We start from the raw sequence: 42,838 nt of genomic DNA, 5'->3' as shown, positions 1-42,838 counted from the left end.
GGACGCCTCGATCGGACCCAGCCCCATGATCTCCGGCGACAGGCCGCTGACGCCGGTGGACACGATGCGCGCCAGCGGGGTCAGGCCGAGTTCCTTGGCCTTGGTGTCGCTGGTGATCACCAGCGCGGCGGCGCCGTCGTTCAGCGGGCAGGCGTTGCCCGCCGTCACGGTGCCGTTGGGCCGGAACACCGGCTTGAGCTCGCTGACCTTCTCATACGTGGTACCGGGACGGGGGCCGTCGTCGGTGCTGACGGTGGTGCCGTCGGGCAGGGTCACCGGAACGATCTCGCGCTCGAAGAACCCACTCTTGATCGCTTCCTCGGCGCGGTTCTGGCTGCGCACGCCCCAGCGGTCCTGCTCCTCCCGGCTGACGCCGGTGAGGATGGCGACGTTCTCGGCGGTCTGACCCATCGCGATGTAGACGTCGGGCACGTTCCCGTCGGCCCGCGGGTCGTGCCATTCGTCGGCGCCGCCCGCCGCGGCGGCGGTGCGCTCCTGGGCCTCGTCGAACAACGGGTTCTTGGTGTCCGGCCATGAGTCGGAGTTGCCCTTGCCGAACCGGGACACGGTCTCCACGCCGGCCGAGATGAACGCGTCGCCCTCGCCGGCCTTGATGGCGTGGAACGCCATCCGGGTGGTCTGCAGCGACGAGGAGCAGTACCGGTTGACGGTGGTGCCGGGCAGGAAGTCATAGCCGAGCTCGACGGCGACCACCCGCGCCATGTTGAAGCCGGACTCGCCGCCGGGCAGGCCGCAGCCCAGGATCAGGTCGTCGATCTGGTGGGGGTTGAGCGCGGGCACCTTGTCCAGCGCCGCGCGCACCATCTGGGCGGCCAGGTCGTCGGGTCGCATGGAGACCAGCGACCCCTTCATCGCGCGGCCGATCGGCGAGCGGGCGGCGGAGACAATAACGGCTTCAGGCATGACGGTTCCCTTCAAATCCCTTCCGGATTCCGGCGAGCTCGCTTCACAAACCGTTGACTGGACGCCGACGGACTAGGACAAATCTAGTCGTTGCCAACCGGTGGGCACGAGGACGGGGCGGGTCCCGGCGCCGGGCGACGCCACAGCCGCGACATCACGCTGGTTCGGGTGTGCCGCTGTCCGAGCACCGGCGGGGTCGTCGACGCCGCCAATTCCAGCGGCGGGATGTCGACCTCCTCGCCCAGCGCCTCGCACAGCGCGCGCAGCAGCGCGTCGGCCGCGATCGCGTACGCCGGGGCGGACGGGTGGAAGCCGTCGGGGGAGAACATCACGTGCGGCGTCGACCGGAATTGGGGTGTCAGCAACTGCCCGAGCGGTACCGGCATGCCGCCCGCGGCCCGGACCGCCGCGGCCTGGGCGCGCGCGAGCTGCGAGCAGCGCTCGTGCGCCAGCGACCGAAGCGGTTGCGGGATGGCGGTGATGACACCCAGGTCGGGACAGGTGCCGGCGACCACCACCGCGCCGCGGGCGCGGAGCTTGCGAACGCTGAGCCCCAGCCGCTGCGCCGACTGGCTCACGCCGTTGAGGGCCGTCACGTCGTTGGCGCCCACCATGATCACCGCCGCGTCCGGCGGCGCCCCGGCCACGAACATCGCATCCACCTGGCCGCACACCCCCTTCGACGTGGCGCCGACGATGGCCTTTGTGCTCAGCCGGATCCGCTTGCCGGTCTGCTCGGCGAGGCCCCGGGCGATCCGGACCCCCGGCACCTCCTCGGGGCTCACGCACCCGTACCCGGCGGCGGTGGAATCGCCGAAGATCATCAAATGCAGGTCGACGGGCATGCCGCGGTGCCAACGCTCCACCGGCCCGCCGCCGCGGGTGTACACCCCGTCGGCGCGCGGCGGGATGTCCCATGACTTGGGGATGACGGTGCGCGCGTGCGTCGCCTGACCGACGAGCAGGTTGCGCGCACCCAGATAGGCAGTTCCTGTCGAGGCGAGGGCGCCTGCGGTGGCCAGGGCGATCGCCGAACGACGGGGCACCCGCATGGTCACGCAACCTATTTTAGATGGGCTTGCATGTTTGCGGGGTCGGGCGACGAACAATGTGGTCACGGGAGGAATCAAATTGGTAACGAATCAGACTTTTTAAATGTTCTCTTAAGAAGTGCCTGTCAAGCTGAGTCGGCGGGGTTGGCTGAGTGCCTTGGATGAGCGGCTGAACCAGACGCTTAGCTGCCTCGTCACATGCTGTATCGCACTACAACGGCGTAGGAAGTGTTGAGCATGAGCGCACCCGGTCAGGTATCCGGTTCCCCCCGGACTGCCCTTCGTCCTTATCAAGTTCTCAAGGCGCGTCGCGCGGAAACGCGCCGGTACGCGATGAGCGACGGCGCGCCGGTCGAGGTCCTCGAGTCCGGGCCCAGCGTTGCTGCGCGGCTGGCCAACCTGACGTCGCGGGTGACCATCCGGCCGGTGCTGTCCGTCGGTAGCCACGTCCCCAACTTCCCCTGGCCCTGGGGGCTGATCGACCTGGCGGCCCGGGTGGTGCTGCCGGTGTCGGCCACCGTGCGCGAGACGGTGAAGCTGCCCAACGCCTCGGCGCAGCTGGTGCGCGCGCCCGGTGTGCTGCCCGCCGACGGCACCCGCCGGGTGGTCGTCTACTTCCACGGCGGCGCGTTCCTGACGTGCGGGGCCAATTCGCACGGCCGGCTGGTCGAGACGTTGTCTCAGTCCGCCGACGCGCCGATCTTGGTGGTCAACTACCGGCTGCTGCCCAAGCACTCGATCGGGATGGCCCTCGACGACTGCCACGACGGCTACCAGTGGTTGCGGCTGCGCGGATATCAGCCGGATCAGATCGTGCTGGCAGGCGACTCCGCCGGCGGCTACCTGGCGCTCGCGCTGGCGCAACGCCTCCAGGAGGAGGGCGAGGAGCCCGCGGCGCTGGTGATGATCTCGCCGCTGCTGCAGCTGGCGAAGGAAGACAAGCAGGCCCATCCCAACATCAACACCGACGCGATGTTCTCGCACCGGGCGTTCGACGCGCTGGCCGAGCTGGTCGCCAGCGCGGCCACCAAGCACAAGGTCGCGGGGCGGCCCGAGGAGACCTACGAGCCGATCGAGCACATCAAGCCCGGCCTGCCGCGGACGCTGATCCACGTCTCGGGATCCGAGGTGTTGCTGCACGACGCGCGGCTGGCGGCGAGCCGGTTGGCCTCGGTCGGGGTGCCGGCCGAGGTGCGGGTGTGGCCCGGCCAGATTCACGACTTCCAGTTGGCCGCGCCGATCGTCCCCGAGGCGGTCCGGTCGCTGCGCCAGATCGGCGACTATATCCGCGAGGCCACCGGCTAGCGCAACGCCGCGGGCGTCAGGGGGAAGCCGTCGTGCACCGCGGGAACGTGCCTGACACGATGAACGCATGCGGATCGCCCAGCACATCAGTGAGCTCATCGGCGGCACGCCGCTCGTGCGCCTGAATTCCGTCGTCCCCCAGGGCGCCGGCACCGTGGCGGCCAAGGTCGAGTACCTCAACCCCGGGGGCAGCTCGAAGGACCGGATCGCGGTCCGCATGATCGACGCCGCCGAGGCGAGCGGGCTCCTGAAGCCCGGCGGCACCATCGTCGAACCCACCTCCGGCAACACCGGCGTCGGCCTGGCGCTGGTCGCCCAGCAGCGCGGGTACAAGTGCGTGTTCGTCTGCCCCGACAAGGTCGGCGAGGACAAGCGCAACGTGCTGCTCGCCTACGGCGCCGAGGTGGTGGTCTGCCCGACGGCCGTGCCGCCCGAGCACCCGGACAGCTACTACAGCGTCTCCGACCGGCTGACCCGGGAGATCGACGGCGCCTGGAAGCCCGACCAGTACGCCAACCCCGAGGGCCCGGCCAGTCACTACGCCAGCACCGGCCCGGAGATCTGGGCGGACACCGACGGCAAGGTCACCCATTTCGTCGCCGGCATCGGCACCGGCGGCACGATCACCGGCGCGGGCCGCTACCTCAAGGAGGTGTCGGGCGGCGCCGTGCGGATCATCGGCGCGGACCCCGAGGGGTCGGTGTACTCCGGGGGCACCGGCCGGCCCTACCTGGTCGAGGGCGTGGGCGAGGACTTCTGGCCCGCCGCCTACGACCCGACCGTGCCCGACCAGATCATCGCGGTGTCCGACTCCGACTCGTTCGACATGACCCGGCGGTTGGCCCGCGAGGAGGCGATGCTGGTCGGGGGGTCGTGCGGGATGGCGGTGGTGGCCGCGCTGAAGGTCGCCGAGGAGGCCGGCCCCGACGCTCTGGTGGTCGTGCTGCTGCCCGACGGCGGCCGCGGCTACATGGCGAAGATCTTCAACGACGCCTGGATGTCGTCGTACGGGTTCCTGCGCAGCCGCCTCGACGGTTCCACCGAGGAGTCCACGGTGGGCGACGTGCTGCGCGGCAAGTCCGGCGCCCTGCCCGACCTGGTGCACACCCATCCGTCCGAAACCGTGCGCGACGCCATCGGCATCCTGCGCGAGTACGAGGTGTCCCAGATGCCCGTGGTCGGCGCCGAGCCGCCGGTGATGGCCGGCGAGGTCGCGGGCAGCGTCTCCGAGCGCGAGCTGCTGTCGGCCGTCTTCGAGGGCCGGGCCAAGTTGGCCGACGCCGTCGCGCTGCACATGAGCCCGCCGCTGCCGATGATCGGCGCGGGGGAGTTGGTCAGCGCGGCGGGCAAGGCCCTGCGCGACTGGGATGCGTTGATGGTGGTCGAGGAGGGCAAACCCGTCGGGGTGATCACCCGATATGACCTGCTCGGCTTCCTTTCGGACGGGCCGCGGCGACGCTGACGACGCGCCCGTCCGGCGCGTGACGATGTCTCGCCCGGCCGCTGTGCGCTCGGGTACTGTAATGCCGCCTGGTTCAGCTGGTCCGCAGTGGAAGGGGTGCTCGTGACCGATCAACCGCCGCCCGGCGGCGACTACCCGCCGCCGCCCGGACCGGCGATCCGCACGTTGCCGACGGAGTCCTACACGCCGTGGCTCAGCCGGTTCCTGGCGTTCGTCATCGACATCCTCCCGTACGCCGTCGTCCACGGCATCGGCACCGGGATCCTCGTCGCCACGCAGCAGACGGCGTGCGTCACCGACGTGACGCAGTACGCCGTCAACCAGTACTGCGCGACGCAAAACTCGACCATCGGCCTGGCCGCGCAGTGGCTGGCCTCGCTGGTGGGTCTGTTCTATCTGATCTGGAACTACGGCTACCGCCAGGGCACCACCGGGTCGAGCGTCGGCAAGTCGGTGATGAAGTTCAAGGTGGTCAGCGAGGTCACCGGCCAGCCCATCGGTTTCGGGATGTCGGTGGTGCGTTCCCTGGCGCACTTCGTCGACGCGATCATCTGCTTCATCGGTTTCCTTTTCCCGCTGTGGGATTCGAAGCGGCAAACGCTGGCGGACAAGATCATGACGACCGTCTGCCTGCCGTCCGACGGAACCGAGCAGCTGCCGGGCTAGTCGTGCGGGCGCGGTAGCCGGGGCGGCCGTCGCCTAGGCTGATCGTCGATGAGCGCCGACCGCACCGGACACTTCACCGGACTCGCCACCAAAGCGATTCACGCCGGCTACCGGCCGGACCCGGCGACCGGGGCGGTCAACGCCCCGATCTACGCCAGCAGCACCTTCGCCCAGGACGGCGTCGGCACGCTGCGCGGAGGATTCGAATACGCGCGCACCGGAAACCCGACGCGCGCCGCGCTGGAGGCCTCGCTCGCGGCGGTCGAAGAAGGCGGCCACGGGCGGGCGTTCGCCTCGGGCATGGCCGCCACCGATTGCGCCCTGCGGGCGATGCTGCGGCCCGGCGACCACGTGATCATCCCCAACGACGCCTACGGCGGCACCTTCCGGCTGATCGACAAGGTGTTCACGCAGTGGGGCGTTCACTACACGCCGGTCGCGCTGTCCGACCTCGACGCCGTCCGCGCGGCCATCACGCCGCAGACCCGCCTGATCTGGGTGGAGACGCCGACCAACCCGCTGCTGTCCATCGCCGACATCGCGGCCCTCGCCGAAGTCGGTCAGCAGTACTCGTCAAAGGTGTTGGTGGACAACACTTTTGCCTCACCTGCGCTGCAGCAGCCGCTGACGCTGGGCGCCGACGTGGTGCTGCATTCGACCACCAAGTACATCGGTGGCCACTCCGACGTGGTGGGCGGCGCGCTGATCACCAACGACGCCGAGCTGGACGTGGCTTTCGCGTTCCTGCAGAACGGAGCCGGGGCGGTGCCCGGCCCGTTCGACGCCTACCTGACCATGCGCGGGCTGAAGACCTTGGTGCTGCGGATGCAGCGGCACAGCGAAAACGCCTCGGCCGTAGCCGAATACCTCGCCGGGCACCCGGCGGTGAGCGCCGTGCTGTATCCCGGCCTGCCGGGCCATCCCGGGCACGAGGTCGCCGCCCGGCAGATGCGCGGGTTCGGCGGCATGGTGTCGGTGCGCATGCGGGGCGGCCGGCAGGCCGCGCGGGATCTGTGCGCCCGCACCGAGGTGTTCATCCTGGCCGAATCGCTCGGGGGGGTCGAGTCGCTGATCGAGCACCCCAGCGCCATGACGCACGCGTCGACGGCCGGTTCCCAACTGGAAGTGCCCGACGACCTGGTGCGGCTGTCGGTCGGCATCGAAGACGAGGCGGACCTGCTGGCCGACCTCGAGCAGGCCCTCGGCTGACCAGCGCCCCGACGGCGCCTACGAGTGGTACGGCTCCGCGCTGACGAGCGTGACCTCGACGGTGTTGCCGTTGGGCACCACGTAGCTGCGGGTCTCGCCCACCTTGGCGTCGATCAGGGCTCCGCCCAGCGGTGAGTTGGGCGAGTACACCTCGAGCTTGCCGTCGTTGACGCCCTCCTGGCGGGTGGCGATCAGGAAGGTCTCACTGTCCGACTTGTCGCCGTTGTAGTAGACCTTCACCACCGAACCGGGCAATGCGACACCGGACTGCTTGGGCGCTTCGCCGACCTTGGCGTTGTTGAGCAGGTCCTGCAGCTGACGGATGCGGGCCTCCTGCTGGCCCTGCTCCTCACGGGCGGCGTGGTAGCCGCCGTTCTCGCGCAGGTCGCCTTCTTCCCGGCGGTCGTTGATCTCCGCGGCGATGACCGGACGATTCGCGATCAATTGATCGAGCTCCGCCTTCAGCCGGTCATGTGACTCCTGGGTCAGCCACGTCACCGAAGTGTCCGTCATCTCGTCGTGCTCCTCGTGTTGTCGTTCCGCGAAACCGCGTAAGCCTGTTAAACCCCACCGCCGGAGGTATCCGGGTTCTCTCCCCGAGTGCTGCCGATCCGTTGTGCTCACGGCCTTAATGCAGCAATACACGGTCCCATCAGGAACCGTGCATTCACCCATGTTACCACCGCGCAAACAATTGATGACCCCAAATTCGCAGTTCGGCTGTTGTCCGGGGGCTCACGCCGGCCGCAGATAGGCGGGCACGTCGGTTCCGCACCCGTAGATGTCGGCCATCACGGGCGGTTTGCTGGACTTCACCGTGGTGGTCAGCTGCACCGTGGCCGCCTCGGACGGAGGCACCAGCACCTCCCGGCGGCCCGTCTCGCTGCCGTCCTTGGCCCGGACCCGCACGATGCAGTCCACCGGCCGCGACGGATCGGATCGCGTCACGCTGATCGTTACCGACGCGGTCTGGTCGTCGACCAGCCGATAGCCGGCCAGCGTGCCCGTCACGGCGCTGGTGCCCAGCCGGTGGTAGCCGACGACGGCGATCACCAGGCCGGCGGCGACCACCAGCGCGCCGAGGCCGACGATGACCCAGCGCCGGCGCACCCGGGAGCGCCCGTAGCGGCTCTCCGGGCGGGAGGCGGAAGTTTCGGTCATCTGGTGGGTATGCCTGGATGGTCGGCTGCCGGGCGGTGGCCGGCAGCATGCAACGATCTGAAGAACTGGAATTATAGGTTCGCAACCGGCGACCAGTTGACCGACAAGGGGGCACGTGAGCGAGCTGCGGTTGATGGCGGTGCACGCCCACCCCGACGACGAGTCCAGCAAGGGCGCCGCCACCCTCGCCCGGTACGCCGACGAGGGGCACCGGGTGCTGGTGGTGACGCTGACCGGTGGTGAACGCGGCGACATTCTCAACCCGGCGATGGACCTGCCCGAGGTGCACGGCCACATCGCCGAGATCCGCCGTGACGAGATGGCGAAGGCCGCCGAGATCCTCGGTGTCGAGCACACCTGGCTCGGCTTCGTCGACTCCGGCTTGCCGCAGGGGGACCCGCCGCCCCCGCTGCCGGAAGGATGCTTCGCGCTGGTGCCGCTGGAGGAGTCGGTCGAGGCGTTGGTCCGCGTCGTTCGCGAGTTCCGCCCGCACGTGATCACCACCTACGACGAGAACGGCGGCTACCCGCACCCCGATCACATTCGCTGCCACCAGGTTTCGGTCGGCGCCTTCGAGGCGGCCGGCGACTATCGGCGTTTTCCCGATGCGGGCGAGCCGTGGACGGTGTCCAAGCTCTACTACATCCACGGGTTCCTGCGGGCCCGGATGCAGTTGCTGCACGACGAAGCCGTCAAGCACGGCCAGGAACCCCCGTTCAAGAAGTGGCTCGAGCATTGGGACGCCGCGCACGACCCCTTCGAGTCCCGGGTGACGACGCGCGTCGAGTGCTCGAAGTACTTCAGCCAGCGTGATGACGCGCTGCGGGCCCACACCACCCAGATCGACCCCGAGCACGACTTCTTCGCCGCGCCCATCGAATGGCAGCAGCGGCTGTGGCCGACGGAGGAATTCGAGCTCGCGCGCTCGCGCGTCCCCGTCCGGCTGCCCGAGGACGACCTGTTCGCCGGAATCGAGAGTGACGGGTGAACCACGTTCTTCTGATGGCGAGCGCGCTGGCGGACGGCGCGCCGCAGCACACCGGGCCCGATTTCGGCAAGGCCAGCCCGATCGGGCTGCTGATCGTCGTGTTGCTGCTGATCGCCACGCTGTTGCTGCTGCGGTCGATGAACCGGCAGCTCAAGAAGGTGCCCAAGTCGTTTGACCCCGAGCCCGACCAGGCCGCCGACGAGAGGACCGAAGGGGTCGACGGCGCCGACGGACAGCCGCCGGACCAGGCCAAGGGATCGCAGCGGCCCCCGGGACCGGGCGATGAGCCGGGCTGACGCCGCTACGACCAACACCCTCGGGCTGGCCACCAGCCCATATTTGCGCCAGCACGCCGACAACCCGGTGCACTGGCAGCAGTGGACCCCGCAGGCCCTGGCGGCCGCGGCCGAGCGCGACGTGCCGATCCTGCTTTCCATCGGCTACGCGGCCTGCCACTGGTGTCACGTCATGGCCCACGAATCGTTCGAGGACGACGAGGTGGCCGCCGCCATGAACTCCGGATTCGTCTGCATCAAAGTCGATCGGGAGGAGCGCCCGGATCTCGACGCCGTCTACATGAACGCCACCGTCGCGCTGACCGGGCACGGGGGTTGGCCGATGACGTGTTTCCTGACGCCGGACGGACGGCCGTTCTTCTGCGGCACTTACTACCCGAAAGATGGCTTTCTGCAACTTCTTTCGGCCGTATCCGCCACCTGGCGCCAGCGCCGCGGCGAGGTGGAGGAGGCGTCCGACGCCATCGCCGGCGAGCTGCGTGCGATGTCGGCGGGCCTGCCCTCCGGCGGCCCGGACGTCGCGCCCGCGCTGTGTGACCACGCGGTGGCCGCGGTGCTCCACGACCAGGACACCGCACGCGGCGGCTTCGGCGGCGCACCCAAATTCCCGCCGTCGGCGATTCTCGAGGCGCTGCTGCGCAACTACGAACGCACCGGATCCCAGGCGGCGCTGGATGCGGTCGCGCGCACCGGCACGGCGATGGCCCGCGGCGGCATCTACGACCAGCTCGCCGGCGGCTTCGCCCGCTACAGCGTCGACAACGCCTGGGTGGTGCCGCATTTCGAGAAGATGCTGTACGACAACGCGTTGCTGCTGCGCGCCTACGCGCACTGGGCCCGGCGCACCGGGGACCCGTTGGCGCGCCGGGTCGCCGCCCAGACGGCGCGGTTTCTGCTCGACGACCTGGCCGACGGCGCCGTGTTCACGTCGTCGCTGGACGCCGACGCCGACGGCCGCGAGGGCTCGACGTACGTGTGGACGCCCGAGCAGCTGACCGAGGCGCTCGGCCCCGACGATGGCCCTTGGGCCGCAATGTTTTTCGCGGTCAACGCGACCGGCACGTTCGAACACGGAACTTCGGTGCTGCAAGCACCCGCCGATCCTGACGACCCGCAACGGCTGGAGCGGGTGCGGGCCGCCCTGCTGACCGCCCGCCTGGCCCGACCCCAACCCGGGCGTGACGACAAGGTCGTCACGTCCTGGAACGGCCTGGCGATCACCGCGCTGGCCGAAGCCGCCGTCGCATTGGACGACCCCGAACTCGCCCGCGCCGCGCGGAACTGCGCGACCGCGCTGCTGGGCTCGCACCTCGTCGACGGGCGGCTGCGGCGGGCCAGCCTCGGCGGCGTGGTCGGCGACAGCGCCGCCATCCTCGAGGATCACGCGACGCTGGCCACCGGCCTGCTCGCGCTCCATCAGCTGGACGCCGACGCCGGGTGGCTGACCGCCGCGACCGAGCTGCTCGACACCGCGCTGCGGCACTTCGCCGACCCGGAGCAACCGGGTCGCTGGTTCGACACCGCCGACGACGCCGAGCGGCTGATGGTGCGGCCCGCCGACCCGCTGGACGGCGCGACCCCGTCCGGCGCGTCCTCGATCACCGAGGCGCTGCTGACCGCGGCGCACCTGGTTGAGGGGGAGCGCGCGGAGCGGTACCTGCGTGCGGCGGGCGAGGCGCTCGGCGCGCATTCGCTGTTGCTCGAGCGCGCGCCGCGCTCGGCGGGCCACTGGCTGGCGGTCGCCGAAGCCGCCATCCGGGGTCCGCTGCAGATCGCCGTCGCCTACGATCCGTCGCGGTCGCCGCTGCTGGCCGAGGCGCGACGGTTGGCGCCCGGCGGGGCGATCGTCGTGGGCGGCGAAAAGGACTCGTCGGCGCTGCTGGCCGGCCGCGACCGGGTGGCCGCCGCCGACGCCGCCTACGTGTGCCGCGGCCGGGTGTGCGACCTGCCGGTCACCACCGCCGAAGACCTCGCGGAGGCGCTGGCGGCGCCACGGTAGCGTGACGTTTCATGCCGAGCGCCGAACAGATCACCGACACGGTCAACCGCTACATCGAACTGGTCGCCAAGGGCGGCGCCGACGAACTGGTCGAGCTCTACGCCGATGACGCCACGGTCGAGGATCCCGTCGGCGGCGACGTGCACATCGGGCGCCAGGCGATCCACGGCTTCTACTCCGCGGTCAACGACGTCCAGCGCGAGTGCGAGTTGGTGACGCTGCGGGTGGCCGGCAACGAGGCGGCCTTCCATTTCCGCCTCACGGTCACCGCCGGGGAGCACCGCATGGTGATCGAGCCGATCGACGTGATGGCGTTCGACGAGGACGGCAAGGTCGCCCACATGAAGGCCTACTGGTCAGCGGCACCCACTCCTAGCCGGCTCAGTGCAGCCACGCCTGGTTGCCGACGTAGAACACCGCGAACCACATGGCGATGTAGTGCAGGATCGCCGCTACGGCGGTGAAAGCGTGGAAGAACTCGTGGTAGCCGAACGTGCTGGGCCACGGGTCGGGCCAGCGCAGCGCGTAGAAGATGCCGCCGACGCTGTAGAAGACGCCGCCGACGGCCAGCAGCACCATCGCAGCCACCCCGGCCTTGTGCAGGATGGTCGGGCAGTACCACACGGCCACCCAGCCCAGCACGATGTACAGCGGCACGCCCAGCCAGCGCGGCGCCGACGGCCAGCACACCTTGAGCAGGATGCCCGCCACCGCGCCGCCCCAGACGATCCACAGCACCTCCATCCCGGTTTGCTGCGGCATGGCCAGGCGGGCGAACGGTGTGTAGCTGCCGGCGATGAACACGAAGATCATCGAGTGGTCGAGCCGCTTCATCAGGTTGCGGGCGGCCGCCGACTTCCACTGCACCCGGTGGTAGGTGGCGCTGACGGCGAACATCGCCACCGTGGCCGCCGCGTAGACCAGCGTCGAGTGCCCTGCGCGCGGCGAGGACGCGGCCCACGACACCGAGACCAGGGTGGCGCCGGTGATGATCGCCAGCCAGGCGGAGACGAAGTGGATCCAGCCGCGCATGCGGGGCTTGGTGAGGACGCTGGCCGCGCCTTCGACAAGCTGTTCGACCGTATTGCCCGGCGTGATCGCCTCGGCTCCGCGCTCTGGGGTGGCGGGTGTGCTCGTCTGGCTACTCATATCTCCTGGGGCCTCGTCGTGCAGGTCGGGAAACTGCCAGTGGCTGCTTACCCGCCACAGTAATCGGCAACCGCCGCGGAGGGGTGTTCGCATCGCGGTGAGATCGCCGGATCAGCAGGGGGGAATTTGGTGTAGCTCACAGTAGGCTGAGTCTCCGTGGAAATTATCCCGCCGCGTCTCAAAGAGCCGCTGTATCGCGTCTACGAGCTGCGGCTGCGGCAGGGTCTGGCGTCGTCCAAATCCGACCTGCCCCGCCACATCGCGGTCCTGTGCGACGGCAACCGGCGGTGGGCCCGCGACGCCGGCTACGCCGACGTCAGCTACGGCTACCGCATGGGCGCCGCGAAGATCGCCGAGATGCTGCGCTGGTGCCAGGAGGCCGGCATCGAGATGACCACGGTCTACCTGCTGTCCACGGAGAACCTGCAGCGCGATCCCGAGGAACTGGCCGGTCTGATCGAGATCATCACCGATGTCGTCGAGGAGATCTGCGCGCCGGCCAACCGCTGGAGCGTGCGCACCGTCGGCGATCTGGAGTTGCTCGGCGAGGAACCGGCCCGGCGGCTGCGCGGCGCGGTGGAGTCGACGCCCGTCGTGGCGCCGTTCCACGTCAACGTCGCGGTGGGTTACGGCGGCCGTCGCGAGATCGTCGACGCGGTGCGGGCGCTGCTGAGCAAGGAGCTCGCCAACGGTGCGTCCGCCGAGGAGCTCATCGACGCGGTGACCGTCGACGGCATCTCCGAAAACCTGTACACCTCCGGGCAACCCGATCCCGACCTGGTCATCCGCACGTCGGGGGAACAACGCCTCTCCGGGTTCCTGCTGTGGCAGAGCGCGTATTCGGAGATGTGGTTCACGGAGGCGCACTGGCCCGCATTCCGCCGGGTCGATTTCCTGCGTGCGCTGCGCGACTACAGCCAGCGGCACCGCCGGTACGGCAAGTAGCCGAGGGGCTTAGCGGTCGTTCGACTCCGTGACAAACTAGGTTCATGGCTGCGCTGTCGGCGGTGGTGTTCACGCTGAGCGGCTGGCTCGGGTTGTACCTGCTGGCTCGCGATCCACGTAAGCCGGTGCTGGTGTTGGCGGCGATCGGGCTGTGCGGCTTCGCGTTCGTGGTGGGGCTGGACGGCGTGCGGACCGTCAGCCCGGCGTACGCGCACCTGCTCGCCCGCGTCGAGATCTACCTGGTGGCGATCCCCGGTGTGGCGTGGTTCGCGGTGCTCGTCGAGCTGTGCCGGCCCAGCGACGGTTCGAGGGCGCGCACCCGAGAGGTGCTGCTGGTCGCCGGGGTCGCGGCGCTGACGCTGGTCGGGGCAATGCTGGCCGGCAGTGTCGACGGGCCGCTGCGCACGGGCCACTGGGTGATGTTCGCGGTGATCTCGGTGTCCACCTTCGGCGCGATGGCGGTCGCGTTGCGGCAGCCCCGCCGGCCGCGGTCGGCCGTCGGGCTCGCCGTCGTCGCGACCCTGTTCTTCGCGCTGGGCAACGCCATCCTGATCATTCCGCTGGGCCTGGTGCCCAGCTGGGTTGCGCTCGCATCGACGAGCCTCGACGTCCTCTCCCTCGGGATCGCCGTGGCCCTGTGGGACGCGTTCGACGAGGGCCAGGCGTTGCGCGCCGACATGCTCCGCTCGTTCGCCGGCTCGGTGGCGGTGGCGGTGCTGTTCGGCGCCCAGGCGCTGATCGGCCTGGCGCTGACGCGCGACGACCGTGCCGCGCAGACCGCGCTCACCGTGCTGCTGTTCACCAGCCTGGCCGTCGCGATCGCCGTGCAGGTGCTCGCGGATCCGCTGGCCGGGGTTCTCGACCGGCTGGCGTTCTCGAAATCGCCTGCGCTGCGCGAGGATCGGGCGGCGCTGCGCAACACCGGCGCGGCGCTGCCGCTGCGGTCGGTGGATCCGCTCAACCACGTCGACGACGCCACGTTCGCCAGGCTCACCCGCCGGGCCCTGACGCACTACGCCGACCTGAGCAAACTGGTCGCCAGCCCGTTGACCGCGCTGCCCGTCATCGACGAGCGGCTCGCCGCGCGGGGCGCACCCGACCATCCGCTGGAGCGGGCCAACGAGCTCAAGGCGGTTCTCGCCGAGGCGATCGGGCGGCTCAAACCGCGCGACGCCGGCGACTTCGGGACCACCGAGCAGTGGCGGCACTACAACTCGCTGTACTTCCCCTACGTCGTCGGGGTGCGCGCCTACGCGCAGAACGCCACCGCTGCGGGACTGGATCCGATCGCCCGGCAGGCCTGGCAGTGGTTGGTGACCGACGTGCCGCAGCGCTCGCTGCACAACTGGCAGAACGCCGCCGCCCGGTTGATCGCCGCGGACCTGCGGGCCCGGGTCCCCGTGACCAGCGACTAGCCGCTCGACCCCGGCGTCCGTCACTTCAGTCACCGGCGGCGGCGTCGTGCCCGACTCGCAGCGACACCGCGGTCGGACACCCGCCGGAGGCGCGACTGTCGCGCTGCGGCGGGCACACCGTCGTGTCCCCGAAATTCTGTGACTGCTGGGGCTGCTGAGCGCCAGGCTGGCGTCTGTCGAATAACAATCGGGATTCGGGACCGCAAACGGGAATAGCCGAGTGAACTCGCTGGTCTGTGTATGCGTGGCAGTAGTTGGCAGTGCCACGAGTCGATATGGCAGTGGGCCGGCGGCACGCTGATGTTCGACCCCCAATCGCCATCGCGAGGAGTAATCACATGATGTATGCATCTGGCGCACCCGGTCTGGCAACCCGACCCCTCTACGACGCGACCGACTCGCTGCTGCGTTTCGCCATGCGCGCCGACGCCACCCTCACGGGACTGTGCGGTTTGGCCATCGCCTTTCTCGCCGACCCACTTTCATCGCTGACGGGCCTGACGTCGTTGCAGGAGTACAGCCTCGGCGCCCTGTTCGTGTTCAGCGGCTTGGCCGTGTTCCTCGTTGCGGCGGCGCCGAACCTGCGCCGCGTCGGCATCGGCGTCATCGTGGCCAACGTCGTGTTCACGCTGGCAGCGATCGTGGCCGCGGGCGTGTTTCCGCTGTCCGCCACCGGGATCGCTGCCACGCTGGCCGTCGGCGTGTACACCGCGGCGTTCGCGGGGCTGCAGTACCTGGGGGTGCGCCGCCTCGAAACGGCGTGACCGCTAGAGCTTGCGCAACCGGAGCCGGTTGATGGAATGGTCGGCGTCCTTGCGCAGCACCAGGGTGGCCCGGGGCCGCGTGGGCAGGATGTTCTCGACCAGGTTCGGCCGGTTGATGGATCGCCAGATCTCGCGCGCCGCGGCGACGGCCTTGGTGTCGTTGAGCGCGGAGTAGTGGTGGAAGTGCGATTCGGGGTCGGCGAAGGCGGTGCCCCGCAACGACAGGAACCGCGACACGTACCACTGCTCGATGTCCTCGATCCGGGCGTCCACGTACAGCGAGAAGTCGAACAGGTCTGACACCATCAAGGTCGGCCCGGTCTGCAGCACGTTGAGGCCCTCCAGGATCAAGATGTCGGGATGGCGGACCACGTGCTTGGCCCCGGGAATGATGTCGTATTTCAGGTGCGAGTAGACCGGCGCGCACGCGTAGTCCGAGCCGGACTTGACCGACGTCACGAACCGCATCAGCGCCCTGCGGTTGTAGCTCTCCGGAAAACCTTTGCGGTGCATCAGGTTTCGCCGGTCGAGTTCGGCGTTCGGGTACAGGAAGCCGTCGGTGGTCACCAGGTCGACCCTCGGGTGGTGATCCCAGCGGGCGAGCAGGGCCTGCAGCACGCGGGCGGTGGTGGATTTGCCCACCGCGACACTGCCGGCCACGCCGATCACGAACGGCACCGGCCGGTCCGGATTTTGCTGCGGCTCACCGAGGAACTCCGCGGTGGCGGCAAACAACCGCTGGCGGGCGGCGACCTGAAGGTGAATGAGCCGGGCCAGCGGCAGGTAGACCTCTTCCACTTCGAGGAGGTCAAGCTGCTCGCCGAGACCGCGCAGGCCAACCAATTCCTCTTCGGTGAGGGCCAGCGGCGTCGACATGCGAAGCGCGCGCCATTGCTTTCGGTCGAACTCCACATAGGGGCTCGGCTCGCTAAGCCGCGGCATGGTGCAAGTGTTGCAGGGGCGGACGCGCGCCCGACGGCTGGGCTGGCTAAACCGTCGCTGGATAGACTGGCGCCGTGACTGCTGCACCCGACGCCCGGCCCTCGACCTCTGTGATGTCCTCCCCGCTCGCCGAGGTCGACCCCGACATCGCCGAGCTGCTCGGCAAGGAGCTGGGCCGCCAGCGCGACACGCTGGAGATGATCGCCTCGGAGAACTTCGTGCCGCGCTCGGTGCTGCAGGCCCAGGGCAGCGTGCTCACGAACAAATACGCGGAGGGTCTGCCCGGCCGGCGGTACTACGGCGGCTGCGAGTACGTCGACGTCGTGGAGAACATCGCCCGCGACCGGGCCAAGGCGCTGTTCGGGGCCGACTTCGCCAACGTGCAGCCGCATTCGGGCGCGCAGGCCAACGCCGCCGTCCTGCACGCTCTGATGACCCCGGGGGACCGCCTGCTGGGCCTCGACCTGGCCAACGGTGGTCACCTGACGCACGGGATGAAGCTGAACTTCTCCGGCAAGCTGTACGAAACCGGCTTCTACGGTGTGGATCCCACGACTCACCTGGTCGACATGGACGCGGTGCGGGCCGAGGCGCTCGAGTTCCGCCCCGCGGTCATCATCGCCGGATGGTCCGCCTACCCGCGGATCCTGGACTTCGCGGCGTTCCGCTCGATCGCCGACGAGGTCGGCGCCAAGCTGTGGGTGGACATGGCGCACTTCGCCGGCCTGGTCGCCGTCGGACTGCACCCCTCGCCGGTGCCGCACGCGGACGTGGTGTCCACGACGGTGCACAAGACGCTCGGCGGCCCACGTTCCGGCCTGATCCTCGGTAAGCAGGAATACGCGAAGTCCATCAACTCCGCGGTCTTCCCCGGCCAGCAGGGCGGACCGCTGATGCACGTCATCGCGGGCAAGGCCGTCGCGCTCAAGATCGCCGGCGCCCCCGAGTTCGCCGACCGCCAGCAGCGCACCCTGTCGGGCGCCCGCATCATCGCGGACCGGCTGACGGCCCCCGACGTCACCAAGGCCGGCGTGTCGGTGGTCAGCGGCGGCACCGACGTCCACCTGGTGCTGGTCGACCTGCGCAACTCCCCGCTCGACGGCAAGGCCGCCGAGGACCTGCTGCACGAGATCGGCATCACGGTCAACCGCAACGCGGTTCCCAACGACCCGCGGCCGCCGATGGTGACCTCGGGCCTGCGGGTGGGGACGCCCGCGCTGGCGACCCGCGGCTTCGGGGATGCGGAGTTCACCGAGGTCGCCGACGTCATCGCCACGGCGCTGGCGGCGGGCACCGCGGCCGACCTGACGGCCCTGCGCCAGCGGGTGACCCGCCTCGCCCGTGACTTTCCGCTGTACGACGGCCTCGAGGAGTGGACGCTGGTCGACCGCTGAGGCGGATCAGGGACCAAAGTCACCAGTTGTCACGACACGGGCCGGGCGATTTCACGAACCTGTGTATGCGAGTTACAGTAACCGCATGGCACAGAAACCTGTAGCTAACGCGCTGACCCTGGAACTCGAGCCGGTGTGCGAGGCCAACATGGACCGCCACCTCAACACCGAGGAAATCTGGTTCGCCCACGACTACGTGCCGTTCGACCGCGGCGAAAACTTCGCCTTCCTCGGTGGACGGGACTGGCAGCCGTCCGACGCGACGCTTCCCCGCGAGTACACGGACGCCTGCGAGATCCTGCTGCTGCTCAAGGACAACCTGGCCGGACACCACCGCGAACTCGTCGAGCACTTCATCCTCGAAGACTGGTGGGGTCGCTGGCTGGGCCGGTGGACCGCCGAGGAGCACCTGCACGCCATCGCGCTGCGCGAATACCTGGTGGTCACCCGTGAGGTCGACCCGACCGCCAACGAGGAGGCCCGGGTCGAGTACGTCATGAAGGGCTACCGCGCGGACACCTACACGCAGGTCGAGACCCTGGTGCACATGGCTTTCTCCGAGCGCACCTACGCCGTCTTCTGCGAGAACCTGGCCGCGAAGCTCGAAGAGCCCATCCTGGCCGGGCTCATCGACCGCATCGCGCGCGACGAGCGTCGGCACGAACTGTTCTTCTCCAACCTCGTCGAGCACTGCCTGCAGTACACCCGCGACGAGACGATTGCCGCCATCGCGGCCCGCGCCGCCGACCTGCAGGTGCCCGGCGCGGACATCGACTCCTATCGGGACAAGCTGCGCAACGTCGCCGATGCGGGCATCTTCGACCAACAGCAGCTGCGGCAGGCGATCTCGGATCGCATCACCGCATGGGGTGTCGCCGACGAGCCCGCCCTCAAGCAGTTCGTCATCAGCTAGCCGATTCTCGCGCGTGAGCGCTTAGACCTCGGCGCGCCTGCGCTGCTGCAAAGCGGCGACGAGAGTAGCGTCGTTCTCGATGGTCAGCGTCATGCTCAGCTGCCAGGGCGGCACCTCCCGTCATCACAACGGAAGGACCGGCCCCGGTCCTGGTGTCGCAGTTCCCGCCGACATGCCTGTGCGGGTCCGCGCGGGCTTACCCCGCTCGAGGAGCGCTACGTGACCGAAATCCGGACCTACGTGATCGACACCTCCGTGCTGCTGTCCGACCCCTGGGCGTGTAGCCGGTTCGCCGAGCACGAGGTGGTGGTCCCGCTGGTGGTGATCAGCGAACTGGAGGCCAAACGGCATCACCACGAGTTGGGGTGGTTCGCCCGTCAGGCGTTGCGTTTGTTCGACGATCTCCGGCTCGTGCACGGACGGCTTGATCAGCCTATTCCCGTTGGGGCGCAAGGCGGTACGCTGCACGTCGAGCTCAACCACACCGATCCCGCGGTGCTGCCCGCCGGGTTCCGAAGCGACAACAACGACTGCCGGATCTTGAGTTGCGCCGCCAACCTCGCCGCCGAGGGCAGGCGAGTCACGTTGGTGAGCAAGGACATTCCCCTTCGCGTCAAGGCCGCCGCGGTCGGCCTGGCCGCCGACGAGTATCACGCGCAGGATGTGGTGGCCTCCGGATGGTCGGGGATGCGCGAGATCGAGACCGCGACCGAGGACATCGACGCGCTGTTCGCCGAGGGTGAGATAGACCTGGCCGAGGCGCGGGACCTGCCCTGCCACACCGGCATTCGGCTTCTCGGCGGGAGCTCGCACGCGCTGGGCCGGGTGAACGCGGACAAGCGCGTCCAGTTGGTGCGCGGCGACCGCGAGGCGTTCGGCCTGCGCGGCCGGTCCGCCGAGCAGCGCGTGGCGCTCGACCTGCTGCTCGACGAGTCCGTCGGCATCGTGTCGCTGGGCGGCAAGGCTGGCACCGGCAAGTCGGCGCTGGCGCTGTGCGCCGGCCTGGAGGCGGTGCTGGAACGGCGGACCCAGCGCAAGGTGGTGGTCTTCCGCCCGCTCTACGCCGTCGGAGGCCAGGAGCTGGGCTACCTGCCGGGCAGCGAGAGCGAGAAGATGGGCCCCTGGGCGCAGGCGGTCTTCGACACGCTCGAGGGGCTGGCCAGCCCGGCGGTGCTGGAGGAGGTGCTCTCCCGGGGCATGCTCGAGGTGCTGCCGCTGACCCACATCCGGGGCCGCTCACTGCACGACTCGTTCGTGATCGTCGACGAGGCGCAGTCGCTGGAGCGCAACGTCCTGCTGACGGTGCTGTCCAGGCTGGGCGCCGGTTCGCGGGTGGTGCTGACGCACGACATCGCCCAGCGAGACAACCTGCGGGTCGGCCGGCACGACGGGGTCGCCGCGGTGATCGAGAAGCTCAAGGGGCACCCGCTGTTCGCCCACATCACGCTGCTGCGCAGCGAGCGGTCGCCGATCGCCGCGCTGGTCACCGAGATGCTCGAGGAGATCGCCGGCCCGCAGTGACGGCGCATTTCGCCTGGCCACGCGTTCGATAAACTTCGACGGTGCCGAAACGACCCGACAACCAGGCCTGGCGCTATGGGCGCATGGTGGTCGGTGTCGTCGCGGCCGTCGCCGTGCTGGTCATCGGCGGGCTGACCGGCCATGTGACCCGCGCCGACAACCTGAGCTGCTCGGTGGTCAAGTGCGTCGCGCTGACGTTCGACGACGGGCCCGGGCCCTTCGACGAGCGGCTGCTGCAAATCCTGAAGGACAACGACGCGAAGGCGACCTTCTTCCTGATCGGCAACAAGGTCGCCGCCAACCCGGCGGGCGCCAAGCGGATCGCCGATGCGGGGATGGAGATCGGCAGCCACACGTGGGAGCACCCCAACATGGCGACCATCCCGCCGGAAGACATCGCCCCCCAGTTCGCCAAGGCCAACGACGCGATCACCGCCGCGACGGGGCGCACGCCGACGTTGTATCGCCCCGCGGGCGGCTTGTCCAGCGACGCGGTGCGGCAGACCGCGGCGACGTTCGGCCTCGCCGAAATCCTCTGGGATGTCATCCCGTTCGATTGGGCCAACGACTCGAACACGGCCGCGACGCGCTACATGCTGATGACGTACATCAAGCCGGGTTCGGTGGTGTTGTTCCACAACACCTACTCGAGCACCGTCGACCTGGTCTACCAATTCCTTCCGGTGCTCAAGGCCAACGGCTACCGGATGGTGACGGTCAGCGAACTGCTCGGCCCGCGGACGCCCGGTAGCAGCTACGGCAGCCGCGAGAACGGGCCGCCCGCCAACGAGTTGCACGACATCCCGGCGAGCGACATCCCCACCCTGCCGAACACGCCGTCGCCCAAGCCGATGCCCAATTTCCCGATCACCGACATCCCGGGCCAGAACTCGGGCGGACCCAACAACGGTGCCTAGCACAAGCGTTGGGACGCGTACGGCCGCCTGGCTTCGGAACGCCGGCCCCCACACGGCATTGCAGCGAAAGTCCCTCCGTCGGTTAGCCATTCAATACGGGTTGGATCTTTCCCTGTCCTACTTTCTGGCCGTCATCGAGGCGGCCGCCATCTTGATCCCGTTGCGGGGCCACACCTCCATCGGCGAGAATGCGGACTTCGCGAAGAACAACACGGCGGCGGTGTTGGTGCTCGTCACGCTCGGCGTCGCCGGCGTCGCGGCGGCGGGCGTCGTGAGCGCGACCCCGACGCTGCGCTGGTTTGTCGCCGGGGCCGAGCCCACCCAGGAGCAGCGGGAAGCGGCACTGAAGCTGCCAGGTCGCCAATCAACAATCCTGTTCGGGGCCTGGGCCGTCACCGGCACCATCTTCATGTTGCTCAATCTTCGCGGCGGGGCGCAGCTGTTGTTGCCCATCGCCCTGGGCGCGCTGCTGGGCGGACCCGCGGCCGCCGGCACGGCGATGCTGCTGGCGCAGCGCGTCCTGCGGCCGATCATGCGCGCCGCCACGCTCGGCTGCGAACCGCGGATGACCGTGCCGGGCGTGTATGCGCGGCTGGTGCTGCTGTGGTTCCTGTGCAGCGCCTTCCCGATCGGGGTGATCGCGACGCTGGTCGTGCTCCGTTCGTACGGCTGGCTGATCGAGAAGTCGACGTCGCTGGATATACCGATCCTGGTGGTCGCGCTGGCGGCGCTGGTGCTGGGACTGCCGACCATGATCCTGACGTCACGATCCATCTCGGATCCGCTCGGCGAGGTCGTCGACGCGATGGCGGAGGTCGAGCACGGCCACATGGAAACCTACGTCGGGGCCTACGAACGCTCCCAGATCGGGCGACTGCAAACGGGTTTCAACCGCATGGTGGCCGGGCTGGCGGAGCGAGACCGGTTGCGCGACCTGTTCGGGCGCCACGTCGGGGCCGACGTCGCCCAGCGCGCCATCAACGAGGGCGCCTCGCTGTCGGGAGACGTGGTCGAGGCGGCGGTTCTCTACATCGACCTGGTGGGATCGACGCAGCTGGCGGAAAACCTTCCGCCCCAAGAGGTTGCCGAAATCCTCAACGATTTCTTCCGCATCGTCGTCGACGCCGTCGACGAACACCACGGGCTGATCAACAAATTCGCGGGGGATGCCGCGCTGGCCGTCTTCGGAGTGCCGTTGGCCACCAGCGAGCCTGCGTCCGCCGCACTGGCGACCGCCCGCGCCCTGGGTACCCAATTGCGGCGCTTGCCCGTCGATTTCGGCATCGGCGTCTCGGCGGGCCGGGTCTTCGCCGGCAACATCGGCGCGGAGAACCGTTACGAGTACACGGTGATCGGCGACGCGGTCAACGAGGCCGCGCGGTTGGCCGATCTGGCGAAGACCGCCGACCGGCGGATTCTGTGTGCGGCGGGAGCAATCGAGCGGGCCGGCGAGGCCGAGCAAACGCATTGGGCCGAGTGCTATTCCACCGTCCTGCGGGGACGCTCGGAAGCTACCCAGGTCTCGGCGCCGACGAGGTAGGGCGCCGGAACCGCGTCAGGACTTGTTCACCTTGAGCGCGGCGATGATCTTGCCGATGATGCCAGCCGACGCCGCGTCACCGATCGGGGTGCTGCCGATGAAGGCGGTGACCGGCTTGGTGTCGACGGTGATCACCGTGACCGAGTCGCCCTTGACGTTGCGGGTGGGGTCGGCGATCGTGATGTCGGCGTCGGCGCGGGCGGCCTTGGTTCCGTCGACCGTGATCGACGACGACTTCACCGGGCCGAGTGTGGGCTGCGCGTTCGCGTAGCCGGGTCCGTTGGCGATGCACTGCAACAGCTTCGACGCCTGCGCGGTGACGTCCATGCTGGCGACGAAGTTGGTGACGCCGACCTCGGCCGTCATCATCCACTGGCTGGCCCCGGGCACTTCCTGGGCGACGCCGACGGCGCCGATCAGGTTCGGGTTCTGGTCGTCGGAGAACACGGTCCAGTTGGGCGGCACCGAGCTTGCCGGGAACGAGAGCTTGCCGGCCGTGATCGAGTCGGTCCGCGGCATCTCACCGCCGGAGACGTTCGGGGTGCAATCGGTGGCGGTCTGCTGGCCCCTCGGTTGGCTGCTGGTGCTGGTGGACGTCGAGGGCGCAGCGGTCGGGGACTTGCCGTGGCTGCCGCCCCGCATCACGATCAGGGTCGCCACCAGTGCGATGACGGCCAGGATGACGAGGCCACCGACGATCAGCCAGGGCAGCTTCGAGCCAGGTCCGCGCGGTGGCGGCCCCGGCGGATACGGCCCGGGCGGGAATGGCTGTCCCGGTTGCGGATAGCCCTGGGGCGGGTACGGGTAGGGACCGGTCGGCGGGTACGGTTGCGGGCCACCCTGCGGCGGGCCGCCCCAATAGGGTTGCTGCCCATGGGGGTTTCCGTAGGGTCCCTGACCGTAGGGGCCGCCGGGCGGAGTCGTCATCGCTGCAACACCCGCCTACTTCGCCGGCTTGACCTTGGCCATCGCCAAGACGTCGAGGCGGCGGTCGAGTTCTTCCTCCGAAAGCTTGTCGCCGATCAGCCCGCGGTCGATCACGGTCTGGCGGATCGTCTTGCGCTCCTTGAGCGCCTGCTTGGCCACCGCGGCGGCCTCCTCGTAGCCGATCGCCGAGTTCAACGGCGTCACGATGGAAGGCGACGACTCGGCCAGCTCCCGCAGGTGGTCGACGTTGGCCTTGAGCCCGACGATGCAGCGCTCCGCGAACAGCCTCGATACGTTGGTCAGCAGCTTGAACGATTCCAAGATGTTGCGGGCCATCATCGGGATGTAGACGTTGAGCTCGAACGCGCCCGACAGACCGCCGACGGCGACGGCCGCGTCGTTACCGATCACCTGCGCGGCCACCTGCGTAACCGCCTCGGGCAGAACGGGATTCACCTTGCCCGGCATGATCGAACTACCAGGCTGCAGGTCCGGCAGCTGGATCTCGGCCAGGCCGGTCAGCGGGCCCGAGCCCATCCAGCGGATGTCGTTGGCGATCTTGGTCAAGGACACCGCGATGGTGCGCAGCGCGCCGGACGCCTCGACCAGGCCGTCGCGCGCGGCCTGTGCCTCGAAAGAATTTGTGGCCGTGCGCAATTCGTTGAGGCCGGTGGAGGCGATCAACGTCTCGACCACCTTGGCGCCGAAACCGTCGGGGGCGTTGAGGCCGGTGCCCACCGCGGTGCCACCGATCGCCAGCTCGCCCAGCCGCGGCAGCGTGGCGCGCACCCGCTCGATGCCGGCTTCGATCTGGCGGGCGTAGCCGCTGAACTCCTGGCCGAGCGTCACCGGGACGGCGTCCATCAGGTGCGTGCGGCCCGACTTGACCACCGTCTGCCACTCGCGGGCCTTGCTCTCCAGCGCCTCGTGCAGCACCTCGAGCGCCGGGATCAGGTGGCGCACCGCGGCCTCGGTCGCCGCGATGTGGGTCGCGGTCGGGAAGGTGTCGTTGGACGACTGCGACATGTTCACGTCGTCGTTGGGGTGCACCGTGACGCCGTTGGCCGCCGCGATGCTCGCGATCACCTCGTTGGTGTTCATGTTCGAGCTGGTGCCCGAACCGGTCTGGAAGACGTCGATGGGGAATTGGTCGTCGTGCCGGCCGTCGGCGATCTCGGCCGCCGCGGCGATGATCGCGTCCGCCTTCTCCGGTGCCAGCAGCCCGAGGTCCTTGTTGACCTGCGCGCAGGCGCCCTTCAACAGGCCCAGCGCGCGGATCTGGGTGCGCTCCAGTCCGCGGCCCGAAATGGGGAAGTTCTCCACCGCACGCTGGGTCTGCGCGCGCCACAACGCCTTTGCGGGCACCCGGACCTCGCCCATGGTGTCGTGCTCGATGCGGTATTCGGTGTCGGTGGCGCTATCGGCCATAGGTTGCAGTCCTCGCTGGTTTTCGGTCAGGGCAGGGGATAGGCGGCAGTGCTGTCGCCGGTGAAGTCGATGGCGGAGTACTCGTTGAGTTTCGAGAGCCGGTGGTAGGCCTCGATCATGCGCACGGTGCCCGACTTCGACCGCATCACGATCGACTGCGTGGTGCAGCCGCCGGGGTAGTACTGCACGCCCTTGAGCAGGTCGCCGCTGGTGACGCCGGTGGCGCAGAAGAAGACGTTCTCCCCGGACACCAGGTCCTCGGTGGTCAGCACCCGATCGACGTCGTGGCCGGCGTTGATCGCCTTCTGGCGCTCCTCGTCGTCCTTCGGCGCCAGCTGCGCCTGAATGGCGCCCCCCATGCACCGGATCGCGGCGGCGGCGATGATGCCTTCCGGGGTGCCGCCGATCCCGGCCAGCATGTCGGTGCCCGAGTCGGGCCGGCAGGCCGAGATCGCGCCCGCGACATCCCCGTCGGTGATCAGCCGGATGCGGGCGCCGGTCAGCCGGACGTCTTCGATCAGCTGCGCGTGCCGCGGCCGGTCCAGGATGCACACGGTCATGTCCCGCACCGACAGCGCCTTCACCTTGGCGACGGCCTTGATGTTCTCGGCGATCGGCGCGGTGATGTCCAGCACGTTGGCGGCCTCGGGCCCGACGGCGATCTTGTTCATGTAGAACACCGCCGACGGGTCGAACATCGCGCCGCGGTCGGCGACCGCAAGCACCGAGATGGCGTTGGGCATGCCCTTGCTCATCAGGGTGGTGCCGTCGATCGGGTCGACGGCGAAGTCGCAGTCCGGCCCGTCGCCGTTGCCGACCTCCTCGCCGTTGTAGAGCATCGGCGCGTGGTCCTTCTCGCCCTCGCCGATGACCACCACGCCGCGCATCGACACGGTGTTGACCAGCTCACGCATGGCGTCGACGGCCGCGCCGTCGCCGCCCTCTTTGTCACCGCGGCCCACCCAGCGGCCCGCGGCCATGGCCCCGGCCTCGGTGACGCGCACCAGTTCCAGTGCCAGGTTGCGGTCCGGGGCTTCACCACGTGGCCGCCCGGCCGGGCGGTCGCCCTCAACTGTCATGGTTGGTGATTGTCCCAGAAGCGGATCGGTCTGCTGGAACTGGGATACTCGGGGGATGACCGAAGAGCTGCCGCCGAATGCCGAGGTAGCCGGCGAGCCGGCCCCGGTGGCCGGACCTGCTGCCAGGCCGGCCAAACCGCGGTTGCTGCAGGACGGCCGCGACATGTTCTGGTCGCTGATGCCGTTGGTCCTCGGCTGTATCTTGCTGGCCGGCCTGGTGGGCATGTGCTCCTTCCAGCTGGGCAGTCACCAGGGCGCGGTCCCGTCCTACGACGCGTCGGGCGCCCTGCGTGCCGACGCCGCGACGCTGGGCTTCCCGATCCGGCAGCCCAAGCTGCCCGCCGGCTGGCAGGCCAACTCCGGCAGCCGGGGCGGGATCCAGGGCGGCCGCGCCGACCCCGCGACCGGCCAGCGGGTGAACGCGGCCACCTCGATCGTCGGCTACATCAGCCCGACCGGGATGTATCTGAGCCTGACCCAGAGCAACGCCGACGAGGACAAACTGGTGGGCTCGATCCACCGGTCGGCCTATCCCGCCGGAACGGTCGACGTCGCCGGGACCACCTGGGTCGTCTACAACGGCGGCGGCCAAAGCGGGGCGGACGCCGAGCCGGTGTGGACCACCCGGCTCACCGGCCCGTCCGGAGCCACCCAGATTGCGATAACCGGTGCCGGTGACACCGATCAATTCCGTACGCTGGCTTCGGCGACGCAATCGCAACCGCCGTTACCGGCGCGCTGAAGGAAGGCCGAGCGTGACTGCACCCCAAGCGGATCTGTCCGGATGGTCAGTGGCGCCGTTCACCGGTGGCGGCTACACCCATGACGTCTACCGCAAAGGCAGCGGCCCCGGCGTCGTGCTGATACCCGAAATCCCCGGGATCCATCCCGGTGTGCTGGCCCTGGGCAATCACCTCGTGGACAACGGCTTCACGGTCGCGATGCCGTCGCTGTTCGGCGAGCCGGGCAAAGCCAAGACGGTCGGCTACATCGCCTCCTCGATCAGCCGCGCTTGTGTGGCAAAGGAATTCGCGGCCTTCGCGACGAACAAGCAGCGGCCGGTGTCGATGTTCCTGCGCGCGCTGGCCCGTGACCTCAACGCGTCGACCCCGGGCAAGGGCGTCGGCGTGATCGGCCAATGCTTCACCGGCGGTTTCGCGCTGGCCGTCGCCGTCGACGATGCCGTCCTGGCCCCGGTGCTTTCCCAGCCCTCGGTACCCTTGCCGCTGGGACGGGCCCGGCGCCGCGATCCCGGCCTCAGCGAATCCGAACTGGCCACCGTGGCCGATCGCTGCGCCAACGACGGCCTGTGCGCGATGGGTCTGCGGTTCAGTGAGGACAGCGCCGTGCCGCGCGAGCGTTTCGCGGTGCTCAAGGAGCGACTCGGGGACGCGTTCGAGGTGATCGAGATCGATTCCAGCCCGGGCAATGTCGGCGGTTTCGGCAGGATGGCGCATTCGGTGCTGACCGACGAGGTCCGCGAGGTGGACGGCCAGCCGGCGTACGAGGCCCGCAAGCGGGTAGTCGAGTTCCTCACCCAGCGCCTTGGTTAGGAAAGCCCCACACGCATGACGACTACCACCCAAGACCGCGTGGTCGAAACCACCTTCGGTCCCGTCCGCGGAGCCGATGACGGCCGCGTGAGCTCGTGGAAGGGCATCCGGTATGCCGCCCCGCCCGTCGGCGCCCTGCGTTTCCGGGCGCCGCAGCCCCCCGAACGGTGGACCGAGGTGGCCGACGCCACCCGCTACGGGCCGGCGTGCCCGCAGCCGGTCTTCCCCAACATGCCGCTCGACCTGGGCGCGCCGCAGGGCGAAGACTGCCTGCGGCTCAACGTCTGGGCATCGTCCGGCACGCAGCCGGGCGACGGAAAGCCCGTGATGGTGTGGCTGCACGGGGGCGCTTACGTCCTGGGGTCGGGCAGCCAGGCGCTGTATGACGGGCGCCGGCTGGTCGGCGGTGGCGAGGTCATCGTGGTCACGGTCAACTACCGGGTGGGAGCGCTCGGTTTCATGGACTTGTCGTCGTTCACCACGTCGCGGCGGCGGTTCGACTCCAACGTCGGGCTGCGCGACGTGCTGGCTGCCCTGCGCTGGGTGCGTGACAACATCGCAGCCTTCGGCGGTGATCCCCGCAACGTGACGCTGTTCGGTGAATCCGCGGGCGCGGGGATCGTGACCACCCTGCTCGCCAGCCCGTCCGCCGAGGGACTGTTCGCCCGCGCGATCGCCCAGAGTTCACCGGCCACGTCGGTATACGACCGGCGCCGGGCTGAACGCGTCGCAGAAACCGTCCTCGACAGGCTTGACGTCGACGCGGACCGGTTGCCCGACGTGCCGACCGCGGTGCTGCTTGCCGCATCCCAAGAGGTCTTCGACGAAGTGCCGGTGCGCAATCCCGGCCTCCTTGCGTTCGTCCCGATCATCGACGGCGACTTGCTGGACGACTACCCGGTCAAGCGCGTGCAGGAGGGCCGCTCGCTTCCGGTCCCCCTGATCATCGGGACGAACAAGCACGAGGCGGCGCTTTTCCGATTGATGCGTTCGCGGCTGATGCCGATCACGCCTCGCGCGATCACGTCGATGTTCGACCAGATCGCGGCCGAACAACCGGACCTGCAATTGCCGACCGATGAGCAGATCGGACTGACCTATTCCCGGCTGCGGCGCAGGGCAAGGAGTTTGAGCATCGCGACAGATGTCGGGTTCCGGATGCCGTCGGTCTGGCTGGCCGAGGGGCACAGCAAGGTGGCACCGGTCTACCTGTACCGATTCGATTATGCGACCCCGCTACTAAAGCTGCTGTTGGTCAATGCCGCCCACGCCACCGAATTGCCCTACGTCTGGGGCAATCTCGGGGCGCCGAAGGATCCCACCCTGAAGCTGGGCGGCAGCAAGACCGCCAAGGCGGTCTCCAGGCGAATGCGGACCCGGTGGATCAACTTCGCCGCGCGGTCGACGCCCGCGGGCCCGGGCGGCGAGCCGGAGTGGAGGCCCTACCGGGAGGCGGACCGCGCCTGCCTCATCATCGACGCGAGCGACACCGTCGCGCACGACGTCGATGGGAAGATCCGCGCCGCGTGGGGCAGCCAGATGGTGGGGTTCCGCTAACTGCCGGCGTCAGTCCGCGCCGGACTGCGCCGCGCCCGACTTCGCCTGCCGGCGAAGCCAGTTGCGGCGGGCGGGCGGCGGCTCGGGAGTGTCCGGTTCGGTGCCCTTGAACACCATCAGATACACCTCGATGGTCGTGACGATGAGGATCATCAGCACGGGCCCGATGACGATGCCCCAGGGGCCGAACATCGCTATGCCCGAGAACACCGACAGCAGCATCAGCGCCGGGTTCAGCCGGGCATCACGCGGAACGAGGATCGGCCGCAGGAAGTTGTCGATGTTGGTGACCACGACGAGGTGCCAGAGCACGACAAACGCGCCGCCGGCGATGTTGCCGAAGAAGATCATTCCGATGCCGAAGGGGATGGTCACGATCCCGCCGCCCAATGGGATGATCGACAACGCGGTGAGCAGGACCGCGAAGATGAAGAATCCGTGGTGAAAGCCGGCGACATAGATGGACGCGGCGCCCGCGACGCCTTGGCACAGTGCTATCACGAACTGGCCGCTGACGGTGCCGCGCACCATTGCTCCGGCTTTGGCCAGGTACAGATCAGTGACCTCGTCGCCGAGGGGGTTGAGTTCGGCGATCAATCTCCGCACCCGCTCGCGGTGCACCAGCAGCGCGACGAAGACATACAGGAAGATGATGGCCGACGTGACCGCGCCTGCGATACCACCGACGGCGCCCTGCAGGAAGTGCAGCGCCCATTCACCGACATTACGGCCCACCGTGACCATCGCCTTGCGCAGGGTTTCCGTCGTTATCGTCATGTGCGCGAAGGGGACCCGGGACAGCAGCTCGTTCACCGCCCGCAGTGTGCGGTCGCCAAGCGCGCTGAGGTCCGTCGACTTGACCCAATCGGTGATGCTGTCGATCATGCGGGAGATCTGAACGATCGCCAGGAGCACCAGGAGCGTGATCGGCACGACGACGGCCACGAGCGCGCACAACAGGGTGCTGGTCGCCGCCAACCCGGTGCCCAGCCGCCTGCTGAACCAGTTGAACAGCGGTGTGAAGAGGTAGGCCCCTACCGCGGCCACGACGATCAGCACGAAGTAGTCGCGCAGGAAGTACGCACCGAACAGCAGGGCGATCGCGGTCAGGATCGCCAGGGCGCGCTTTTGGTTGAGCGTGAATTCGGTATTCATGCCACCGGGCCGCCCTCCGCGTCGTCGCCGCTGAGGGAACTCTAGCCCCGGCGCGGTGGTTTCGTCAGCGACCGCGCAAGCGAACTCACTGCCCCCCGCCGACCGCCGGTTTCGGGGACCCAACGTCCGCTTGGCTTTTCATGCGCTGGAACATGTCGACGTAGTACGGGAGGCATTGCGACATCGCCTGTTCGGTGGTGAACAGGGGTTCATAGCCGAGGTCACGGCGCGCCTTGGCGATCGAGAAGTAGTTGTCCAGATAAAGCCGCTCGACGGCCAGCGGCTCGAGCAGCGGCGCCGGGATGCCGAAGCGGAAATGCAGCCGCTGCCAACCGGTCATCGCCACGCGCACCATCGGGCCGTTCACCCGCACGCGGGGCCAATTGGCGCCGCACGCCTCGACCACCGGCCGGGCGAACTCGAACATGTTGATCGGTTCGCCGTCGTTGATGAAATACGCCTGACCCGGTGCCGTGCCGCCGGGGACCAGGTGCTGGGCGGCCAGGATGAAACCGTGAATCAGGTTGTGCACGTAAGAGTTATCCAGGCGGGCCGATTTGCGGCCGATAAGCACCTTGACGTGGCCGGCGATCACGCTTTCGAAAAGTTTGCGGAACATCGTCTGGTCGCCGCGCCCCCAGATCCCGCTGGGGCGAATCGCACACGTGAGCATGCCGCCAATGTCGTTCTGCGACAGCACGAACCGCTCCGCGACCACCTTCGTCTCGGTGTAGAGGTCGTTGAACCGGGTGGTGTAGGGCAGCGTCTCGTCGCCGCCGGGAATGTTCTGGCCGCCCATCACGACGCTGTTGGACGACGTGTAGACGAATCGCTTCACGCCCGCCGCCTGTCCGGCGTGCACCAGGTTCTCGGTGCCTCCGACGTTCACGGCGAAGCTGCGCTGCCGGTACGCGTCGGTCACCGACGCGCCGCCCATCAGCTCGATGATGGCCGCGGTGTGAAAGACGGTGTCGATACCGTCCACCGCCTGGGCGCAGACGGCGGTGTCGGTGATGTCGCCCTCGAGCACCTCCAGTTGCGGGTGCTCCGGAAGCGGCGACGGCGCGCGGTCGAACGAACGCACCCGGTATCCGCGGTCCAGGAGGGTGGTGACCAGGTTGGCGCCGACGAAGCCGGAGCCGCCGGTTACCAGGACGCGGCCGAGTTCGGTGGTCAGTGTCGGATCAGCCATGGCCCGAAGCATAACTGAAACGTGTTCCAATTTCGAACAAGATCATCGTCTCGGCTTCCCTAGAGTGGCCCAATTCAGGCGTCTTCCGCCTGGCCGGCCGCCAGTGCATCCTCGATGCGCTTGCGAGCCCCAGCTAAATGCTCTTCGCAACGCTTCGCCAGCTCTTCGCCTCTTTCCCACAACTTCAGCGATGCATCCAGGTCCAGGCCGCCCTGCTCCAGGAGGCGCACGACCTCGATCAGTTCATCCCGGCACGCCTCGTAGCCGAGTTGACTAATAGGTGTAATTGAATGCTCCTCTTCAGCGGCCATCGGTCTGCCCTTCGCTCACCGCGGCGATCGCGCCGTCGGCAACCCGCACCCGCAGCCGGCTGCCCGCCGGCGCGCCGGAGACCGACCGCAGCACCACCGGGGGCCCGGAGTCGGGGACCGCCTGCACCACCGCGTAGCCGCGGGCCAGCGTGGCCGCGGGGCCCAGGGTCGCCAGCCGCGCGCTGAGGTGGCCGACGCGCTCCGTCTCGGCGGCGGCCAGCCGGGTGACGTCGCGGCGTATCGCCGACCGGGCGCGGTGGATCTCCTCGGCGCGTGCCGTCAGTGCCGTCAGCGGTTCGGCGAGCACCGGCCGGCTGCGGATCTGGGCGAGCGCGCGTTGTTCGCGAGACACCCAGCTGCGCAGCGCCTGCGCGCTGCGCCGGCGCAAGTCGTCGATCAGCCGGAGCTCGGCGGCGGTGTCGGGAACCACCTTCTTGGCCGCGTCGGTGGGGGTGGCCGCACGCAGGTCGGCGACCAGGTCGCACAGCGGGTTGTCGGGTTCGTGGCCGACGGCGCTGATCACCGGGGTGCGGCACGCCGCGATCGCGCGGCACAGCGTCTCGTCCGAGAACGGCAGCAGGTCCTCCACGCTGCCACCGCCGCGGGCGACCACGATGACGTCGACCTCGCCGTGGCGGTCGAGTTCGTACAGCGCCTCGACGATCTGCGCCACCGCGTTGGGGCCCTGCACCGCGGTGTTGCGCACCGCGAACCGGACGCCGGGCCAGCGTCCGGTGGCCACCGTCGTCACGTCGCGCTCGGCGGCGCTAGCCCGCCCGGTGATGAGGCCGATCATGTTGGGCAGGAAGGGGATTGGCCGCTTGAGCCGGGGATCGAAGAGCCCTTCGGCGTCCAACAGCCGACGCAGCCGATCGATGCGCGCCAGCAGCTCGCCGACGCCGACGGCGCGAATCTCGCTGAGCCGCAACGAGAATGTGCCGCGACCGGTGTAGAAGGAGGGCTTGCCGCAGACCACCACCTGCGTGCCCTCGGCCAGCTTTACCGGTGCGTTGGCCACCAGGTCGCGCGAACAGGTCACGGTCAGCGACATGTCGGCGGCCGGGTCACGCAACACCATGAACACCGTCTTGGAGTCGGCCCGGGCGCTGATCTGGGCGAGTTGGCCCTCGACCCATACCGTGCCGAGCTTGTCGATCCAGCCCGCGACGCGAATGGCCACCGCGCGCACCGGAAACGGGTTCTCGGCGGAGTTCGGTTCGGACTGTGCGGCCGGGGTCACTTCGCGTTCGCGCGGGTGATCCTGTTGGCCAGCAGCGTCTGAAAAGGCGCGCGGGCCTTCGTGGCCTGCTCGTAGGCCAGCAGGGCTTCGAGTTCGTCGACGCTCAGGGACTGCAGGCGGGCCCGCAGCTGCGCCAGCGTCAGGGTCGCGTAGTCCAGCTCGGCGACGACCGACGGTTGCGGAACCGACGGCGCGTCCGAGGATTTCCTGCCCTGTTTCAAGGGCGCGGCATCGGACGCGGCGTCGGCGAGCGAGTACAGCGCGAACCGTCCCTCGGTGCGGCGATCGCCGTCGGCGACACCGCCCTCGGCCGGGCCGGGCGCCTCGACCGCGTCGGGCAGGTCCTCGTCGAAGGTCGCCCATTCCGGCTGCTCGTCCTTCGGCGGAAAGATGTTCTCCAGGGTGCTGTCGCCCTTGATCGCCAGCTCGGCGAGGTTCTGCTGAAATCGCATCACAAGGTGCGCCGCCTGACTGGCCAAGGTCATGGGGTACATCAGGATGGTTTTCGGCAGCTTCATGGTCTCCTCGACGGCGACTGTCGCCGCGCCGACCAGTAGCCGAACTCCATACGGTGCAGTAGCCATGGGTCCAAGATTGCCTTAAGCGACCGCTAACTCCAAGCCCGCCGGCGCGAGCTGGCAAGCCCGTGCCGGCAGAACGTACCCTGGTGTCATGCCGCCGACTGTTGACATGGGGATTCCCGGCGCGTCCAGCTCGGTAGCCAGCGATCCGGCCCGCAAGCGAGTGCTTCTGGCCGAGCCGCGTGGTTACTGCGCGGGCGTTGACCGGGCCGTTGAGACGGTCGAACGCGCGCTGGAAAAGCACGGCGCCCCGGTGTATGTGCGCCATGAGATCGTGCACAACCGGCACGTGGTGAACACGCTGGAGCAGGCCGGCGCCGTGTTCGTCGAGGAGACCGACGAGGTGCCCGAGGGGTCCATCGTGGTGTTCTCCGCGCACGGGGTCGCGCCGACGGTGTACGCCGCGGCCGCCGAACGCAACCTGCACACCATCGACGCCACGTGCCCGCTGGTGACCAAGGTGCACAACGAGGCCAGGCGATTCGCCCGCAATGACTACGACATCCTGCTGATCGGCCACGAGGGTCACGAGGAGGTCATCGGCACCTCCGGGGAAGCCCCCGACCACGTGCAGCTGGTGGACGGGGTCGCCGCCGTGGACAACGTGACGGTGCGCGACGAGAACAAGGTGGTCTGGCTCTCACAGACCACGCTGTCGGTCGACGAGACGATGGAAATCGTCGACCGGCTGCGGCAGCGGTTCCCGAAGCTGCAGGATCCGCCCAGCGACGACATTTGTTACGCGACGCAGAACCGGCAGGTCGCCGTCAAGGCGATGGCGCCGGAGTGCCAGCTGGTGATCGTCGTGGGCTCGCGGAATTCGTCGAACTCGGTGCGCCTGGTCGAGGTGGCACTGGGCGGCGGCGCCGCGGCCGCCCACCTGGTCGACTGGGCCGACGACATCGACCCGGCTTGGCTGGAGGGGGTGACCACGGTGGGCGTGACCTCCGGTGCGTCGGTCCCCGAGGTCTTGGTGCGCGGCGTGCTGGAGCGGCTGGCCGATCACGGCTACGACGTGGTGCAGCCCGTTACGACGGCGCAGGAGACCCTGGTGTTCGCCCTACCGCGCGAGATCCGGTCACTGCTCTGACGTAGTCGGGCGCCGGATGGCGCTCAGCCGTCGTATTCCCAGGACTCCATCGGGGGTCGCTGAGGCCGGCCATACGCCCGTGAGCGATTCCGGCGGTCAGGGCGACGCTCCGCCGCGGGCTCGTCGCCCGCGTCGCGGTAGCGCACCTGCGAGATGGGATGATGCGTCCCGCCGTTGCCGTTCGGCGTGGGGCGGCGTCGCCTCGGCTCGTGCGCCGGCTCATACCGGTCGTAGCTGTCGAACCGGCCGAACTGCTCTCCGGACAGGTCGTACGGATCCCCGAAACGGCTGCTCCGCGGTGCGGGCCGCTCGTAAGGCGGCTCGTAGGGCCGCTCGTAGGGGTTGCGCCGGGTGCGCGGCTCCCGGCGGCCTTCACGGGTCGACTGGCCACGCGGGTCCGGATCGGCCTCCGGCCGGGGGCGCCGGCGCGACCGGCGGGGAGGTTCTGCGGGGTCGTAGTCCCTGGCGGCCGCCGAGCCCTTCCGGCTGCGCCGCTCGCCCGGTTCGGCGGTCTCATCCAGCGGTTCCCGCGAGCGCCGGGAATGGGTTCGGGCGGAGCGGGTGGTGGACCGATCGCCGCGCGCCGTCCGGCGGGCCCGCGCCGAGGAACCGGCCCCGCGGCTGCGCCGCCCCTTGGCGGGCGCCGCCTCGTCGGCGTCGTGCTCCCCGGATTCGGGACGCAGAATCGCCTGCAATTTGGCGGCGAGGCCGCCGAGGACGGACTTGGAGTCGGCGGATTGCGCGTCGTCCGGGGCGGGCGCCTCCGCGGTCGGCCGCTGCGACATGCCGAAATACCATCTGACCAGCCCGATCAGCAGCACTACCCCGGCGGTTCCCAGCATCAGCGGGAACCGCTCGATGAGCGGATAGCCGCAGTTGATCAGCAGATCCTTGAGATGGCCGACCTTGGCGTCGTGGAACAGCCAGTACGCGCCGGGCACCGCGACGAAAAGTATCAACGGGGGCTGGATGATCGCGGTGAACAGCCCGTCCTGGCGCACCGCGAGCACCGCCGCCACGCAGCCGGCTATATAGAAGCCCGCGAAGACGTGCGTCAGCTCCTTGTGGCCGGAGTCGATTCCGTATCCGATCGCGGTGGCGGTGACGGCGAGGAGCAGGGCGGCATACCACGGCACACCTGGGATATTTGGGTGGATCGACCGGTGGGAGGCTTCCACCGTCGAGGTTGCCCGCTGTCCTGACACATGTTGACCGTACCGGCAATGGGGCGAAAGCCCCGTAAATACCTTGTAGCGATCCCGGGCGTGCCACGCCCCGGAGGCTGGGAGGCGCTCGAAAGGTCCACGGCAACCCGCGGGGTCGCCGACCCCTAGACTTGGGTCCCTGTGAGCCTGAGCCTGGGAATCGTGGGTCTGCCGAATGTCGGCAAATCGACTCTGTTCAACGCGCTGACCCGCAACGACGTGGTGGCGGCCAACTATCCGTTCGCCACGATCGAACCGAACGAGGGCGTCGTTCCGCTGCCCGATCCGCGGCTGGACAAACTGGCCGAGCTGTTCGGGTCCGAGCGCATCGTGCCGGCGCCTGTGACATTCGTCGACATCGCCGGCTTGGTCAAAGGCGCGTCCGAGGGGGCGGGCCTGGGCAACAAGTTCCTGGCCCACATCCGCGAATGCGACGCCATCTGCCAGGTGGTGCGGGTGTTCTCCGACGACGATGTGACCCACGTGGCCGGTGAGGTGGATCCCAGATCGGATATCGAGGTCGTCGAGACCGAGCTGATCCTGGCCGACATGCAGACGCTGGAGCGCGCTGTACCGCGGCTGGAGAAGGAAGCCCGCACCAGCAAGGACCGCAGGCCGGTGTACGACGCGGCCGTCGCCGCCCAGGAGACGCTGAACGCCGGCAAGACGCTGTTCGGCGCCGGGGCGGACACGTCGCTGCTGCGCGAGCTGAACCTGTTGACCACCAAGCCTTTTCTGTACGTCTTCAACGCCGACGAGGCGGTGCTGACCGACGCGGCGCGGATCGCCGAGCTGCGCCAGCTGGTGGCTCCCGCCGACGCGGTATTCCTGGACGCGGCCATCGAGGCCGAGCTGAATGAGCTCGACGACGAGTCGGCCGCCGAACTGCTGGAGTCCATCGGGCAGACCGAGCGCGGGCTCGACGCCCTGGCCCGCGCCGGCTTTCACACCCTTAAGCTGCAGACCTTCCTCACCGCGGGCCCAAAAGAGGCGCGGGCGTGGGTGATCCACCAGGGCGACACCGCGCCGAAGGCGGCCGGGGTGATCCACACCGACTTCGAAAAGGGCTTCATCAAGGCCGAGATCGTGTCCTACGACGACCTGATCGGCGCCGGCTCCATGGCGGCGGCCAAGGCGGCCGGCAAGGTCCGGATGGAAGGTAAGGACTACGTCATGGCAGATGGCGACGTGGTCGAATTCCGGTTCAACGTCTAGCGGGAACACTGGCGTCATGGGACGAACAGATACCGCCTCGGTGGTGATCGCTGCCCCACTGAATCAGGTGTATGCCGCGCTGGTGGAACCGCAGGCGCTCGTCGAATGGCTTCCGCCGCAAGGGATGTCCGGGAGGTTCGATCATTTCGACGCCCGCCCGGGCGGGTCTTACCGGATGAGGCTGACCTATGCCGAGCCGCCCGCGTCGGGCGGCAAGTCAAGCGACGACTCTGATGTCGTGGATGGTCGGTTCGTCGAGATCGTGCCTGGCGACCGGGTCGTGCAGGCCGTCGACTTCGAATCCGACGACCCCTCGTTCGCGGGGACGATGACCATGACGTGGGCGGTCACAGCGCTGAGCGCCGGCAGCACCCGTGTTGAAATCCGCGCCGACAATGTCCCGCCGGGCATTTCCGCTGAAGACCATCTTGAAGGACTGCGGTCGTCGTTGGCCAATCTCGCGGCCTATCTCACGTCGGGGACGTGAGTGGCGACGACGTCGTGTTGCCATTCCGCATGCACGATGCGACAGTCGAATCACGCGTCTCGGGGGCTTGACCGGAGGTCGGGATGGCAGTCGATCGGCAGACGGTGGATCTCACCGAGTACCCCGACCTGGTGGTGGTGTATCTCGGGATGAGGGTGCGGCGGCCCCGCGGACTGCTGCGGATGCTGGGCCTCGGTCCCCAGATTCGTCAGTCGTGGAAGCGGCAACCCGACGGCCTCTTGTTGCACGAAGACCTCGTCTGGTCATTGCTTCCCCCGCATCTTGGCATGCGGCAGTACTGGCGCGACCTGGACAGCCTGGAGCGGTGGACTCGCTCGGAGCCGCATCGGCAGTGGTGGCAACAGTTCCTGAAAGACTCCGGCGGCACCGGCTTCTGGCACGAGGCGTATCTGATGAGCGGCGGCATGGAGGCGATTTACGATGACACGCCCCAGCTCGGCATGGCGCGGTTCGCTCCAGTGAAACCGGCCCGGGGCGCACGGTTCTCGTCTCGGACGCGGGCAGGCCGGACCGAGACGCCCGCCGCGACACCCGTCGTTCCGGAGGCCGACTATTACCGGGCGCAGGGCGACACGCTGCACTCGTAAACGGCTTCCGTCTGTAACGCCCAGGGGCACAACGTATTCAGCGCGGCTTGAGCCGGAAGATCGGGATGTCCCGGCCCGCGGGCGCCGCTTTGTCCCGGTACTCGGCGTATCCCGAGTAGATCCGGTTAGCCAATTCGAATAAACGGGCGTATTCGTCGGGATCGGTGACCTGCCGCGCGGTGAAGCGCTCGCCGCCGAATTCGCAGTCCGGATGCGCCTTCAAGTTGTGGTACCACTGCGGGTGTTTGGTGCCGCCGAAGTTGGAGGCCAGCAGGATGACGTCGGGACCGTCATGGAAGTAGGTGAGTTGCACCTCGCGCTTCTGGCCGGACTTCGCGCCGGTGGTGACGAGCGGCGCGTTGATGATCGAGCCCATGTTGACCCGCCCTCCCGTGAGGCGGAACAGGTATGGATCGGTATGGCGTGCGATGTGGCGGGCCATGAACTGCCCCGCCCGCGAACGTCCGAAACGAACGCTCGCCCGATACAGCGGGCCCCGGCGCTTGTGCGGGTCCACGTACCTCAGCGGCATCTCCCGACCATACTGGGCTTAGCCGGGGCAAAGTTTGGGGCTTGCTTGGATTCCGCTCCGGGGAAATGCTCTAGGGATGGGTGAACGCGTGAGGTCGTGCGTCCGGCGGTTGGGGCAAAGCTTGATGGGCGGCACCTTGGTGTTGTCCGCGCTCGCGCTGGCCGGCGGCGTCGCACACGCGGCCCCGACCTCGCACTGGTGCCCGGGCACTGCCTGGGATCCGAGCTGGGGCACCGTTTACGACTGGGACTGGGGTACGTGCCACGACTGGCAGGGCCCGGCGGGCCAAAGTTTCCCGACGGGCGCGGGACCGTGGGGGCCGGCACCGATATGGGCGCCGCCGTCACCGCCCCCGCCGTCGTGGGCGCCCGGGGCCAAACTGATGTGGAACCCGACCGGCCCGGGCAACTGGGGATTTTGGAACAACGGAATCTGGACCCCGGTCTAGTCGGGCCGCCCCGCCTGTCGGAGGTGCCTCGTAGCATGCCCTGGTCGCGTCACCGCAGCCAGGAGGGCTCATGAAATTCGTCTCGACCCGCATCATCACCGCCGACGTCGGCCGGCTCGTCGATTTCTACGAGGCGGTCACCGAGGTTCCCGCGGTGTGGGGCAACGAGCTTTTCGCCGAGATCCCGACGCCGGTTGGCACGCTGGCGATCGGCAGCGACAAGACCGTGCCGCTGTTTGGCGCCGGATCCGCCGAAGCCGCGGCCAACCGCAGCGCGATCGTGGAATTCCTGGTCGACGACGTCGACGCGCAATACGAGCGGCTGCGCGAACACGTGGGCGAGGTCGTGACCGAGCCGACCACCATGCCCTGGGGAAACCGCGCACTGCTGTTCCGGGACCCGGACGGGAACCTCGTCAACCTGTTCACCCCGGTCACCGACGAGGCTCGCGCCAAGTTCGGAATTTGACTGGCGCACAGATAAATTCGATGCGACGATAGCGACTGAGCCGATGGGGTGAGACAGTGTCGGCCCATGCGCACCGAACACCCGTGCGCGGGGTCCCCCGCGGCGTTATGGTTTAGCTCGTGGCCGCTGGGGACAGCCCCGAAACATCCGGAGAACTCGAACGCCAGGCCGAGGCGCTCGACAAGCGCGAGGAGGCGCTTGACGAGCGCGAGGCCGAAATCAGAAGGCGCGAGTGGCTGGCCGGTAGACGAGATCGGCTCGCCGACCAGCGAGACCGAATCGCGGACGATCGCGAGCGTCAAGCAGACGAGCGGGAGCGGCGCGCGGACGAACGCGAGGGCTCGGTGGAAGAGCGTGAGCGTGCCCGACGCGGGCGCCTGGCCGAACAGGCGATGCGCACGGATGCGACGGCCCGGCGAGAGCAAGCCGACGTCGACCGGGAGATGGCGCAAACCGAACGCGGGCCCGACTACACCTGAGGCCACGCGTTTGCTGGCGGCCGAATCTCGGCCAGCACTGCGTTTGCTATAAGTGCGGCGGACGCCATTGTCCGCATTGCGAATGACGTAGGCCACAAATTTTGGCGAACAATAACCGTTATTGCTAGCGTCCCCGGCCATGGTAGTACTTGCAACATTGATGTCATTGATTAATCAGGTTTCCGGGACGCCCTATATTCCGGGTGGCGATTCTCCCGCTGGGACGGATTGCTCAGGACTCGTTTCGTGGGTTGCCAACGCAGCATCCGACAGGCCAGTCTTCGGCAACCGGTTCAACACCGGAAACGAAGAAGCGGCGTTATTGGCGCGGGGTTTCCAGTACGGGACCGCCCCCAACGCCCTAGTGATCGGATGGAACGGCGGCCACACGGCCGCGACACTGCCGGACGGCACCCGCAGCTGGCTGTTATCGGGTGGGCGCGAGGCCCTCAAGACCGTGTGGAACACCGCCAACGTGGTACGCAAGGAGGGCTTCGGGGCCGCCGTACGCGGTTCGATCGAGGATCTCGCGGACTGGGCGGAGGTGGAACGCCCCGACCTGGCGAGGGTCACCCCGGACGGCCGGGTGGTGATCCTGTTCTCCGACATCGAGGAATCGACCGCGCTCAACGAGCGGATCGGTGACCGCGCCTGGGTCAAACTCATTGGCGCACACGACAAGCTGGTGTCGGACCTGGTGCAGCGCCGGTCCGGTCACGTGGTCAAGAGCCAGGGCGACGGCTTCATGGTCGCCTTTTCCCGCGCCGACCAGGCGGTGCGGTGCGGCATCGACCTGCAGCGCGCGCTGCGCAAGGACGCAAAACGCAAGCGGCACGAGGAGATCCGCGTTCGGATCGGTATCCACATGGGCCGGTCGGTGCGCCGCGGTGATGATCTGTTCGGCCGCAACGTCGCGATGGCGGCGCGGGTGGCGGCCCAGGCCGCCGGCGGCGAGATCTTGGTGAGCCAACCGGTGCGGGATGCCCTTTCCGACTGCGACGACATCCAATTCGGCAAGGGCCGCGAGGTCGAGCTGAAGGGCTTCTCGGGGACCTATTCGTTGTTCGCCGTGGAGGCCCCCGCCGATCCCGATCTGGACTGAAAGCCCTCCCCGTCGTACTCGGCCAGCCGTTGATGCAGGCGGGACCGGACCTCGTCGGCGGTGTAGGCGCGTCGTTTGCGTTGGTCGCGAGCCACCAGTGCGCCCCCGGCGACGACACCGGCGACGCCGGCCAGCCCGACCCACTTCCACAGTCTGCGCATGAACACAGCGTATTCGGGCTGTGTTTAACTTGTGTGCTCTTGCAACCGGACACAGGCATCGACACGCTCATGACGCTGACCCTCGATGAGGCCCTGAACGAGACTCGCACCGGCGATCTTTGGTTGTTTCGCGGCCGCTCACGGCCCGACCGCGCGATTCAGACCCTGACGAACGCACCGGTGAACCACGTCGGCATGACGGTGGCCATCGACGATCTGCCGCCGTTGATCTGGCACGCCGAGTTGGGCGACAAGCTCGTCGACATGTGGACGGGCACCAACCACCGGGGCGTGCAACTCAACGATCTGCGCCAGGCCGTCCTGCAGTGGACGCAGCGGTACCAGCAGCGGTGCTGGCTGCGCCAGCTGACGCCCAACCCCACCCGTGACCAGGAGAACAAGCTGCTGCGGGTGATCGCGCGAATGGACGGCACCGCCTTTCCCACCACCGCACGGCTGACCGGTCGCTGGTTCCGCGGCCGGCTTCCGACCGTCAACGACTGGGTGCGGGGAATCCCGCTGGTGGACAGCAAGGTTCGCGAGCAGACCCGGCGCCGCCGGGAGGAACGCAAGATGAGCATTTCCACGGCCTACTGCGCGGAGACGGTGGCGATCACCTACGAGGAAATGGGATTGCTGAACACGGACAAGGACGCCAACTGGTTCGACCCCGGCAAGTTCTGGAGCGGTGACACGCTTCCGCTGGCGCCGGGCTACCGACTGGGCGGCGAAATCACCGTGACGGTAGGCGAAGTCGGCTAGCCGACCGACATCTCGCCCAGTTCCGACCATCCCGTGGCGTCGATCGTCTGGTTGATGATCTTCGGGGTGGACGTGAGGGCCTGCGGCAGCTCTTGCATCGCCCGCTTGAAGTGATCGCTGTTGACGTGGACGGCGCCCGCCTCGTCGTCACGGAACGCCTCCACCAAGACGTACTCGGCCGGTTTGTCCAGGCTGCGCGACCACTCGAACCACAGGTTGCCGTCCTCGGCGCGGGTGGCGGCGGTGAACGGGGCGACCAGATCCGTCCAGCGGTCCGTCCACTCGGGCTTGGTCTCGAACTTGACGACGATGAAGATCATGGCCGGTATCCGCCTTGCTCGCTGGGAGAAGCTACGCCCGCCCGATACGGGTGGGCAGCGCCAGCATATCCATCCGAGGCACCGGACCGCCAGCAAAGCGCGCCCCGGCCGTCTTAATCGACGGGCGGGGCGCGCTTCATCTGTGTTCCGCACAAATCCTCGGCGGCTCCGACCCGCCCGCGAAGTGGCCTGGGTCACAAACTCGGCGAGTTCGGAGCTATTTCACTCCATCGGAGTCCGCGGATATGTACAACGGAAATAATCTGTGCGCCGAATCGAATCCTTCGTGAATTCAATTCGTTAGGGTTTAGCTCGTGGCCGCTGGGGACAGCCCCGAAACATCCGGAGAACTCGAACGCCAGGCCGAGGCGCTCG

General features: G+C 68.6%; 43 protein-coding genes and 4 pseudogenes. 29 read left to right on the top strand and 18 right to left on the bottom strand.

The window, feature by feature from the left end; translation table 11 throughout:
• The coding region (locus A9X05_RS06050; RefSeq protein WP_067779918.1) for an acetyl-CoA C-acetyltransferase at positions 1-924 on the bottom strand (924 nt) is incomplete at its 3' end.
• An 83-nt stretch (positions 925-1,007) separates the two neighbouring features.
• On the bottom strand, positions 1,008-1,970 hold the full coding sequence (locus tag A9X05_RS06045) for an SGNH/GDSL hydrolase family protein (RefSeq protein WP_156675571.1): 963 nt from the start codon (positions 1,968-1,970) through the stop codon (positions 1,008-1,010).
• 243 nt (positions 1,971-2,213) lie between these two features.
• Here A9X05_RS06045 and A9X05_RS06040 point away from each other — a divergent pair, with 243 nt between their 5' ends.
• The 4 genes and pseudogenes from A9X05_RS06040 to A9X05_RS06025 all read left to right on the top strand — a co-directional run bounded on the left by A9X05_RS06040 (position 2,214) and on the right by A9X05_RS06025 (position 6,618).
• Entirely contained in the window at positions 2,214-3,281 is a 1,068-nt protein-coding gene (locus tag A9X05_RS06040; RefSeq protein WP_067779907.1) for an alpha/beta hydrolase, read from the top strand.
• Positions 3,282-3,348: 67 nt separating this feature from the next.
• Positions 3,349-4,743 carry a cystathionine beta-synthase gene (locus tag A9X05_RS06035; RefSeq protein ID WP_067759260.1) on the top strand — a complete coding sequence of 465 codons (1,395 nt, stop codon included), beginning with the start codon at positions 3,349-3,351 and terminating at the stop codon, positions 4,741-4,743.
• A gap of 114 nt (positions 4,744-4,857) precedes the next feature.
• Positions 4,858-5,409: pseudogene (locus tag A9X05_RS06030) on the top strand (RDD family protein); the annotation flags it as partial.
• A gap of 48 nt (positions 5,410-5,457) precedes the next feature.
• On the top strand, positions 5,458-6,618 hold the full coding sequence (locus tag A9X05_RS06025; protein WP_067779904.1) for a cystathionine gamma-synthase: 1,161 nt from the start codon (positions 5,458-5,460) through the stop codon (positions 6,616-6,618).
• Between the two features lie 18 nt (positions 6,619-6,636).
• Here the strand turns inward: A9X05_RS06025 and greA are convergent, their stop codons facing one another.
• Positions 6,637-7,131, bottom strand: a complete 495-nt coding sequence (gene greA, locus A9X05_RS06020) for a transcription elongation factor GreA (RefSeq protein ID WP_065442111.1) — start codon at positions 7,129-7,131, stop codon at positions 6,637-6,639.
• Between the two features lie 222 nt (positions 7,132-7,353).
• Positions 7,354-7,779, bottom strand: a complete 426-nt coding sequence (locus tag A9X05_RS06015) for a DUF4307 domain-containing protein (RefSeq protein ID WP_067779901.1) — start codon at positions 7,777-7,779, stop codon at positions 7,354-7,356.
• A gap of 115 nt (positions 7,780-7,894) precedes the next feature.
• Here A9X05_RS06015 and mca point away from each other — a divergent pair, with 115 nt between their 5' ends.
• From mca to A9X05_RS29445, 4 genes and pseudogenes are all read left to right on the top strand, one after another.
• Positions 7,895-8,767, top strand: coding sequence for a mycothiol conjugate amidase Mca (mca, locus tag A9X05_RS06010; protein WP_067779898.1), 873 nt, complete (start codon positions 7,895-7,897; stop codon positions 8,765-8,767).
• Positions 8,764-9,063, top strand: a complete 300-nt coding sequence (locus A9X05_RS06005) for a hypothetical protein (protein WP_067779895.1) — start codon at positions 8,764-8,766, stop codon at positions 9,061-9,063. Before mca ends, A9X05_RS06005 begins: the two co-directional genes overlap by 4 nt.
• Positions 9,050-11,062, top strand: coding sequence for a thioredoxin domain-containing protein (locus tag A9X05_RS06000; protein ID WP_067779893.1), 2,013 nt, complete (start codon positions 9,050-9,052; stop codon positions 11,060-11,062). Before A9X05_RS06005 ends, A9X05_RS06000 begins: the two co-directional genes overlap by 14 nt.
• 11 nt (positions 11,063-11,073) lie before the next feature.
• Positions 11,074-11,421 (top strand): annotated as a pseudogene (locus A9X05_RS29445) (nuclear transport factor 2 family protein); the annotation flags it as partial.
• A gap of 22 nt (positions 11,422-11,443) precedes the next feature.
• On the opposite strand, the gene A9X05_RS05990 reads toward A9X05_RS29445, so the two are convergent.
• Entirely contained in the window at positions 11,444-12,211 is a 768-nt protein-coding gene (locus A9X05_RS05990; RefSeq protein WP_067759198.1) for a hemolysin III family protein, read from the bottom strand.
• Positions 12,212-12,367: 156 nt separating this feature from the next.
• Here A9X05_RS05990 and A9X05_RS05985 point away from each other — a divergent pair, with 156 nt between their 5' ends.
• From A9X05_RS05985 to A9X05_RS05975, 3 genes are all read left to right on the top strand, one after another.
• Entirely contained in the window at positions 12,368-13,156 is a 789-nt protein-coding gene (locus A9X05_RS05985; RefSeq protein WP_067302187.1) for a (2Z,6E)-farnesyl diphosphate synthase, read from the top strand.
• Between the two features lie 44 nt (positions 13,157-13,200).
• Complete coding sequence (locus A9X05_RS05980; protein ID WP_067779886.1) at positions 13,201-14,571, top strand: hypothetical protein; 1,371 nt, start codon at positions 13,201-13,203, stop codon at positions 14,569-14,571.
• 338 nt (positions 14,572-14,909) lie between these two features.
• Positions 14,910-15,335: a hypothetical protein gene (locus tag A9X05_RS05975; RefSeq protein WP_067759191.1), complete on the top strand. Its 426-nt coding sequence runs from the start codon at positions 14,910-14,912 to the stop codon at positions 15,333-15,335.
• Between the two features lie 3 nt (positions 15,336-15,338).
• Here the strand turns inward: A9X05_RS05975 and coaA are convergent, their stop codons facing one another.
• Positions 15,339-16,277 (bottom strand): type I pantothenate kinase, encoded by a 939-nt coding sequence (coaA, locus tag A9X05_RS05970; protein WP_067210576.1) that lies wholly within the window; start codon positions 16,275-16,277, stop codon positions 15,339-15,341.
• Between the two features lie 113 nt (positions 16,278-16,390).
• Between coaA and glyA the strand changes: the two genes are divergently transcribed.
• From glyA to A9X05_RS05945, 5 genes are all read left to right on the top strand, one after another.
• A complete protein-coding gene (glyA, locus tag A9X05_RS05965) occupies positions 16,391-17,671 on the top strand; it encodes a serine hydroxymethyltransferase (protein ID WP_067779883.1) in 1,281 nt (426 codons plus the stop codon).
• 85 nt (positions 17,672-17,756) lie between these two features.
• On the top strand, positions 17,757-18,584 hold the full coding sequence (locus A9X05_RS05960) for an acyl-ACP desaturase (RefSeq protein ID WP_067779880.1): 828 nt from the start codon (positions 17,757-17,759) through the stop codon (positions 18,582-18,584).
• A 219-nt stretch (positions 18,585-18,803) separates the two neighbouring features.
• The gene (locus tag A9X05_RS05955; protein WP_067759180.1) at positions 18,804-20,105 is read left to right on the top strand and encodes a PhoH family protein; all 1,302 of its coding nucleotides are present in this window, start codon (positions 18,804-18,806) and stop codon (positions 20,103-20,105) included.
• A gap of 41 nt (positions 20,106-20,146) precedes the next feature.
• Positions 20,147-21,022, top strand: coding sequence for a polysaccharide deacetylase family protein (locus tag A9X05_RS05950; RefSeq protein ID WP_067779877.1), 876 nt, complete (start codon positions 20,147-20,149; stop codon positions 21,020-21,022).
• A gap of 100 nt (positions 21,023-21,122) precedes the next feature.
• Entirely contained in the window at positions 21,123-22,562 is a 1,440-nt protein-coding gene (locus tag A9X05_RS05945) for an adenylate/guanylate cyclase domain-containing protein (protein ID WP_231969068.1), read from the top strand.
• Between the two features lie 15 nt (positions 22,563-22,577).
• Here the strand turns inward: A9X05_RS05945 and A9X05_RS05940 are convergent, their stop codons facing one another.
• From A9X05_RS05940 to glpX, 3 genes are read right to left on the bottom strand one after another with little or no spacing between them, the layout of a single operon-like run.
• The gene (locus A9X05_RS05940) at positions 22,578-23,489 is read right to left on the bottom strand and encodes a hypothetical protein (protein WP_067779871.1); all 912 of its coding nucleotides are present in this window, start codon (positions 23,487-23,489) and stop codon (positions 22,578-22,580) included.
• A 15-nt stretch (positions 23,490-23,504) separates the two neighbouring features.
• Positions 23,505-24,917, bottom strand: coding sequence for a class II fumarate hydratase (locus A9X05_RS05935; RefSeq protein ID WP_067759143.1), 1,413 nt, complete (start codon positions 24,915-24,917; stop codon positions 23,505-23,507).
• A 26-nt stretch (positions 24,918-24,943) separates the two neighbouring features.
• Entirely contained in the window at positions 24,944-25,996 is a 1,053-nt protein-coding gene (glpX, locus tag A9X05_RS05930; protein WP_067759136.1) for a class II fructose-bisphosphatase, read from the bottom strand.
• Positions 25,997-26,051: 55 nt separating this feature from the next.
• On the opposite strand from glpX, the gene A9X05_RS05925 reads away from it, so the two are divergent.
• The 3 genes from A9X05_RS05925 to A9X05_RS05915 are packed head-to-tail and all read left to right on the top strand — an operon-like array spanning position 26,052 to position 29,106.
• Positions 26,052-26,738 carry a DUF4245 domain-containing protein gene (locus A9X05_RS05925; protein WP_067779868.1) on the top strand — a complete coding sequence of 229 codons (687 nt, stop codon included), beginning with the start codon at positions 26,052-26,054 and terminating at the stop codon, positions 26,736-26,738.
• Between the two features lie 13 nt (positions 26,739-26,751).
• Positions 26,752-27,549 (top strand): dienelactone hydrolase family protein, encoded by a 798-nt coding sequence (locus tag A9X05_RS05920; protein ID WP_067748625.1) that lies wholly within the window; start codon positions 26,752-26,754, stop codon positions 27,547-27,549.
• Between the two features lie 15 nt (positions 27,550-27,564).
• Entirely contained in the window at positions 27,565-29,106 is a 1,542-nt protein-coding gene (locus A9X05_RS05915; protein ID WP_067748623.1) for a carboxylesterase/lipase family protein, read from the top strand.
• Positions 29,107-29,115: 9 nt separating this feature from the next.
• On the opposite strand, the gene A9X05_RS05910 is transcribed toward A9X05_RS05915, so the two are convergent.
• The 5 genes from A9X05_RS05910 to A9X05_RS05890 all read right to left on the bottom strand — a co-directional run bounded on the left by A9X05_RS05910 (position 29,116) and on the right by A9X05_RS05890 (position 33,588).
• Entirely contained in the window at positions 29,116-30,261 is a 1,146-nt protein-coding gene (locus A9X05_RS05910) for an AI-2E family transporter (RefSeq protein ID WP_067748619.1), read from the bottom strand.
• A gap of 85 nt (positions 30,262-30,346) precedes the next feature.
• Positions 30,347-31,465: an NAD-dependent epimerase/dehydratase family protein gene (locus A9X05_RS05905; RefSeq protein ID WP_067779865.1), complete on the bottom strand. Its 1,119-nt coding sequence runs from the start codon at positions 31,463-31,465 to the stop codon at positions 30,347-30,349.
• 62 nt (positions 31,466-31,527) lie between these two features.
• Positions 31,528-31,764: an exodeoxyribonuclease VII small subunit gene (locus tag A9X05_RS05900; RefSeq protein ID WP_067779862.1), complete on the bottom strand. Its 237-nt coding sequence runs from the start codon at positions 31,762-31,764 to the stop codon at positions 31,528-31,530.
• On the bottom strand, positions 31,754-33,004 hold the full coding sequence (xseA, locus tag A9X05_RS05895; RefSeq protein ID WP_067779860.1) for an exodeoxyribonuclease VII large subunit: 1,251 nt from the start codon (positions 33,002-33,004) through the stop codon (positions 31,754-31,756). The genes A9X05_RS05900 and xseA overlap by 11 nt, the downstream gene beginning before the upstream one ends.
• Positions 33,001-33,588, bottom strand: coding sequence for a lipid droplet-associated protein (locus A9X05_RS05890; protein WP_067754946.1), 588 nt, complete (start codon positions 33,586-33,588; stop codon positions 33,001-33,003). Before A9X05_RS05890 ends, xseA begins: the two co-directional genes overlap by 4 nt.
• An 88-nt stretch (positions 33,589-33,676) precedes the next feature.
• Here A9X05_RS05890 and A9X05_RS05885 point away from each other — a divergent pair, with 88 nt between their 5' ends.
• On the top strand, positions 33,677-34,675 hold the full coding sequence (locus A9X05_RS05885) for a 4-hydroxy-3-methylbut-2-enyl diphosphate reductase (protein WP_067754944.1): 999 nt from the start codon (positions 33,677-33,679) through the stop codon (positions 34,673-34,675).
• A gap of 23 nt (positions 34,676-34,698) precedes the next feature.
• Here A9X05_RS05885 and A9X05_RS05880 read toward each other — a convergent pair whose 3' ends face one another.
• Positions 34,699-35,880 carry a DUF6542 domain-containing protein gene (locus tag A9X05_RS05880; protein WP_197498944.1) on the bottom strand — a complete coding sequence of 394 codons (1,182 nt, stop codon included), beginning with the start codon at positions 35,878-35,880 and terminating at the stop codon, positions 34,699-34,701.
• Positions 35,881-36,021: 141 nt separating this feature from the next.
• Here A9X05_RS05880 and ychF point away from each other — a divergent pair, with 141 nt between their 5' ends.
• The 3 genes from ychF (at position 36,022) to A9X05_RS05865 (ending at position 38,190) form a co-directional block, all read left to right on the top strand.
• A complete protein-coding gene (gene ychF / locus A9X05_RS05875) occupies positions 36,022-37,095 on the top strand; it encodes a redox-regulated ATPase YchF (protein ID WP_067754938.1) in 1,074 nt (357 codons plus the stop codon).
• Entirely contained in the window at positions 37,061-37,582 is a 522-nt protein-coding gene (locus tag A9X05_RS05870) for an SRPBCC family protein (protein WP_231978265.1), read from the top strand. The genes ychF and A9X05_RS05870 overlap by 35 nt, the downstream gene beginning before the upstream one ends.
• Positions 37,583-37,665: 83 nt before the next feature.
• On the top strand, positions 37,666-38,190 hold the full coding sequence (locus A9X05_RS05865) for a DUF4188 domain-containing protein (protein ID WP_067754933.1): 525 nt from the start codon (positions 37,666-37,668) through the stop codon (positions 38,188-38,190).
• 37 nt (positions 38,191-38,227) lie between these two features.
• Here A9X05_RS05865 and A9X05_RS05860 read toward each other — a convergent pair whose 3' ends face one another.
• Positions 38,228-38,722 carry a nitroreductase family deazaflavin-dependent oxidoreductase gene (locus A9X05_RS05860; RefSeq protein WP_067754930.1) on the bottom strand — a complete coding sequence of 165 codons (495 nt, stop codon included), beginning with the start codon at positions 38,720-38,722 and terminating at the stop codon, positions 38,228-38,230.
• A 124-nt stretch (positions 38,723-38,846) separates the two neighbouring features.
• Here A9X05_RS05860 and A9X05_RS05855 point away from each other — a divergent pair, with 124 nt between their 5' ends.
• The 5 genes and pseudogenes from A9X05_RS05855 to A9X05_RS05840 form a co-directional block, all read left to right on the top strand.
• Positions 38,847-39,170: a hypothetical protein gene (locus A9X05_RS05855; RefSeq protein WP_156670102.1), complete on the top strand. Its 324-nt coding sequence runs from the start codon at positions 38,847-38,849 to the stop codon at positions 39,168-39,170.
• A 70-nt stretch (positions 39,171-39,240) separates the two neighbouring features.
• Complete coding sequence (locus A9X05_RS05850) at positions 39,241-39,639, top strand: VOC family protein (protein WP_067754924.1); 399 nt, start codon at positions 39,241-39,243, stop codon at positions 39,637-39,639.
• Between the two features lie 119 nt (positions 39,640-39,758).
• The gene (locus A9X05_RS05845) at positions 39,759-40,118 is read left to right on the top strand and encodes a hypothetical protein (protein WP_067754922.1); all 360 of its coding nucleotides are present in this window, start codon (positions 39,759-39,761) and stop codon (positions 40,116-40,118) included.
• A gap of 139 nt (positions 40,119-40,257) precedes the next feature.
• Positions 40,258-40,533, top strand: a pseudogene (locus tag A9X05_RS31955) (hypothetical protein); the annotation flags it as partial.
• Positions 40,534-41,220 (top strand): annotated as a pseudogene (locus A9X05_RS05840) (adenylate/guanylate cyclase domain-containing protein); the annotation flags it as partial.
• Here the strand turns inward: A9X05_RS05840 and A9X05_RS31545 are convergent.
• The gene (locus A9X05_RS31545; protein WP_082950480.1) at positions 41,172-41,381 is read right to left on the bottom strand and encodes a hypothetical protein; all 210 of its coding nucleotides are present in this window, start codon (positions 41,379-41,381) and stop codon (positions 41,172-41,174) included. The pseudogene A9X05_RS05840 and the gene A9X05_RS31545 sit on opposite strands and share 49 nt — an antisense overlap.
• A 69-nt stretch (positions 41,382-41,450) precedes the next feature.
• On the opposite strand from A9X05_RS31545, the gene A9X05_RS05830 reads away from it, so the two are divergent.
• The gene (locus tag A9X05_RS05830; protein ID WP_067749928.1) at positions 41,451-42,143 is read left to right on the top strand and encodes a guanylate cyclase; all 693 of its coding nucleotides are present in this window, start codon (positions 41,451-41,453) and stop codon (positions 42,141-42,143) included.
• Here the strand turns inward: A9X05_RS05830 and A9X05_RS05825 are convergent.
• Positions 42,140-42,463 (bottom strand): putative quinol monooxygenase, encoded by a 324-nt coding sequence (locus A9X05_RS05825; RefSeq protein WP_067749917.1) that lies wholly within the window; start codon positions 42,461-42,463, stop codon positions 42,140-42,142. The two genes, A9X05_RS05830 and A9X05_RS05825, sit on opposite strands and share 4 nt — an antisense overlap.
• Between the last annotated feature and the right edge of the window lie 375 nt (positions 42,464-42,838).

It is taken from the genome of Mycobacterium sp. E3298 (assembly GCF_001666895.1).
Taxonomy (GTDB): Bacteria; Actinomycetota; Actinomycetes; order Mycobacteriales; family Mycobacteriaceae; genus Mycobacterium.
This window is presented reverse-complemented; position numbering and strand designations above follow the sequence as displayed.

Bases quoted from the DNA above. Each gene is read 5' to 3' on its own strand.
- A9X05_RS05890 (WP_067754946.1), bottom strand. From the start codon at position 33,588: ATGGCTACTGCACCGTATGGAGTTCGGCTACTGGTCGGCGCGGCGACA.
- A9X05_RS05910 (WP_067748619.1), bottom strand. From the start codon at position 30,261: ATGAATACCGAATTCACGCTCAACCAAAAGCGCGCCCTGGCGATCCTG.
- A9X05_RS05925 (WP_067779868.1), top strand. From the start codon at position 26,052: ATGACCGAAGAGCTGCCGCCGAATGCCGAGGTAGCCGGCGAGCCGGCC.
- A9X05_RS06040 (WP_067779907.1), top strand. From the start codon at position 2,214: ATGAGCGCACCCGGTCAGGTATCCGGTTCCCCCCGGACTGCCCTTCGT.
- A9X05_RS06000 (WP_067779893.1), top strand. From the start codon at position 9,050: ATGAGCCGGGCTGACGCCGCTACGACCAACACCCTCGGGCTGGCCACC.
- A9X05_RS05980 (WP_067779886.1), top strand. From the start codon at position 13,201: ATGGCTGCGCTGTCGGCGGTGGTGTTCACGCTGAGCGGCTGGCTCGGG.
- A9X05_RS05865 (WP_067754933.1), top strand. From the start codon at position 37,666: ATGGCAGTCGATCGGCAGACGGTGGATCTCACCGAGTACCCCGACCTG.
- A9X05_RS06015 (WP_067779901.1), bottom strand. From the start codon at position 7,779: ATGACCGAAACTTCCGCCTCCCGCCCGGAGAGCCGCTACGGGCGCTCC.
- A9X05_RS05990 (WP_067759198.1), bottom strand. From the start codon at position 12,211: ATGAGTAGCCAGACGAGCACACCCGCCACCCCAGAGCGCGGAGCCGAG.
- A9X05_RS05915 (WP_067748623.1), top strand. From the start codon at position 27,565: ATGACGACTACCACCCAAGACCGCGTGGTCGAAACCACCTTCGGTCCC.
- coaA (WP_067210576.1), bottom strand. From the start codon at position 16,277: ATGCCGCGGCTTAGCGAGCCGAGCCCCTATGTGGAGTTCGACCGAAAG.
- A9X05_RS05825 (WP_067749917.1), bottom strand. From the start codon at position 42,463: ATGATCTTCATCGTCGTCAAGTTCGAGACCAAGCCCGAGTGGACGGAC.
- glyA (WP_067779883.1), top strand. From the start codon at position 16,391: ATGTCCTCCCCGCTCGCCGAGGTCGACCCCGACATCGCCGAGCTGCTC.
- A9X05_RS05830 (WP_067749928.1), top strand. From the start codon at position 41,451: ATGACGCTGACCCTCGATGAGGCCCTGAACGAGACTCGCACCGGCGAT.
- A9X05_RS05935 (WP_067759143.1), bottom strand. From the start codon at position 24,917: ATGGCCGATAGCGCCACCGACACCGAATACCGCATCGAGCACGACACC.
- A9X05_RS05850 (WP_067754924.1), top strand. From the start codon at position 39,241: ATGAAATTCGTCTCGACCCGCATCATCACCGCCGACGTCGGCCGGCTC.
- A9X05_RS05940 (WP_067779871.1), bottom strand. From the start codon at position 23,489: ATGACGACTCCGCCCGGCGGCCCCTACGGTCAGGGACCCTACGGAAAC.
- A9X05_RS05960 (WP_067779880.1), top strand. From the start codon at position 17,757: ATGGCACAGAAACCTGTAGCTAACGCGCTGACCCTGGAACTCGAGCCG.
- A9X05_RS05870 (WP_231978265.1), top strand. From the start codon at position 37,061: ATGGCGACGTGGTCGAATTCCGGTTCAACGTCTAGCGGGAACACTGGC.
- A9X05_RS05885 (WP_067754944.1), top strand. From the start codon at position 33,677: ATGCCGCCGACTGTTGACATGGGGATTCCCGGCGCGTCCAGCTCGGTA.
- A9X05_RS05905 (WP_067779865.1), bottom strand. From the start codon at position 31,465: ATGCTTCGGGCCATGGCTGATCCGACACTGACCACCGAACTCGGCCGC.
- A9X05_RS05860 (WP_067754930.1), bottom strand. From the start codon at position 38,722: ATGCCGCTGAGGTACGTGGACCCGCACAAGCGCCGGGGCCCGCTGTAT.
- A9X05_RS06035 (WP_067759260.1), top strand. From the start codon at position 3,349: ATGCGGATCGCCCAGCACATCAGTGAGCTCATCGGCGGCACGCCGCTC.
- A9X05_RS05975 (WP_067759191.1), top strand. From the start codon at position 14,910: ATGATGTATGCATCTGGCGCACCCGGTCTGGCAACCCGACCCCTCTAC.
- A9X05_RS31545 (WP_082950480.1), bottom strand. From the start codon at position 41,381: ATGCGCAGACTGTGGAAGTGGGTCGGGCTGGCCGGCGTCGCCGGTGTC.
- A9X05_RS05855 (WP_156670102.1), top strand. From the start codon at position 38,847: ATGGGCGGCACCTTGGTGTTGTCCGCGCTCGCGCTGGCCGGCGGCGTC.
- glpX (WP_067759136.1), bottom strand. From the start codon at position 25,996: ATGACAGTTGAGGGCGACCGCCCGGCCGGGCGGCCACGTGGTGAAGCC.
- greA (WP_065442111.1), bottom strand. From the start codon at position 7,131: ATGACGGACACTTCGGTGACGTGGCTGACCCAGGAGTCACATGACCGG.
- A9X05_RS05900 (WP_067779862.1), bottom strand. From the start codon at position 31,764: ATGGCCGCTGAAGAGGAGCATTCAATTACACCTATTAGTCAACTCGGC.
- A9X05_RS06025 (WP_067779904.1), top strand. From the start codon at position 5,458: ATGAGCGCCGACCGCACCGGACACTTCACCGGACTCGCCACCAAAGCG.